The sequence below is a fragment of the Streptomyces sp. LUP47B genome (genome assembly GCF_001746295.1).
Taxonomy (GTDB): domain Bacteria; phylum Actinomycetota; class Actinomycetes; order Streptomycetales; family Streptomycetaceae; genus Streptomyces.
Genome location: NZ_MJAH01000007.1, coordinates 399,125 through 456,795, shown reverse-complemented (window position 1 = coordinate 456,795; position 57,671 = coordinate 399,125). Strand labels below are relative to the sequence as shown.

The 57,671-nt window shown below is 70.1% G+C and carries 47 protein-coding genes and 1 pseudogene (2 of these 48 running past the window's edge); 19 read left to right on the top strand and 29 right to left on the bottom strand.

Annotated elements, in window-relative coordinates; translation table 11 throughout:
* The 6 genes from BFN33_RS24405 to BFN33_RS24380 form a co-directional block, all read left to right on the top strand.
* Positions 1-389, top strand: the 3' end of a protein-coding gene (locus tag BFN33_RS24405) for a zinc-dependent alcohol dehydrogenase (protein WP_069762241.1). 787 nt of this gene lie to the left of the window's left edge; 389 of the gene's 1,176 nt are visible here — the last part of the coding sequence; the start codon falls outside the window, past its left edge; it ends in the stop codon at positions 387-389.
* Between the two features lie 171 nt (positions 390-560).
* Positions 561-1,103, top strand: a complete 543-nt coding sequence (locus tag BFN33_RS24400; RefSeq protein WP_069762240.1) for a DUF1360 domain-containing protein — start codon at positions 561-563, stop codon at positions 1,101-1,103.
* 135 nt (positions 1,104-1,238) lie between these two features.
* Positions 1,239-2,408: a glutamate--cysteine ligase gene (locus BFN33_RS24395; RefSeq protein ID WP_069762295.1), complete on the top strand. Its 1,170-nt coding sequence runs from the start codon at positions 1,239-1,241 to the stop codon at positions 2,406-2,408.
* Between the two features lie 175 nt (positions 2,409-2,583).
* A complete protein-coding gene (locus tag BFN33_RS24390) occupies positions 2,584-4,368 on the top strand; it encodes an N-acetylglutaminylglutamine amidotransferase (RefSeq protein ID WP_069762239.1) in 1,785 nt (594 codons plus the stop codon).
* Positions 4,369-5,006: 638 nt separating this feature from the next.
* On the top strand, positions 5,007-7,010 hold the full coding sequence (locus BFN33_RS24385; RefSeq protein WP_256122866.1) for a prolyl oligopeptidase family serine peptidase: 2,004 nt from the start codon (positions 5,007-5,009) through the stop codon (positions 7,008-7,010).
* Positions 7,011-7,135: 125 nt separating this feature from the next.
* On the top strand, positions 7,136-8,599 hold the full coding sequence (locus BFN33_RS24380; protein WP_069762238.1) for an aminotransferase class I/II-fold pyridoxal phosphate-dependent enzyme: 1,464 nt from the start codon (positions 7,136-7,138) through the stop codon (positions 8,597-8,599).
* On the opposite strand, the gene BFN33_RS24375 is transcribed toward BFN33_RS24380, so the two are convergent.
* The 5 genes from BFN33_RS24375 to BFN33_RS24355 form a co-directional block, all read right to left on the bottom strand.
* On the bottom strand, positions 8,568-10,283 hold the full coding sequence (locus BFN33_RS24375) for a RecQ family ATP-dependent DNA helicase (protein ID WP_069762237.1): 1,716 nt from the start codon (positions 10,281-10,283) through the stop codon (positions 8,568-8,570). The genes BFN33_RS24380 and BFN33_RS24375 overlap by 32 nt on opposite strands.
* Before the next feature lie 11 nt (positions 10,284-10,294).
* Positions 10,295-10,603: a hypothetical protein gene (locus tag BFN33_RS24370; protein ID WP_069762236.1), complete on the bottom strand. Its 309-nt coding sequence runs from the start codon at positions 10,601-10,603 to the stop codon at positions 10,295-10,297.
* Between the two features lie 111 nt (positions 10,604-10,714).
* On the bottom strand, positions 10,715-13,126 hold the full coding sequence (locus BFN33_RS24365) for a SpoIIE family protein phosphatase (RefSeq protein ID WP_069762235.1): 2,412 nt from the start codon (positions 13,124-13,126) through the stop codon (positions 10,715-10,717).
* Positions 13,127-13,184: 58 nt separating this feature from the next.
* Positions 13,185-17,459 carry a HAMP domain-containing protein gene (locus BFN33_RS24360; protein ID WP_069762234.1) on the bottom strand — a complete coding sequence of 1,425 codons (4,275 nt, stop codon included), beginning with the start codon at positions 17,457-17,459 and terminating at the stop codon, positions 13,185-13,187.
* 243 nt (positions 17,460-17,702) lie between these two features.
* Entirely contained in the window at positions 17,703-18,083 is a 381-nt protein-coding gene (locus BFN33_RS24355; RefSeq protein WP_069762233.1) for an STAS domain-containing protein, read from the bottom strand.
* Between the two features lie 160 nt (positions 18,084-18,243).
* Here BFN33_RS24355 and BFN33_RS24350 point away from each other — a divergent pair, with 160 nt between their 5' ends.
* The gene (locus tag BFN33_RS24350) at positions 18,244-18,738 is read left to right on the top strand and encodes an ATP-binding protein (protein WP_069762232.1); all 495 of its coding nucleotides are present in this window, start codon (positions 18,244-18,246) and stop codon (positions 18,736-18,738) included.
* A 130-nt stretch (positions 18,739-18,868) separates the two neighbouring features.
* On the opposite strand, the gene BFN33_RS24345 is transcribed toward BFN33_RS24350, so the two are convergent.
* The 6 genes from BFN33_RS24345 to BFN33_RS24325 form a co-directional block, all read right to left on the bottom strand.
* Positions 18,869-19,327: an SRPBCC family protein gene (locus tag BFN33_RS24345; protein ID WP_069762231.1), complete on the bottom strand. Its 459-nt coding sequence runs from the start codon at positions 19,325-19,327 to the stop codon at positions 18,869-18,871.
* A 163-nt stretch (positions 19,328-19,490) separates the two neighbouring features.
* Positions 19,491-20,915 carry a HupE/UreJ family protein gene (locus BFN33_RS24340; RefSeq protein ID WP_069762230.1) on the bottom strand — a complete coding sequence of 475 codons (1,425 nt, stop codon included), beginning with the start codon at positions 20,913-20,915 and terminating at the stop codon, positions 19,491-19,493.
* Positions 20,912-22,216 (bottom strand): DUF3500 domain-containing protein, encoded by a 1,305-nt coding sequence (locus tag BFN33_RS24335; RefSeq protein WP_256122856.1) that lies wholly within the window; start codon positions 22,214-22,216, stop codon positions 20,912-20,914. The genes BFN33_RS24340 and BFN33_RS24335 overlap by 4 nt, the downstream gene beginning before the upstream one ends.
* 522 nt (positions 22,217-22,738) lie before the next feature.
* Positions 22,739-24,478: a helix-turn-helix domain-containing protein gene (locus BFN33_RS24330; RefSeq protein ID WP_176742459.1), complete on the bottom strand. Its 1,740-nt coding sequence runs from the start codon at positions 24,476-24,478 to the stop codon at positions 22,739-22,741.
* 89 nt (positions 24,479-24,567) lie between these two features.
* The gene (locus BFN33_RS50155) at positions 24,568-25,035 is read right to left on the bottom strand and encodes a hypothetical protein (RefSeq protein WP_079140989.1); all 468 of its coding nucleotides are present in this window, start codon (positions 25,033-25,035) and stop codon (positions 24,568-24,570) included.
* A gap of 19 nt (positions 25,036-25,054) precedes the next feature.
* On the bottom strand, positions 25,055-26,233 hold the full coding sequence (locus BFN33_RS24325; RefSeq protein WP_069762228.1) for an FAD-dependent monooxygenase: 1,179 nt from the start codon (positions 26,231-26,233) through the stop codon (positions 25,055-25,057).
* A 121-nt stretch (positions 26,234-26,354) separates the two neighbouring features.
* Between BFN33_RS24325 and BFN33_RS24320 the strand changes: the two genes are divergently transcribed.
* From BFN33_RS24320 to BFN33_RS24310, 3 genes are all read left to right on the top strand, one after another.
* Positions 26,355-28,187, top strand: a complete 1,833-nt coding sequence (locus BFN33_RS24320; RefSeq protein WP_218109038.1) for a CocE/NonD family hydrolase — start codon at positions 26,355-26,357, stop codon at positions 28,185-28,187.
* Between the two features lie 10 nt (positions 28,188-28,197).
* A complete protein-coding gene (locus tag BFN33_RS24315) occupies positions 28,198-29,229 on the top strand; it encodes an NADPH:quinone reductase (protein WP_176742458.1) in 1,032 nt (343 codons plus the stop codon).
* A 90-nt stretch (positions 29,230-29,319) separates the two neighbouring features.
* A complete protein-coding gene (locus BFN33_RS24310) occupies positions 29,320-30,276 on the top strand; it encodes an alpha/beta hydrolase (RefSeq protein WP_079140988.1) in 957 nt (318 codons plus the stop codon).
* Positions 30,277-30,648: 372 nt separating this feature from the next.
* Here BFN33_RS24310 and BFN33_RS24305 read toward each other — a convergent pair whose 3' ends face one another.
* Positions 30,649-31,233, bottom strand: coding sequence for a hypothetical protein (locus tag BFN33_RS24305; protein ID WP_256122854.1), 585 nt, complete (start codon positions 31,231-31,233; stop codon positions 30,649-30,651).
* A gap of 269 nt (positions 31,234-31,502) precedes the next feature.
* Between BFN33_RS24305 and BFN33_RS24300 the strand changes: the two genes are divergently transcribed.
* Entirely contained in the window at positions 31,503-32,318 is an 816-nt protein-coding gene (locus BFN33_RS24300) for an oxidoreductase (RefSeq protein WP_079140987.1), read from the top strand.
* Between the two features lie 231 nt (positions 32,319-32,549).
* On the opposite strand, the gene BFN33_RS24295 is transcribed toward BFN33_RS24300, so the two are convergent.
* Positions 32,550-33,440, bottom strand: a complete 891-nt coding sequence (locus BFN33_RS24295; RefSeq protein ID WP_256122853.1) for a hypothetical protein — start codon at positions 33,438-33,440, stop codon at positions 32,550-32,552.
* 558 nt (positions 33,441-33,998) lie between these two features.
* On the opposite strand from BFN33_RS24295, the gene denD reads away from it, so the two are divergent.
* The gene (denD, locus tag BFN33_RS24290; protein WP_069762226.1) at positions 33,999-35,015 is read left to right on the top strand and encodes a D-erythronate dehydrogenase; all 1,017 of its coding nucleotides are present in this window, start codon (positions 33,999-34,001) and stop codon (positions 35,013-35,015) included.
* Between the two features lie 111 nt (positions 35,016-35,126).
* On the opposite strand, the gene rph is transcribed toward denD, so the two are convergent.
* A complete protein-coding gene (rph, locus tag BFN33_RS24285) occupies positions 35,127-37,724 on the bottom strand; it encodes a rifamycin-inactivating phosphotransferase (protein WP_176742462.1) in 2,598 nt (865 codons plus the stop codon).
* 276 nt (positions 37,725-38,000) lie between these two features.
* On the opposite strand from rph, the gene BFN33_RS24280 reads away from it, so the two are divergent.
* Positions 38,001-38,504, top strand: a complete 504-nt coding sequence (locus tag BFN33_RS24280) for a MarR family winged helix-turn-helix transcriptional regulator (RefSeq protein WP_069762224.1) — start codon at positions 38,001-38,003, stop codon at positions 38,502-38,504.
* Positions 38,505-38,702: 198 nt separating this feature from the next.
* On the opposite strand, the gene BFN33_RS24275 is transcribed toward BFN33_RS24280, so the two are convergent.
* From BFN33_RS24275 to BFN33_RS24250, 6 genes are all read right to left on the bottom strand, one after another.
* On the bottom strand, positions 38,703-40,442 hold the full coding sequence (locus BFN33_RS24275; RefSeq protein ID WP_069762223.1) for a PP2C family protein-serine/threonine phosphatase: 1,740 nt from the start codon (positions 40,440-40,442) through the stop codon (positions 38,703-38,705).
* On the bottom strand, positions 40,426-41,511 hold the full coding sequence (locus BFN33_RS24270) for a SpoIIE family protein phosphatase (RefSeq protein WP_069762222.1): 1,086 nt from the start codon (positions 41,509-41,511) through the stop codon (positions 40,426-40,428). Before BFN33_RS24270 ends, BFN33_RS24275 begins: the two co-directional genes overlap by 17 nt.
* A complete protein-coding gene (locus BFN33_RS24265) occupies positions 41,508-41,951 on the bottom strand; it encodes an ATP-binding protein (RefSeq protein ID WP_079141003.1) in 444 nt (147 codons plus the stop codon). Before BFN33_RS24265 ends, BFN33_RS24270 begins: the two co-directional genes overlap by 4 nt.
* The gene (locus BFN33_RS24260; protein ID WP_370743312.1) at positions 41,951-42,376 is read right to left on the bottom strand and encodes an STAS domain-containing protein; all 426 of its coding nucleotides are present in this window, start codon (positions 42,374-42,376) and stop codon (positions 41,951-41,953) included. The genes BFN33_RS24265 and BFN33_RS24260 overlap by 1 nt, the downstream gene beginning before the upstream one ends.
* On the bottom strand, positions 42,373-43,272 hold the full coding sequence (locus BFN33_RS24255) for an STAS domain-containing protein (RefSeq protein WP_069762220.1): 900 nt from the start codon (positions 43,270-43,272) through the stop codon (positions 42,373-42,375). The genes BFN33_RS24260 and BFN33_RS24255 overlap by 4 nt, the downstream gene beginning before the upstream one ends.
* A 133-nt stretch (positions 43,273-43,405) precedes the next feature.
* A complete protein-coding gene (locus tag BFN33_RS24250) occupies positions 43,406-44,578 on the bottom strand; it encodes a PP2C family protein-serine/threonine phosphatase (RefSeq protein ID WP_069762219.1) in 1,173 nt (390 codons plus the stop codon).
* Between the two features lie 138 nt (positions 44,579-44,716).
* Between BFN33_RS24250 and BFN33_RS24245 the strand changes: the two genes are divergently transcribed.
* Positions 44,717-45,151, top strand: coding sequence for a MarR family transcriptional regulator (locus BFN33_RS24245; protein ID WP_069762218.1), 435 nt, complete (start codon positions 44,717-44,719; stop codon positions 45,149-45,151).
* Between the two features lie 184 nt (positions 45,152-45,335).
* Here BFN33_RS24245 and BFN33_RS24240 read toward each other — a convergent pair whose 3' ends face one another.
* Together BFN33_RS24240 and BFN33_RS24235 are read right to left on the bottom strand one after the other, a co-directional pair.
* Positions 45,336-46,547: a hypothetical protein gene (locus BFN33_RS24240; RefSeq protein WP_256122852.1), complete on the bottom strand. Its 1,212-nt coding sequence runs from the start codon at positions 46,545-46,547 to the stop codon at positions 45,336-45,338.
* 2 nt (positions 46,548-46,549) lie between these two features.
* Positions 46,550-47,617, bottom strand: coding sequence for a hypothetical protein (locus tag BFN33_RS24235; protein WP_069762217.1), 1,068 nt, complete (start codon positions 47,615-47,617; stop codon positions 46,550-46,552).
* Between the two features lie 143 nt (positions 47,618-47,760).
* On the opposite strand from BFN33_RS24235, the gene BFN33_RS24230 reads away from it, so the two are divergent.
* Positions 47,761-48,108 (top strand): antibiotic biosynthesis monooxygenase, encoded by a 348-nt coding sequence (locus BFN33_RS24230; RefSeq protein WP_069762216.1) that lies wholly within the window; start codon positions 47,761-47,763, stop codon positions 48,106-48,108.
* Here the strand turns inward: BFN33_RS24230 and BFN33_RS24225 are convergent.
* The 3 genes from BFN33_RS24225 to BFN33_RS24215 all read right to left on the bottom strand — a co-directional run bounded on the left by BFN33_RS24225 (position 48,086) and on the right by BFN33_RS24215 (position 51,483).
* Complete coding sequence (locus BFN33_RS24225) at positions 48,086-50,407, bottom strand: FdhF/YdeP family oxidoreductase (protein ID WP_069762215.1); 2,322 nt, start codon at positions 50,405-50,407, stop codon at positions 48,086-48,088. The genes BFN33_RS24230 and BFN33_RS24225 overlap by 23 nt on opposite strands.
* A gap of 64 nt (positions 50,408-50,471) precedes the next feature.
* On the bottom strand, positions 50,472-51,065 hold the full coding sequence (locus tag BFN33_RS24220) for an SRPBCC family protein (RefSeq protein ID WP_069762214.1): 594 nt from the start codon (positions 51,063-51,065) through the stop codon (positions 50,472-50,474).
* A 226-nt stretch (positions 51,066-51,291) separates the two neighbouring features.
* Positions 51,292-51,483 (bottom strand): hypothetical protein, encoded by a 192-nt coding sequence (locus BFN33_RS24215; protein WP_069762213.1) that lies wholly within the window; start codon positions 51,481-51,483, stop codon positions 51,292-51,294.
* A 119-nt stretch (positions 51,484-51,602) separates the two neighbouring features.
* Between BFN33_RS24215 and BFN33_RS52060 the strand changes: the two are divergent.
* Positions 51,603-51,794, top strand: a pseudogene (locus tag BFN33_RS52060) (alkaline phosphatase family protein); the annotation flags it as partial.
* A 101-nt stretch (positions 51,795-51,895) separates the two neighbouring features.
* On the opposite strand, the gene BFN33_RS24205 reads toward BFN33_RS52060, so the two are convergent.
* On the bottom strand, positions 51,896-52,864 hold the full coding sequence (locus BFN33_RS24205) for an NAD(P)-dependent oxidoreductase (protein WP_069762211.1): 969 nt from the start codon (positions 52,862-52,864) through the stop codon (positions 51,896-51,898).
* A gap of 132 nt (positions 52,865-52,996) precedes the next feature.
* Here BFN33_RS24205 and BFN33_RS24200 point away from each other — a divergent pair, with 132 nt between their 5' ends.
* Positions 52,997-53,593: a TetR/AcrR family transcriptional regulator gene (locus tag BFN33_RS24200; RefSeq protein ID WP_069762210.1), complete on the top strand. Its 597-nt coding sequence runs from the start codon at positions 52,997-52,999 to the stop codon at positions 53,591-53,593.
* A 174-nt stretch (positions 53,594-53,767) separates the two neighbouring features.
* On the opposite strand, the gene BFN33_RS24195 is transcribed toward BFN33_RS24200, so the two are convergent.
* Together BFN33_RS24195 and BFN33_RS24190 are read right to left on the bottom strand one after the other, a co-directional pair.
* The gene (locus tag BFN33_RS24195) at positions 53,768-54,316 is read right to left on the bottom strand and encodes a GNAT family N-acetyltransferase (protein ID WP_069762286.1); all 549 of its coding nucleotides are present in this window, start codon (positions 54,314-54,316) and stop codon (positions 53,768-53,770) included.
* 320 nt (positions 54,317-54,636) lie between these two features.
* Positions 54,637-55,656: a cation diffusion facilitator family transporter gene (locus BFN33_RS24190; RefSeq protein WP_069762209.1), complete on the bottom strand. Its 1,020-nt coding sequence runs from the start codon at positions 55,654-55,656 to the stop codon at positions 54,637-54,639.
* A 343-nt stretch (positions 55,657-55,999) separates the two neighbouring features.
* On the opposite strand from BFN33_RS24190, the gene BFN33_RS24185 reads away from it, so the two are divergent.
* Positions 56,000-56,242 carry a DUF5302 domain-containing protein gene (locus BFN33_RS24185; RefSeq protein WP_069762208.1) on the top strand — a complete coding sequence of 81 codons (243 nt, stop codon included), beginning with the start codon at positions 56,000-56,002 and terminating at the stop codon, positions 56,240-56,242.
* Between the two features lie 358 nt (positions 56,243-56,600).
* Here BFN33_RS24185 and BFN33_RS24180 read toward each other — a convergent pair whose 3' ends face one another.
* Positions 56,601-56,873, bottom strand: a complete 273-nt coding sequence (locus tag BFN33_RS24180) for a hypothetical protein (RefSeq protein ID WP_069762207.1) — start codon at positions 56,871-56,873, stop codon at positions 56,601-56,603.
* Positions 56,874-57,086: 213 nt separating this feature from the next.
* Between BFN33_RS24180 and BFN33_RS24175 the strand changes: the two genes are divergently transcribed.
* Positions 57,087-57,671, top strand: partial view of an LLM class flavin-dependent oxidoreductase gene (locus tag BFN33_RS24175; protein WP_069762206.1) — the 5' portion only. 315 nt of this gene lie beyond the right edge of the window; only the first 585 of its 900 coding nucleotides appear in the window; the start codon lies at positions 57,087-57,089; the stop codon falls past the right edge of the window.

The following is a 57,671-nucleotide window of genomic DNA, read 5'->3' as shown; positions in this document are numbered from 1 at the left end:
GCATGGAGGCGCACAGCGACAGCCCGGTTCACCTGTACGACCAGGTGAAGCAGCAGCTGCGGCTCCAGACGGACCGCCCCACCGCCGTACGGCAGGCCATCCACGCCTGTCGCAAGGGCGGCACGGTGTTCGTCCTGGGTGTCTTCGCCGGTGCCGTCGACAAGTTCCCGCTCGGCGCGGTCATCAACAAGGGACTGACCGTGCGGGGCGCCCAGCAGCACGGCCAGCGCTACATCCCGATGCTGCTGGAACGGATGGCGGCAGGGGAACTGAGCACCGCGCACCTGGCGACCCACACGCTGTCCCTGGACGAGGCGCCGCGGGCGTACGACATGTTCAAGCAGAAGTCGGACGGCTGTGTGCGCGCGGTCATCAGGCCGGGCGGCTGAGCGTCCTCGTTTGCAGCGCGTGCAGGGGGAGACCCGGCTGCCCATGAGCACGGACCGGTGATCGACGCCCCCGGTCGCAGACGCGCCTGGGGCACGCGCTGTCCATCCCACGTCGTCACCGAGGGCCGGCACCGGATCGGTACAGGAACGAATCAGGACGGGGATCCGCCCATGGCCACTCCTACGGACAACCGGCTCAGGCGACGGGCGCAGGCTTTCCTCCGGCGCACGGGCCGCGGCTACGCGGGCACGCACGACCGGCCCCTGCGCGGCTATCTCGCGGCCATGGCGGCGTTCGGCGCGTACACGGCGGGCTGGGCCGCGGCGGTACGGCTTCGCGGGCGCCCGCTGCCCGAGCGGCCGGAACCCCGGGACGTGCTGCTGACCTCGGTGGCCACGTTCCGGCTCAGCCGGCTGCTCAGCAAGGCATCGGTGACGAGCCCGCTGCGCGCCCCCTTCACGACCTACGTCGGTCCGCAGGGCCCCGCCGAACTGCACGAGGAGGCGCGGCCCGGGACCGGCAAGGACACCGTGGGCGAGCTGGTGACCTGTCCCTTCTGCGTGAGCGTCTGGGTGGCGTCGACCCTGACCGCCGGCCAGCTCCTGTGGCCTCGCGCGACGCGCACCGCGATGGGCGCGCTGGCCGCGCTGGCCGGGGCGGACGCGCTGCAGCTGGCGTACGGCGCGCTGGTCGGCAGGACCACCGACGGCTGATCCAGTACCCCGCTCATCTGTGGACGATCAGCTGCAAATGCGCATATCTACGCGTATCAGTCGATCTCCTGGGCACTTGGGGGTCACCATGAGACAGGTGGACCTTCGGCAACATCTCAAGGAGCGACTGTGATCATGCGCATCGGAGTCGAGGAGGAATTCCACATCCTGCAAGTGGAAAGCGGACTGCTGGTGCCGCGTGCCGACGCGGTCCTGTGCCGGCTTCCCCGGCGCACCTTCACCAAGGAACTGCACCAATCCACCGTGGAGTCGAACAGCGGGGTGCACGCGACCCTGGCCGGCCTGTACGCCGACCTCACCAGAACCAGACGGCGGCTCGACGCGGCCGCCTCCTCGCTGGGGCTCGCGGTCGTGGCCGCGGGCACGGCACCGCTTGCCCCGGCCGCCTCCGGACCTCCCAGCGCCGGCGCGCGCTATCGCCACATGGTCGAGGAGTACCGCCAGGTGGCCGACGAACAGCTCATCTGCGGCGCCCAGGTCCACGTGGACATACCCGACCGCGACACGGCCGTAGGGGTGATGTGCGCGGTCTCTCCCTGGCTGCCCGTGCTGCTGGCGCTGTCCGCCAGCTCGCCGTTCTGGCAGGGAGCCGACACCGGCTACGCCAGCTGGCGCACGCTGCTGTGGCAGCGCTGGCCCACGTCGGGTCCCGTCGGCTGCTTCCGCAGCGCGGCCGACTACGACGCCGCGGTGGGCGACCTCGTCCGGAGCGGGGTCATCAGCGACCCGGGGATGATCTACTACGACGTTCGCCCCTCCGCGCACCTGCGGACGCTGGAGCTGCGTATCTGCGACGCCTGCCCGCGGGCCGAGACCGTCGTGCTCGTGGCCGGCCTGTTCCGTGCCCTGGTGACCGAGGCCATCGAGCTGCCGGAGTCCGGCGCCGCGGTGTGCGACGGCCGCCATGAATGGCTGCGCGGCGCGTCCTGGCGGGCTGCCCGGTCCGGCCTGGAAGGTGCGCTGGTGGATCCGAGGACCCACCGGGAGGCGCCCGCCGCCGACGTCGTACGCGGGCTGCTGGCCCGGTTGCGTCCCGTGCTGGAGGCCAACGGCGACTGGCAGACCGTCAACGATCTGACCGAGGCGGCCCTGGCGGACGGCAGCGCCGCCGAGCGTATGCGCCGCACGGCACGGGAAGAGGACCTGCTGGCCTGCACGGACCTGCTGATCGCGGAAACCCGCGGCGAGCGCCGACAACGCAGGCCGGCCTCCGTCACCCGCAAGGTCGCGCGCTTCGCCGCGGGTGCGGCTGGCTCCGGGGCACCGGAGGTCCTGGGCAGCTGACCCGGACGCACGCGATGCGTCCCCCTGCCCTGCCCGTCCGCCCTTCACCCGATACAACCCGAGGAGAGGTTTCGTTCATGTCCAGCAATACCGCCCGGGTCGCGACCGGCAGGCGCGGCCCGGGCTTCCTGTCCGGGCTCGTGTCCGACGGCTCCTGGGAAGGGGGCGGAGCGTCATGTGCGGTCTGAGCGGCGAGATCCGCTTCGACGGCAGGCGACCCGACCTCGCGGCCGTCGAGCGCATGACCGACCGGCTCGCCTCCCGCGGGCCCGACGGCCGAGGCACCTGGACACAGGGCGCGGTGGCGCTGGGGCACCGACGACTGAAGATCATCGACCTGTCCGACCTCGGCGCCCAGCCGATGACCGACGCCGACGGCGAGGTCACCGGCGTCTTCAACGGCTGCGTCTACAACTACCGGGAGCTGCGCGAAGAGCTAGGGCGCCTCGGGCACCGCTTCGAGTCGACGTCCGACACGGAAGTCGTGCTCCACGCCTACCGGCAGTGGGGAACCGCCTGCGTGGAGCGCTTCCACGGCATGTTCGCCTTCGCGCTCGTCGAGCACCGCACCGGCCGTGTCGTGCTCGGCCGTGACCGGCTGGGGATCAAACCGCTGTATCTGGCGCCGACGCCGGACCGGCTGCGGTTCGCCTCCTCCCTGCCAGCCCTCCTGGCCGCCGGAGACGTGGACACCTCCATCGATCCGGTGGCCGTCCACCAGTACCTGAGCTGGCACGCCACGGTCGCGCCGCCGCGCACCGTCCTCAACGGCGTGCGCAAACTGCCGCCGGCCACGGTACGGGTGGTCGAACCGGACGGCAGCCACCGCGACCACCGCTACTGGCAGCCGTCCTACACGCGCCGCGCCGAGTACGCGGGCATGGCGCCCGACGAATGGCGTGACGCGGTGCTGGAGGCGCTGCGTACGGCCGTACGGCGCCGGATGGTCTCCGACGTGCCGGTCGGCGTCCTGCTCTCCGGCGGCCTGGACTCCAGCCTCATCGTCGCGCTGCTCGCCGAGGAGGGGCAGCGAAATCTGAAGACGTTCAGTGTGGGATTCGAGGCCGAAGGCGGGGAGAAGGGCGACGAGTTCTGCTACTCGGACCTGGTCGCCCGGGAGTTCGACACGGACCACCGTCGGATGACGGTGCCCTCGGAGCGGGTCTCGGCCGGCCTGGACGACGCCGTCGCCGCGATGAGCGAGCCGATGACCAGCCACGACGTGGTCGCCTTCCACCTGCTGTCGGAGCTGGTCTCCAAGGAGGTGAAGGTCGTACAGAGCGGGCAGGGCGCCGACGAGGTGTTCGCCGGTTACCACTGGTACCCGGAGCTGGCCGCGGTCGCGCGCGAGGAGGAGCCGCAGAGGTACGCCGAGACGTACTTCGACCGTGCGCACGCCGACCTGGCGCGGACCCTCGAGCCGCACATGCTGCCCCCGGACGACGTGTCGGGCCGCTTCGTCAGGGAACACATGGCACGTCCCGGCGCGCAGACCGCCCTGGACGCGGCGCTGCGACTGGACACCCACGTCATGCTCGTCGACGACCCGGTGAAGCGGGTCGACAACATGACCATGGCCTGGGGACTGGAGGCCCGCGTGCCCTTCCTCGACCACGAGCTGGTGGAGCTGGCCGCGGCCTGTCCGCCGGAGCTCAAACTCGCCGACGGCGGCAAGGGAGTACTGAAGGCGGCAGGACGCAAGCTCCTGCCGCGGGAGATCGTCGACCGGCCCAAGGGCTACTTCCCCGTCCCGGCCATCCGCCACATGGCCGGCCCCGTCCTGGACCGGGTGCGCGAGACCCTCTCGGCACCCGAGGCGAAGAAACGGGGGATCTTCCAGGAGTCGTACGTGGCCGAACTCCTGGCGGCACCCGACGAACACCGGACCAAACGCGGCGCCAACGCCCTGTGGCAGGTGGCACTGCTGGAGACATGGCTGCAGACGCACGGAATCACGTGACCGGCCCCCACGACACCCGGCCCCCGCACGAGGAGCCGCCCGCACCGGCACAAGGGCCACCTGCTCGCGGTGCGGAGCCGGGGCCGTTGCAGGGGCCTGCCGGTGTTGCGATGCCCGGGTTGGCGCAGGGGCCGCTTGCCGGTGGTGCGGAGCCGGGGTCGGTGCAGGGGCCTGCCGGTGTTGCGCTGCCCGGGTTGGCGTTGGGGTCGGCCCGTGGCGTGGCGCCCGCATCGGCGCAGGGGCCGCCTGCTCGCGGTGCGGAGCCGGGGTCGGTGCAGGAGCCTGCCGGTGTTGCGATGCCTCGATCGGCGGCGGGGCCTGCCCGTGGCGCTGCGCCTGCATCGGCGCAGGGGCCGCCTGCCCGTGGGGCGGAACCCGCGTCGGCACAGGAGATCGCCCGCGCCGCAGGCGGCCCCGCACCGGGGCACGGGCCCGCCGGCGCCACGGCGCCTCCACCGGCGCAGGAGTACCCCCGTGCTGTGGACCCCGCCCCGGCGCAGGTGCACCCCCATGCCGTGGACCCCGCCCGGGCGCAGGTGCACCCCCATGCCGTGGACCCCGCCCCGGCGCAGGAGCACCCCCATGCCGAGGGTCCCGCCCCGGCGCCAGGGCCCGCCTCCGCCGCGGCCCCCGCCTCGATGCCGTTGCCCGAGGCAGAAGGGCCGCGGGATGCCGTGACCCGGCTGTACGCGCACGGGTGTTGGTATCCATCCGCCGCTCCCGACGGCACCGAGGTGGCCTTCATCTGTGACCGGGGCGGAGTTCCCCAGCTGTGGGCCGGGCCCGTGGACGGGGAGGGGATCCGGCTGCTCGACTCCTCCCCGGATCCCGTCAAGGAGGTGGCCTGGTCACCCGACGGCCGCTGGATCGCGTACACCACCGCACCGGGCGGCGGAGAGCACTCACGGGTGCTGTGCGTGCGCCCCGACGGCACCGGCCGTCGCCTGCTGGCCGGTGCCGACCCCGACAGTTCGGCCTACCTCGGCTGCTGGGCCCACGACGGCTCGGCCGTCGCCGTCACCCTCGCCGCACCACCCACCGCCCGCGCCCAGGACGACGGGCTGTGGCGCTCGACGGACGCCGTCCCGGCCCACTGGACGGCCCGGGACGGCCGGGCGACCCTCCTCGGCACCACCGCGTACGCCGTGGGGCCGGGCGGGACACCGGCGACCCGGCCGGGCGGAGGACTGTCCGCCTACCTGATCGATCCCGACGGCCTGGCCTCGCCCGTGCTGCTCGCCACGGAACCGGACGCCCCCACTCTCCGGGTGTGCGACCTCAGCCACGACGGTCGGCTCGCGCTGCTGCGCCGGGGTCCGCGCGGGCGGCGGGAGGCGGTCGTCCGGCGCACCTCGGACGCGGCGACCACCTTCACCCTGCGGGTCGCCGACGGAGACCCGTGGATCGGCCGGTTCTCGCCCGACGGGCGGACGCTGTGGCTGCGCAGCGACGCCGACCGGGAGTACGCGGCCCTGTTCGCCGTCGCTCTCGGCGCCGACGGCACGCCGCACGGCAGGACGGTCGTGGCGGAACGCGAGGACAACGACCTCGAACTGCTGGCGATGGCGCACGACGGCCGGACGGCCGTGCTGGCCTGGAACGTGCGGGGCGCCAACGAACTCGACGTCGTCGAGACCTCCCCGGGGCACGGGGCCACGGACGCTACCGGACCGGCGCGGCCGGTACCGCTGCCCCACGAGGTCGTCACGCGGGTCGCGGCCGCCGGGACGGGGCGGCTGCTGCTTGCGCTGTCCGGTTCACAGCGCCGTCCCGGCGTGTGGTGGGCCCACGAAGGCGTGTCCCTGCTGCGCACCCCCTGGTCCTCCCGGGACAAGGACGCCGTCCCGCCGGGCCGCCCGCCGGTACGCCCTGTCCTCTCGCGCCTCACCGCCAGGGACGGCCTGCCCCTCAGCGGCTGGTACTACCGCGCTCCGGGACGTGCCCCGAACGAGCCGGCGCCCTGCGTGATCCACCTGCACGGCGGCCCCGAGGACCAGGAACGCCCGGTGTTCGACCCGCTGTACCACGAGCTGCTCGGGCGTGGTCTGGACGTGTTCGCCCCCGACGTCCGCGGCTCCGGCGGACACGGCCGGTCCTTCGTCGACGCCGACCTGGGCACCGGCCGCTTCGCCGCGCTCGACGACGTCGCGGACTGCGCGGCCCACGCGGTCACGGCGGGCCCCGCCGATCCGACCCGGCTGGCGGTGATGGGGCGCTCGTACGGCGGCTACCTGACCTTCGCCTCCCTCGTATGGCACCCGGACCTCTTCCGCACCGGCGTCGCCGTCTGCGGCATGTCCGACCTGCTGACCTTCTTCGCCGGCACCGAGCCCTGGATCGCGGAGTCGGCGGCGCACAAGTACGGCCACCCGGAGCGTGACCGCGAGCTGCTGCACGCCCTGTCACCGATGAGCCGTGTCGACGCGCTGCGGGCCCCGCTGCTCGCCGTCCACGGCGAGCACGACACCAACGTGCCGCCGGGGGAGTCGGAACAGTTCGTGCGGGCCGCCCGGGAGCGCGGTGTCCCCGCCGAGCTCCTCGTCCTGCGTGACGAGGGGCACGACTTCCTGCGCGCGGACAACCGGCGCCTGTTCCGCCGGGCCGCCGCGGACTGGATGGAGCGGCACCTGCACCCCTTCTGAGCCGCTGGAGTCCGGACGTCTGTGCCGAGCGTTTCGACCGGCGCATGCGGTCAACACGGTGTTCAGACCGAGTGGGCCCCACGGCTTCGGCGACTGAACGGGGCGGGACGGACTTGGGAGGAACCATGGATCACTCGCGGGTGCCCGTACTGGAGGCGCTGGAGGAGTTCCGGCGTCGCGGAGACATGGTCTTCGGTCCGCCCGGTCACAAGCAGGGCCGCGGCGTGGACCCGCGGGTGGCGGAGATCGTCGGGCTCGACGTGTTCCGCTCGGACGTCCTGTCCCTCAACGGGCTGGACGACCGCCGGCAGTCCCAGGGCGTGCTCAGCCAGGCACAGGAACTGATGGCGGACGCGGTCGGCGCCGACCAGGCGTTCTTCTCCACGTGCGGCAGCTCCCTGTCCGTCAAGACGGCGATGCTGGCCGTGGCGGGTCCCGGGGAGAAGTTGCTGCTGTCGCGCAACGCGCACAAGTCCGTGATCTCGGGCGTCGTCGTCAACGGCGTCGAACCGATCTGGGTCCACCCCAAGTTCGATCGTGACCGGCACATCGCCCATCCACCGGAGCCCGACGACGTACGCCGCCGGCTCGAGGAGCACCCGGACGCCAAGGGCATGCTGCTGATCACCCCGACCGACTGGGGGACCTGCGCCGACATCCAGGGTGTGGCGCGGGTGTGCCACGAGTTCGACATACCCCTTATCGTCGATGAGGCCTGGGGCGCCCACCTGCCGTTCCATCCCGATCTGCCGGCCTGGGGCATGGACGCCGAGGCGGACCTGGTGGTCACCAGCGTCCACAAGATGGGCGGGGCGATCGAACAGAGCTCCGTCTTCCACCTCCAGTACGACCGGGTCTCGCCGGAAGCGCTCAAACAGCGGGAGGACCTGCTCGGCACCACCAGTGCCTCGTCCCTGGTCTACCTGACTCTGGACGGCTGGCGCCGCCAGATGGTCGAGCACGGCCACGACCTCCTGGACGCCGCGCTGCACCGCGCGGAACGGATCCGGCTGGCGGCCGGGGACCTGCCGGGACTGCGGCCCATGGGCCAGGAGATCGTGGAGGAGGGGCTCGCCGCAGACTTCGACCCCCTGAAGCTCGTGGTCGACGTACGCGAGCTCGGGATCAGCGGTATGCAGGCCGCCGAGTGGCTCCGGTCCGAGTGTCATGTGGACGTCGGCGGCTCCGACACCTGCCGGATCAGCGCGTCGATCACGCACGCCGACGACGACGAGACGGAGAAGGCGCTGCTGGACGCCCTCAGCGCCCTCACCGAGGGCGCCGAGTCCATCGAACGCAGGCCGTCGGTCCGTCTGCCCGAGCCCTCGGCCCTGGAACTGGAGCAGGCGATGCTGCCGCGCGACGCGTTCTTCGCCGAGGTCGACCACGTCCCGGCCGACCGTGCCGCCGGCCGCATCGCCGCGGAGATGATCAGTCCGTATCCTCCGGGTGTGCCGGCGATCGCTCCCGGTGAGGTCATCACCGACGAGGTCCTCGACTATCTGCGCAGCGGCGTCGAGCACGGCGTCCTCATCCCGGACGCCGCCGACCCCTCGGTCAAGACGTTGCGGGTCGTGGCGCGGCACTGAGCGGGTCTGCGGTGAGGAGGCCCCTGCCGGCGACCGCCGGCAGGGACAGCGTGCGGTATCCCATGGACTCGAACAGTACGGTGATCCGGTCGCCCTCCTCACTCATCACCGTTCCCTCTCCCCACTCCGTGTGCCGCACCCGCGTACCCGCCGGGTAGGAGTCGGCCGACGGAGGCGAGGAGGGCTCGTCGCTCGAGTCCCCCGCTCCCTCGACGACGGTGTCCCCGGACGAGGGGGACGCGCACACGTCGCAGGCCTCACACGGGGCGTCGTACGACTCACCGAAGTAACCGAGCAGGAAGCGACGTCGGCAGCCGGTGGTCTCGGCGTACCCCAGCATCATGGCCAGCCTCGACTGCTCCAGCCTGCTGCGTGAGCGGGCCCCTTCCGCGGCACGGGCGGTCGCGTCCTCGGCCGTCGTCCCGGGAACGGCGCGCACCCGCCCGTCGTCCTCGGTGTGCACGGCGCCCGCCTGTTCCAGGAGATTGACCGCCGCCGTCACGCGTCTGCGCGAGAGGTCCGTCTCCTTCCGGATGTCGTCCGGCTCGGTGGGAGTGTCACGCTCGTGGATGCGCTCCGCGACCGCGCCCAGGGTTTCCTCGTCAGGCGCGCGCGTCGCGAACAGGCGCTGCAGGCCGCTGTCCTGCGGCCGGTAGTGGAGGACGGCCAGCGCGGGCCCGCCGTCGCGTCCCGCACGGCCGATCTCCTGGTAGTAGGCGTCGAGCGAGCCGGGTACGGACGCGTGCAGCACGAACCGTACGTCCTCCTTGTCGATGCCCATGCCGAAGGCGGAGGTGGCGACCACGACGTCGGTCTCACCGGCCAGGAAGGCATCGTGCACCCGGGAGCGCTCACGGGCTGTCAGCCCGGCATGGTAGGCGGCGGCCGACAGGCCCAGCGCGGCCAGGTCGTCCGCGTACGCCTCGGCGTCCCGGCGGGTGGCGGTGTAGACGATGCCCGGCTTGGGTTCCGCCGCGGCGCGCTCCACGACCTCCCGACGCTTGTCCGTGTCGTCCTGGAAGCGGCGCACCTCCAACGCGATGTTCGGCCGGTCGAAGCCGGCCACCACCAGCGCCGGATCCTCCATGCCGAGCCGCTCCACGATCTCCTCGCGTACCGGTGGGGCGGCCGTGGCGGTGAGGGCGAGGACCGTGGGCCTGCCCATGCGCCGGGCCGCCTGGGCCAGACGGAGGTAGTCGGGACGGAAGTCGTGGCCCCAGGCGGCGACGCACTGGGCCTCGTCGACGACGAACAGCGACGGCGCGGCCCGGGCCAGGCGCTCGACCACCTCGTCCTTGGCGAGCTGCTCGGGGGAGAGGAACAGGAACTCCGCATCACCGTGCCGGACCGCGTCCCAGGCGGCCTCCACCTCGCCGGCCGCCTGCGCGGAGTTGACGGCGACGGCGTCCGGGGCGTCGTCGTGACGGAGCAGGCCGGCGATCTGATCCCGCTGGAGGGCGATGAGCGGGGAGACCACCACCGTGGGCCCGGGCAGCAGCAGCCCGGGCACCTGGTACACGGCCGACTTCCCGGCGCCGGTGGGCATGACGGCCAGCGTGTCCCGGCCCTGCATGACCGCTTCCATCGCGGTCAGCTGTCCCGGCCGAAGTTCGCTCCAGCCGAACACCTCGTCGGCGGTCCGCGTCAACCGGTCCGAGACGCCGGAACCCCTCTTGTCGGCCATGCCGGCCCCCTTCACGGTCTGGGATTGGTGCGGTGCCACCTCGGGCGGGCGTCGCCCCCACGACGTCCCGCCACGGAGGCGCAGCGCGGGCACAGGCGCCGCACCCGGTCGGCCGCGCCCCCCGACTCCGGGATCGTGTCGGACCAGGTGATGTGCGGGAACCGGGTCAGCTGGGAGCGGCTGAGAGAAAGACCGCAGACCGTCTGGTTCGTGCCCGGCTCCCAGGCGTGGACCTCCCCGGCGGGCAGCCGGCGGCGGCCCTCCTCCTCGTCCGTCCACCGACCGGACGCGGCGACGGCGTACTCCCTGACTCGTGGCATGACCTCTCCCCGATCGTTCGGGGCAACGCGTTCCCCGTCTGCCCGGACACAAGCCCCCGGCTCACCGAGAGCCCGGGACGCCGACACGGGCGTACGGGGGCGGACCGTGCCTCAGGCCACGCGGATTCCCACGATGCAGGTGTCGTCGTCCGTGTCGGACCTGCTGTGGGTGAGCAGACGATCCAACTGCTGGTCCAGCGTGGGCGGGACCGCCCGCGCCACCGTCAGGAACTGCGCCAGGGACTCCTCCACGGACCGGTCCCGGCGTTCGATCAGACCGTCCGTGTACATCAGCAGCGTGTCGTCGACGGCGAGCTGGACCTCGTGCTCCTCATACGTGGCCTCCGGCACGGCACCCAGCAGCAGCCCCTTGACCAGCGGCAGCGGTGCCGCGTCCGAGCCGCGTACGAGGACCGGCGGCAGATGCCCGGCCCGCGCCCAGCGCAGCGTGTTGTTCTCGGGGTCGTACAGGCCGCAGACCGCGGTGGCGGTGACGGCGCCGGTGAGATGGTGGGCCACCATGTTGAGCCACGACAGCAGCTGGCCGGGCCCGGCGCCGGTCACGGCGAGCCCACGCAGCGCGTTGCGCAGCACGACCATGCTGGTGGCCGCCTCGATGCCGTGCCCGGCGACGTCGCCCACGCACAGCAGCACCAGCCGCGACGGCAGCACGACCGCGTCGTACCAGTCACCGCCGACCAGATGCTGGGTCTCCGCGGGCCGGTAACGCACCGCCACGTCCAGCCCGGGAACCTCCAGCGGCGCCCGCGTCGGAGGCATGATGGCGTGCTGCAACTGCAGGGTCAGCCGGTCGCGTTCGCTGGCCTGCTGCTCGCTGTGGGCGAGCTGGTCCCGGGTGGCGGCGAGCGCGACCTCGGTCCAGTGGTGGGCGGAGATGTCCTGGTAGGCGCCGCGCACGACATACAGCTGACCCGCGGAGTCGAGGACAGGCTCCGCCACGACCCGGATGTGGCGGGTGACCCCGTCGGGGCGCTGCAGACGGAACGCGGTGGACGCGGGACGGCGCTGGTGGAGCAGGGTGCGCAGAAACCGGCCGATGGCGACGGCGTCGTCGGGGTGGGCGTGGGCGGCCAGGTCCTCCAGCCGTACGGCGGGGTCGGAGGGGGGCCTGCCGTAGAGGTGGTAGAGCTGACCGTTCCAGGTGATCTCGCCCGTCAGCAGGTTCTCCTCGAAACCGCCGATGCGGCCCAGGCGCTGGGCGTGCTGGAGCAGGCTCGCCAGGCGGGCCGTCTCGTCCTCGATGCGCCAGATGAGCAGGACGCTGCCGCCGTGCCGGCTGATGTTGATGTCGGCGACGGCCGCGAGCGGGACGTCGTCCACCAGGGCGGTCAGCCGCATGCGGTGGGCGCGGAAGGGCTCGCCGGTGGCGTACACGCGCTCCATCCGTTCGAACAGCTCGCTGTGGCCGGCGGCCATCGGGTACGCCTCCAGCAGCAGCGCGCCGCTCACGGCGCCCCGCGGCCGGCCGGCCGGGTCGAGGAAGCGGCTGTTGACGTGATGGATGCGGAAGTCGACGAGGTGCCCGTCGGAGTCCAGGTGCGGCACCAGCACCAGCGCCGGGTCGTGGAGGCCGTCGGCCAGGTCCATCAGCTCGGAGACGTCCGGCAGGACAGTCGGGAGCGGGGCGCCGTCGGGATGGTGGAGCCCGTATGTCTCCAGGGTGTGCGCGCACAGCTCGGCCAGCGCCTCGACCTGACGGACGATCGGCGGGGGAGGGGGCTCCAGCGGCGCCGCCCAGGCGATCTCCAGTACGCCCTGGATGCGCCCGCCGGTCTCCGCCGGTACGGCGACCCGGCCGCCGTCGGAGTGGTGGTGCTGGCCGATGGAAGGCAGCCCGGTCTCGGACAGACTGCGGATCCACTGCCCCGTGCGTTCGGCGAGCCCGCGGCGCGCCACGGTCGTCACGCCCGGCGGCACATGCCGCCAGCGTCCGGCCTCGGCCGTGGAGAACCCGGCGCTGCCCGCCAGCGCGAGGGACCCGTCGGCCCCCAGGGCCCAGATGGCCACCGCCTCCGCGCCCAGCGGGGTCAGGGCGTGTTCCAGCAGGGAGTCGGCGACAGCCTGGGTGTCCTGGGCGGCGAGCGCACCACTCTCGGCGGTCCGCAGCCGTACGGCGGAGGAGTGCGCCTCGGGCGGGTCGGCGGTGGCGGCGAGGAAGGCGCTGGTCACCTCCGACACGTGATCGCGCGAGGCCTGGTTGATCACCTCGACCGCGAACTCCAACGGCGTCACGCCCGCCTGTGCCGTGAGCTCGGCGAGCTGCCGCGAGGCCTGCGCCGGACCACACCCCAGCCGCTCGACCAGAATGCCCTTGGCCAGTTCGATCAGGGCCCGCCCATCCGCCTCGGCCTGCGCCGCCCGCACCTCTCGGCGCAGCCGCTCGACGGTCGCCGCCAGCCTGCCGACGGGAGAGGGCTGCCCGTCACCGTCGTTGCCGTCGACGGCGGGCTGATCGACCACGGGGGCACTCTGGGGCTCGGGCGGCTGACGGAGATCGCTCACGGTGGGCCTGTTCCTCGGCTGGGACGTCACGCGGTCGGCTGTTGGTCTCGGCGTCGTCTCACGCGGGCAGCCACCGTCGGACCCGGGCGATGAGGTCGCCGGTGTCGACGGGTTTGGTGACGTAGTCGTTGGCACCCGACGCGAGGCTCTTCTCCTGGTCGCCGGGCATGGCCTTCGCGGTGACCGCGATGATCGGCAGCTGGGCGTACTGCGGCATCGAGCGGATCTCCGTGGTGGCGGCGTAACCGTCCATCTCCGGCATCATCACGTCCATCAGGACCAGCGAGATGTCCGGGTGGGCGAGCAGCATCTCGATGCCCTTGCGGCCGTTGTCCGCGTGCAGGACCTGGAAGCCGTGCAGTTCCAGCACTCCGCTGAGCGCGAAGAGGTTGCGCGCGTCGTCGTCGACCACGAGGACCGTCCGGCCGAGGAAGGAGTCGTCCACCGCCTGTGCGGCGGGGCGCTGCGGCTCCTCGGGACGCACCAGCGACAGCACGTCTCCGGGCTGCTCGGCGGACAGGTGCAGGGTGATGCGCTCGCGCAGTTCGTCCAGGCTGGCCAGGAAGTCCAGCGGCCGGTCGCCCGCCAGGGCCCGCAGCCCCTGCTCCTGGCCGAGGTTCACGCGGTGTCCGGTGTGGATCAGGACCGGCACGCTGGCCAGCGCCGAGTCACCGCGCAGAGCCTCCAGGAAGGCGGCACCCTCGTCGTGCCGCATGCCGAGTTCGAGGACGACGCAGTGGCAGGGGTCGGCCGCCAGCGTGCTCGCCGCCTCCTGCGCCCCCACCGCCGTGATGATGTCGATCCCCCCGTGCGGATCGTCGGAGTCGTACGCGAGGTCCGCGACGGCCCGCTCGGCGACGAGCGTGAGCAGACCGCGCGGGCGCTCCTCGATGACCAGCAGACGGCGCCTGCGCTGCTCGGGGGAAGGGGCGGCAGCGGGGAGCTGCCGGGGCTCGGCCGTCTCCTCGGAGACCAAGGTGTCGTACGGCTGTTCCGCCGGACGTCCGCCTTTCTCCATCAGTTCCTCGAAGTCGGCGCGCGCGACGGGCAGGTACAGAGTGAAGGTGCTGCCCTGGCCGGGGACGCTGTCGACGGTGACCGCGCCGCCCAGCAGGTGGGCGATCTCCCGGGTGATGGACAGACCGAGCCCTGTGCCGCCGTACTTGCGACTGGTCGTCCCGTCGGCCTGTTGGAACGCCCCGAAGATCGTCTCCAGCTGCTGCTGCGGGATGCCGATACCGGTGTCCTTGACCCGGAAGGCCACGATCGGGCCGCCCCGGTGCACGCCCGGCGGCACCTCTCGGTCGGCGGCGGGCTCGATCCGCAGCTCCACACCGCCCTGTTCGGTGAACTTCACCGCGTTCGACAGCAGGTTGCGCAGGATCTGGCGCAGCCGGGAGTCGTCGGTGAGCAGATCGGCCGGGGTGCCGGGCGCGGTGGCCACCGTGAACTCGAGGCTCTTCTGCGACGTCATCGGGCGGAACGTCGCCTCGACGTACTCCAGGAGCTGGCGCAGCGGGACCCGCTCGGGGGCGACGTCCATCTTGCCCGCCTCGACCTTGGACAGGTCGAGGATGTCGTTGATCAGCTGGAGCAGGTCGGAGCCCGCCGAGTGGATGATGCCCGCGTACTCGACCTGCTTCGGGGTGAGGTTGCGCGAGGGGTTCTGCGCCAGCAACTGGGCCAGGATCAGCAGGCTGTTGAGCGGGGTGCGCAGCTCGTGGCTCATGTTGGCCAGGAACTCCGACTTGTACTTGGAGGCCAGCGACAACTGCTGCGCGCGGGTCTCCAGTTCCTGCCGGGCCTGCTCGATCTGGAGGTTCTTGGCCTCGATGTCGCGGTTCTGCGAGGCGAGCAGGGAGGCCTTCTCCTCCAGCTCGGCGTTGGAGCGCTGGAGTTCGTCCTGCTGGACCTGCAACTCCTCGGAGCGGGCCTGGAGTTCGGCGGTCAGCCGCTGGGACTCGTCCAGCAGCTCGTCGGTGCGGACGTTGGCGACGATGGTGTTGAGGTTGACGCCGATGGTCGGCATCAGCTGCGCCAGGAAGTCCTGGTGGATCTGGGTGAAGCGGGTGACGGACGCCAGCTCGATCACGCCGAGGACCTGCTCCTCGACCACGATGGGCAGCACTACCAGAGCGGTGGGCTCGGCGTGCCCGAGGCCCGAGGAGATGGTGACGTACCCGGCGGGCAGCTCGTCCACGGTGACGGTACGGAGGTTGCGCGCGGCCTGTCCGACCAGCGAGCGCCCCACCGGGATACGGGTGGGCCGTTCGTCGTCGTCCGGATAGCCGTACGAGCCCACCAGCCGCAGCTCGGGCCCGCGCACGGTGTCCTCGGCCAGGTAGAAGGCGCCGTACTGGGCCGAGACCAACGGCGTGAGCTCGTCCATGATCAGCTCGGCGACCACCGGCAGATCGCGGTGGCCCTGCATCAGGCTGGAGATCCGGGTCAGGTTGGTCTTGAGCCAGTCCTGCTCCTGGTTGGCCCGGGTGGTCTCGCGCAGGGACTCCACCATGGAGTTGATGTTGTCCTTGAGGTCGGCGACCTCGCCGGAGGCCTCCACGGTGATCGAGCGGGTCAGGTCGCCCTCGGCGACTGCGCTGGTGACCTCGGCGATCGCGCGGACCTGCCGGGTGAGGTTGCCGGCCAGTTCGTTGACGTTCTCCGTCAGGCGCTTCCAGGTGCCCTCGACACCCTCCACCTCGGCCTGTCCGCCGAGCCGGCCCTCGCTGCCGACCTCGCGGGCGACACGGGTGACCTCGGCGGCGAACGACGACAGCTGGTCGACCATCGTGTTGATGGTGGTCTTCAGCTCCAGGATCTCGCCCCGGGCGTCGACGTCGATCTTCTTCGACAGATCGCCGTTGGCCACCGCCGTCGTCACCAGCGCGATGTTGCGCACCTGCCCGGTGAGGTTGTTGGCCATCGAGTTGACGTTGTCCGTGAGGTCCTTCCAGGTGCCGGCCACGTTCGGCACGTGCGCCTGACCGCCCAGGCGGCCCTCGGTGCCGACCTCGCGGGCCACGCGGGTGACCTCGTCGGCGAACGCGGAGAGCGTGTCGACCATGGTGTTGATGACGTCCGCCAGAGCGGCGACCTCACCCTTGGCCTCCACCGTGATCTTCTGGGAGAGATCGCCGCGTGCGACGGCGGTGGCCACCTGGGCGATCGAACGGACCTGCCCGGTCAGGTTCGAGGCCATCACGTTGACGTTGTCCGTCAGGTCCTTCCAGGTCCCCGACACGCCCCGCACGATTGCCTGTCCGCCGAGGTTGCCCTCGGTGCCGACCTCCCGGGCCACGCGGGTGACCTCGTCGGCGAAGGCGGAGAGCTGGTCGACCATCGTGTTGATGGTGTTCTTGAGTTCGAGGATCTCGCCGCGGGCGTCGACGGTGATCTTCTGGGAGAGGTCGCCCTGTGCCACCGCCGTGGCCACCTGGGCGACGTTGCGGACCTGCGCGGTGAGGTTGCCGCCCATGAAGTTCACGGAGTCGGTGAGATCGCGCCAGGTGCCCTTGACGCCCTTGACGTCGGCCTGACCGCCCAGCCGGCCCTCGGTGCCGACCTCCCGGGCGACGCGGGTGACCTCGTCGGCGAAGGCGGAGAGCTGGTCGACCATCGTGTTGATGGTGTTCTTGAGTTCGAGGATCTCGCCGCGGGCGTCGACGGTGATCTTCTGGGAGAGGTCGCCCTGTGCCACCGCCGTCGTCACCTGGGCGACGTTGCGGACCTGGGAGGTGAGGTTTCCGGCCATGAAGTTGACCGAGTCGGTCAGGTCCCGCCACACGCCGCCCACTCCGGGCACCTGGGCCTGTCCGCCGAGGCGTCCCTCGCTGCCGACCTCTCGGGCGACGCGGGTGACCTCGTCGGCGAAGGCGGAGAGCTGGTCGACCATCGTGTTGACGGTCTCCTTCAGCTGAAGGATCTCCCCGCGCGCGGGCACGTCGATCTTCTGCGAGAGGTCACCCTTGGCCACCGCCGTCGCCACCTGGGCGATGTCACGGACCTGAGTGGTCAGATTGCCCGCCATCGCGTTGACGGAGTCGGTCAGATCCGCCCAGGTGCCGGAGACCCCCGGCACCTCGGCCTGCCCGCCCAGCGTGCCCTCGGTGCCCACCTCGCGGGCCACCCGCGTGACTTCCGACGTGAACACGGACAGCTGGTCGACCATGCCGTTGAAGACCGTGGCGATGTCGCCCAGAAGGCCCTGTCCGTCGGACGGCAACCGGGTGCCGAAGTCGCCGTCGCGCACGGCGGTCAGCCCGGCCAGCAACTGCCGTAGCTCCTGCTCGCCCGGAGCCTTCTCCCGGTCCTGAGTCGACGTGCTGCTCATGCCCACCCTCGTTCCGCTCCCCAAGAGCCCCCGCACGAGGACTCGGAACCGTGCCGGGCTCGTCAAGGGCCCGCTCACCAGCGACAATTCTGCACCCCACAGAACTGCCCGGTGAGAAATCCGTCGAAGATTAACCCAGGTGCGCGGCAGCGACAAAAGCCTGGTGGGAGCGTTGTTGCAGGCCGAAAAAAGACGTCGTGAACCCGGCATGGGGGGAGTCGTCCCGGGTACTCGGTTGAATTTTCACGCGCCGGGGCGCATCGACGCGAGCGCATCCTCCAGGGTCGGGTGACAGGGGACGACGGTGTCGAGTCCCACGAGCTGCAGGGTGCGCAGCACGGCGCCCCGCACCACCACGAGCCGCAGCGATCCCTGCGCGGCCCGAGCGGACTGGAAGGCGGCGATCAGAGCGTTGACGCCGCTGGAGTCCATGAAGGTGACCCGGCTCAGGTCGATGACCACCCGGGGCCCCTCGGGGGCGCCGGCCGGCGACAGGGCCCGCGTCAGGCCGCCCACGCTCTGATGGTCGATCTCTCCGTCGAGGCCGAGCACGGTGATGCCGTCGGCGTCGGTCCGGACCACGGAGAGTCTGCCGTGGCCCACTGCTTCCCGGTTGTCTGTCACTCGCGTCCTCTGCGCACTCGATGGGGGCGGTCAGGTCCTTGATGCCACCGTTGCCCAGGAAGCCCGAGCACGATGCATGAGACGGTCCTCCGGTTCATGGGCGGCACAAGAACAGCGCGGCACAGGAGTAAGGCGGGAATCACGGGGTATCCGCGCGCCCATGAACGGGGTATTGGAGATGGTCGGCAGGCTGCGGATCCTGCCTGAGGAGAGTGCGTGGATGCCGGAAGCCGCACCTGCCGAGGTGACCGTGGCACTGGACGGAGCGGACGGCTGTATCGCCGACGCGCGGGCCCAGACGTCGAAGTTCCTGACGCGGGTGCAGGGCGAGTACGGGCTGCCGGTGTCGGCCCGCGCCATGGACCTGGGGCAGTTGGTGGTCAGCGAGCTGGTCACCAACGCGCTGAAATACGCGCCCGGGCCGGTGCTGCTGCAGCTGCGCATCACGGACGCCATGCTGGAGATCGAGGTGTGGGACACCGATCCGACGCTTCCCCTGGCCCGCGCCGCCGACGCCGGTCGGGTGGGCCAGCACGGTCTCGAGATCGTGATGGCGGTGGTGCAGGGAATAGAGGTACGCCGAGAGTCCGTCGGCAAGCGCATCACGGTCCGCCTCGCGTTGTTCGACGATCCGCTGCAGGACCTTTCTGGCTGAACGGTCCTCGCGGTCGGCGACCGTGGAAACGAGAAGATCGTGTCCCGGACGTGTTCCCGTCCTGGAGGCCCGGCGGCGCAGCGGGTGGCCGCCGGTCTCCGAGGGCGTTCTTCGGCTGCCCGTGGAAAGGTCAGCGTGAAACGATCGCCTTCTCGGCGGCCGTCTTGATCCGGGCGCCGAAGGCGGGCGCGTCCTTGCGGGCCGCGGCGAGCGCCAGGCCGACCAGCAGTTTGCCAAGACCGTGGCCGTCGAGGTGGTTGAAGATGCGGACGCGAGTCCTGCCGTCGGCCAGTGACTCCAGGTCGTAGCCGCCTTCGCGCACCGTCACGCTGTTCTTGGACACCTCGGCCCAGCGGAGCTTCACCGGCGCTTCGAGCTCCGTGATGCGGAACTCCCGGGCGGTCTTCATGCCCGCGTCCTTGACGGTGCTCCGGAAGACCGTGCCCACAGCGGTCGGGGTGTCAGGGATCCTGTCGATCTTGAGGACCCGAGGGCTGAACTGAGGATCGTTGCGCCCGTCGGCGAGGTAGGCGAACACCTCCTCCACGGGTCGATCGACCTCCACCACCGCTTCGAACTGTCCGGACATGGCACTCCTCATCTCCGCGGCTTGGCCGACGTGCGGCACCGGGACGTAGGTCCCCCTGTGCCATGGCGGCACCGTGACCCTACGGGAGGACCGGATGCCACGCGAGACGAACGGTGACCGCGGCGGCGTACTGAAAGGCGGGCGGTCGCCGCTGGGTGACGTTTCAATGAGTTTGTGCCGCCGCTGAGTCGGCGATGCCCGCCGACCGGTCCGGACCGTGCGGCTCACACGTCGTCGTGGGAGGTTCGGCCGGTCCGGGGCGTGCGTGCCGACGGGTGGTGAGGGTCCAGGCGGTGGCGGCGAGTGCGGTCACGGTGAGGGAGGCCAGCAGCAGCGTGGTGTGGGATCCGGCGCTGTCGGCCGCCCGGGCGACGGGGTTGGGCAGACCGAGGCGGTCGGCCAGCCAGCCGGCGGCCGCAGTGCCGGTGAGCACCGCGCCGGTCAGCCGCAGTGCGGGCTGCGCCCGCAGGCGTGCCAGCACCAGCAGTGAGGGCAGCGCCAGGAAGACCAGCAGCAGTTGCACCAGTTCGATGCCGAGGTTGAAACCGAGAAGGCTCGTCACGAGCTGACCCGTGGACAGGTGCATCTCCGCCAGGACGAAGGAGAACGCCATGCCGTGACCGAGGCCGAAGACCAAGGCCACCAGCGCCTCCTTGCCGGGGAAGAGAGGGCGGATCGCGTGGATCGCGCCGACGAGGATGCTCGCGGCGATGAACGCCTCCACCGGCCATCCGGGGACGTCCAGGCGCCCGAGCGCGGTGACGGCCAGCGCGACGGAGTGCCCGGCGGTGAAGGCGAGCGTGATGCGGCCGATCCGGCCGAGCGCGCGACGGGCCCCGACCAGGCCGTCCCAGCGCCGCCCGGTGGCCGCGAGCGGAGCGGGCAGGAGCAGGATCAGCAGGAACAGCAGGTGATCGGTGCCGGTGAGGATGTGGTCGCCGCCCAGCTTCACCATGGCCAGGAAACCGCGCCAGGCGCTGCCGTCGCCGAGGTCGACCTTCAGGGCGGGGACGGTCATGGTCCGGGTGTCGATCCGGATGGTGCCGACCTGGGTGGTGCCCTCGCCGTCGACCTGTCCGGCGGCCCAGTCCTGACGTACCGTCACCAGGACTGTGTGCGTGACGACTTGGTGGACGATGACGTCGTAGTCGAAGGTGAAGTGGCGTACGTCGGCGCCGGCCGGCGGGGTGAGCACGGCCTCGGCGACCACCTCACGGTAGGGGCCGGTGGAGGTCTGCTCGGTGCGGCTGAGGCTCAGGGCGCCGACGCTGACCTGCCAGGCCTTGCCCCCGGAGCTGATCGGATGGACGTGTTCGCGGAGGTAGGTGCGGATGGCGTCGGCCCGCCCGGACAGCGTGGCCCGGGTGGTGTCGCTCAGATCGATCCCGCCGGCCCGCGAGAGGTCGTCGACCGGCAGTTCCAGCCGTGCGGTGACCGACGCCTGATGCACGTCGAGCTGCACCACCGAGTGCGGCATCGGATGCGCGGCGGCCGGCGACGCCCCTGCGAGGAGCGCCGCCGGTACCACGATCGCGATCCCGGCCACCAGACGCAGTGCTGTGGTCAGCCAGTTTCGCGGTCCGGTCATGAGAAGGAGAACTCGCTGCCGTAGTCGCGGGTGTGGTCCCGGTACACGGTGTGGTAGTGGACTTGGTCCCGGTACACGACGCCGTTCTGGCAGACGAACTCGACCCAGACGCTCGGGCCGTCGATCCGCACGTAGTCGCCCTGGGTGTCCAGGCCCGTGCCGCCGGAGTAGGCGACGTAGGTCTGGTCGAGTTCCTTGGCGTACGTCTTCATGAGCTGCTTGGCGGTGGCGTCGTCCACGTCGGCGACCCAGGGGTGGATGGCCTCCAGGACCAGCTTCTTCTGCTTCGCCGACAGTGAGCCGGCCTTGATGCCTTCCTTGGTCGCCGGGAACTGGCCGTCCTCACCGGGGCCGAGCAGCACGTCGCCGAACGACTCGGACAGCTTGGCCTTGGCCAGCTGCGCCGTGCTCAGGCTGCTGGTCAGCTTCAGCAGACCGTCGCGGAACTTCGCCATCGGGGCGTGCGTGGTGCCGTCGTCGTCGGTCCAGCTGGTGGGCTCGACACCGGTGAAGAACGGACTGGCGCCGGCCACCTTGCCGTCCTTGTAGGTGACGTTCACGGCGAGGTGGTGGCCGCCGAAGTGCAGCTGCCAGGTGCCGTCCGCCGACGGGGTGCCCAGGAACGCCAGGAAGTAGACACCACTGCCGTAGCCGCCGAGACCGCCGCCGCCGCCACCGCCACCGGAGGGTGGGGCGCCGGTCGGGACGTCGGTGGGCGTGACACTCGGGTCCGCCGAAGCCGAAGCCGAAGCCGAAGCCGAAGCCGAGTCCGAGACGGAGGCGTCGGCCGAGGGGGCGCTGGACGCGCCGTCGGTCGGCGCGGCGGAGTCGGAGCCGGTGCTCTGCGCCGAGGCGAGCACGTCGTCGGCCTTGAGAGTCTCGAGAACGTGCTCGTAGCCGGTGTCCTTGCCGGATCCCAGGGCCACCTTCAACACGTTCTCGGCCGCGGCCAGTTGCTCGTCGCTCAGCGAGCTGAACTGGATCCCGGGACGGCAGGTCGACCCGCACGGCAGGTTCGACCACGCGGTCGCGTTCGCCTGGGAGAAGTCCAGGACGGTCGCCGCCTGCTGGTCGGAGTCCAGCGTGTTCAGGAACGCGTTGGCGGCGCTGACCACGGCCGCGACGCCGCTGGCCTTCCTGTCGACCGGGTAGTGGACGCCGGCCTTCTTCGCGTCGCCCGTGGTCGTCGCGGCGTTGGCCGCCACGAATCCGCCACCGACGAGGACCACGCCGGCGGCCACGCCCGCTATGCCCCGCCAAGCACGTCGGCTACGAGCCCGACGGGTTCTCTCTTTGCTCACGAACACTCCCTGAAGAAAGGGTGGGGACGGTACGCCGACTCTGCGGACGGCGGCGTCCGGGACAAGCGCGCGCTGGACGAGAGAACTATCAGCAAAATTGTTGACAGCTCAATGCGTGAGCCGTCGGGCCTGTCCCATTTGGGCGGTGGGCACCACGTATGCAGGAAATAAGCTGTGCTCGTTGACAGGTTGCTCTTACCGCAACTTCAGCTTGCGACGCGGCTCCGCGCAGGACGTGTCGCCGTCGGCCGCAGGGCTATGTGGCGACCGGATCTCCACCGTCGCGGGGGAGACCGTGCCTACTTGACGTTGTCGACGGCGGAATCGTTCACGGGTCTGTGCGCTCGCGGGCGTCGACGAGTTCATCCCAGTGCTCGACAGTCCACGCATAGACGTTCAGGAGGACACCCGCCCCTCGGCCGGTTCGTCGCGCCCGACGAGGTCGCCGGCCTGACCGCGGTCCTCCTCGGCCCGGACGGCGGAGCACTCACCGTGCAGCAACTCGTCCAGTGCGCCGGGGCCTCACTCTGACATCCGGTCTGATCCCGGCGAAGCCGATGCCGACCGGATGTCGTCTGCCGCCAAGGCGGCACTGAACTGCAAGACGTCCGAAGGACTTGCGAGAGAGAGTCCCGTCAGCTTCTCGATGCGCCGAAGCCGCTGGGAGATCGTGTTCTTGTGCACGAAGAGCTTCTGAGCGGACACATCGGCGCGGCAATCATGGGCCAAGTAGGTTCGCAGGGTGAGGATCAGGTCTGTCGAGCGCTCAAAGTCGCTCTGGCGCAGTGCACCCAGCACGCGATCACTGAAGTTGGCGACGGCCCTGTGGTCCTCCAGCTGGAGCAACAGGCCAACCACCCCCAGGTCCTCGATGGTGCGAACCAGGGGAGCCTGGGAGCCGCCCAGTTCAAGCGCGCCCCGTGCCATCCGGAAGGCCCTGGCCAGGTCTTGTGAACCACTGGCCGGGGCCACAACTGCGTGAACCTGAGGGTCGATCGCGCCCTGCGTGAGGGTGGCAGCTATGTCCCTCGCACCTTCACTGATCGGCCAGAGGGCGACCCAGTAGTCGCCGAGCCGACCGCAGACAAGGCGGGGTCGGCGACTCGAAATGGATCGCATCCGGCGCCCGAGCGGCGAGTTGTCGATTTTCGCGGCACCAACGTCGCTGTGATCCTTCATCACGACTACCTGAACCTCGTCGACGAGCAGGTTTGCTCGTAGTGCGCGCTGTCGGGCCGCGGTGCGCCGCTCAGGGTCGCCAGAAAAAAGATCTCCGATCAGATCGTCTCTGAACCGGGCTTCGGCTTCGGCCGCGGTCCGGTCGCGCAGAAGCAGGAGCGCGCAGACGGTTGCCGCGTGCTCCAGTGCGCGAGCCGCCATGTCGGGTTCGAGGGTCGCGCCGAAAGCCTCGATTCGTGCAGCTGTCTCCCCGTGCAGCAGAACCACTGCCGAGTTCGGGCTCTCCGGTGCCAGGTCTTCGGCCGAGTCGGGGCCCGCCTGTGCCAGCACGAAGCCTGAGGCATCGACGATCTTCAGGAATCTGGCGCCCAGCATCTGTGCGGACTCGTGTGCGAGGTGGGCGAGATCCGAGTTGGTGAGGGCCACGTCGGTAAGGCGACGATGCAGCTCCTGAGATCGCTCGTCCCGCGCCTGTCGGTCGCGTAGTTCCTCGTTCAGATCCTCGAGCTGATTGACTCGGCCGGTCTCCGCCTGGCGGAGCCGCGTGATTTCGAGAGCCGCGCTCGCGAAATCCGTCAGGGCCTCGACCAAGTGGCGAAGCTGGGGATCCGGGGCGATGACCTCTCTGTTGTAACAGTTGAAGGTTCCGACGATCTGGTCGCCCGCTCGCAGCGGCACAGCCAGCAGTGTCCGATAACCCTGCGCTCTCGCCGGCCCGGACCATTGCGTGAAGTCGGCGTGCCGCGTGATGTCGGACACCCAGACGGAAACGCCGGAGGTATAGGCCCTGCTGGAGGGCGACTGTCTCGCGGTACTGCCAAGCGTCAACGGGTTCCGGGAGTTGATCTGCTCGACGTAGAAGGTGTCCAGACCGGCCCAGGCACGGATGAGCAGCTGAGTTCCTGTTTCGTCGGGGAGAAGAACCGCGCAGAAGTCGAAGCCGGTGAGCTGACGCCCCACCGCGACCAGTCGCTGGTGCAAGTCTTCGGACGAACTCCCCGCCCCGGCCTGACGGGCCAGCAACTCGAGCGCCGCGATCCACACAGCGGTGGGCGTCACTTCGTGAGGCATCGGCTTGCTCAAGAGGTGCCCTCCAGCCTGACGACTCGCATGTGACGGTCGTCCGTGACCCCGGCTCAAGCGTATGACAGGAGCCGGTCGCGAGGGTGCGCTCATCCAGTTCCGATCGGCAGGGGTTCGTTCTCGCTGTCGAGATGTTCCACAGTCGTGAATACGAGATCTGCTTCACCCACGTTTTCGATGTCGTGGAGCAGGAATTCGCCGTGCGTGAACTCAAAATGCCGCGTTTCGCCAGCTGTGTACTCCACTGCGCGAGTCGTTCCGTCGTGAGTGTGCTGCATGCTGCGGCCGGACGTGACAGCCGTCCAGAAGTAATCGAGCACGTGACGATGAGCGTGCCATCGTTCGCCCGGCGCCAGCCGAATCTCCCAGACCCGGACACGGGTATGCTCGCTGAGCAGACGCGAACCCACATGTCCATCCTGCGCGTGAACGCGGAACTCTTCGATCAGCTCATCGGTCCAGCCGGAAAATTTGCTGGCGATCAGTTCGCCCGCCAGGGGCAGATCAAGGCCGCTCGCGACGGGCGTTTTTCGATTGTCCCCGGACCTATTACTCACAGTGCTCCCTCCGTCTCCGTCAGATACCGGGCCCGTAGAGACCGAACCGGAGTTCGGGATCCTCCGGGCGCCAAGAGTTTTCGAACTGGGAACGCTCGCCCATGGCCTGGACGCGCGACTCGAGCTGAGCGCCCAGGGCGAGCTGAATCGGCTCCCAGACCTGAAGGGCTTGCTCCAGGCCGTCGGTCTTTTCGATTGCCGTGGCAAGACTCCACGCGTCGGCAGCGGCCTTGGCGGTGCCCGCCGCCGCGTGCGGGCGGGCGGCGCATGCCGCGTCACCGAGTATCGCGACCCGGCCCCGGACCATCTGCGCGGCGCGAATGTCACTGACGACCTGGACGTAGGGAGCATCGCAGCGCAGAACGACCTCGGCCGTTGCGGGCGGCAGGTCGCGAGCTGCGTCCATCCGCATTCGTTCGACCTCGATGTGCGGAACGTTGTCCGGGTGCAACGACAGAACCCCGTCGGACGCGCCGCCAACGAACTGGTCGAGTTGGCTTCCCGCGGGAACGTTGCGGTACCAGACGAAGTTCATGAGCCTTTCGGTTCTGCCACCTTTGATCGAGCTGGGCACGGGATACATCACGACGTGTGAGTCCGGCAAGAGCGCGTAGGTCACGGAGTCCTCGATAACCGCACGCGTTTCGTTGCTCAACAGGCGCTCTGATACGAGGCCGCGCCAACCTATGTAGCCGGAGTACCGGACGGGTGTGTTCGGTGAGACGTACTGCCGGCCCATCGAGTTCACCCCGTCGGCGAATACCACGAGGTCGCCGGTAGCGAAGCTGCCATTGTCGAATTCGACGGTAGCGGTCGACGCGTCCTGAGCGACCGCCACGGCGCGGTGTCCGTGCCTATGACGTTCGGCACCGAAATCGCGCAGCAGCGCCGAGTGGAGGGTCGCCCACGAGCTGTAGGACCACTGCGCGTACTCGCGGTGAGCCACGTGATTGTTGATGCCCAGGTACTGGACGAAATTCGTCGAGGTGGTCAGGTTCTCCAGCGCCTGCGTACTTCGTTCAGTGAACCAGCGGATCGTGTCCGGCTGCAGCACGATGCCGCCGCCGCGGGCGTCGTCGCGGGTCGATCGCTCGAAGACGTCGACGTCCCAGTCGAGGTCGCGTAGCAGCAGCGCGGTGGTGAGACCGCCGATCGAACCTCCGACGACGACTGCCTGACGGGACTTGGGTTCGCGCATGCGTCGACCTCCCTGGTTGCGAGAGGCATCGGCTCACCTGCTCGATGCCTCGGGCATTCAGTCTCGGAGGGGTGACGCGACCGATTCCATGTACCAGGACACATTGCACGTCACTCACAGTGTGAGTGAGCACATGTCGCAGGGCCGTTCCGCTGCGGCACTCTGGGCTGACCTCGATGTGGGCGAGTTCCCAGTGGCAGGCGCAGGATCGGAGGCTGAAGTGGCTGCTCAAGAAGAAGTGGCGAAGAGGATGCTTGTCGAACGGGACGTCCCGATCGAGATGGACGATGGCATCGTTCTACGCGCTGACGTCTTCCGTCCGAATGACGGCTTTGAACATCCCGCGCTCATGACCTACGGCCCCTACGGGAAAGGTCTGGCGTTCGCCAACGGGTACCCGACTGCATGGAACAAGATGGCTGAGGAACATCCGGACACCGTGACCGGGTCGACCAATGTCCACCAGTGCTGGGAAGTGGCGGACCCAGAGAAGTGGGTTCCGCATGGCTACGTCCTCGTTCGCGTGGACTCGCGTGGTGCCGGCCGGTCGCCAGGCTTTCTGGACCCGTTCTCCGTGCGAGAGATCGAGGACTTTCGCGAAAGCATCGAATGGGCGGGCCGACAGCCGTGGAGCAATGGCAAGGTCGGCCTGAACGGTATCTCCTATTACGGGATGAACCAGTGGCGGGTGGCCGCGCTGAAGCCAGGGCCGCTCGCAGCGATCTGCGTATGGGAGGGCGCCTCCGACTTCTACAGAGAGGCTGTCCGCCATGGCGGAATTCTGAGCATGATGCTGCTGAACTGGTACGAGATGCAGGTGCTGCCGGTCCAGCACGGACGAGGGGAGGCGGGACCCAGGAGCGCTGCGACCGGTGAACTGGTCTGTGGCGATAAAACGCTGGATGAGTCCGAACTCGCTGCGAACCGGGCCGACTTGCCGAAGTTTCACCGCGACAACGAGTTCATCGACGCCTACCGTGACCGCCAGGCCGATCTGTCCCACGTTGATGTGCCGCTGCTGTCCGCCGGTAACTGGGGCGGGCAGGGACTGCATCTTCGCGGCAACATCGAAGGATTTTGCAGGGCGTCTTCGACGCAGAAATGGCTCGAGATACACGACGGTGAACATTGGGTGGAGTTCTACACCGACTATGGCGTAGACCTCCAGCGCCGGTTCTTCGATCACTTCCTCAAGGGTGAAGACAACGGCTGGGATGAACAGCCCCGCATCCGGATGAAAGTTCGGCACGTCGACGGAACGACGGAGGTGCGACACGAAGACGCATGGCCACTTCCCGGGACGACCTGGACTGATCTGCAACTGGACATCGATCGAATGCACCCTGGTGCCGCCGCCGAATCGGTCGTTTCCTTTGACGCCAACGGCGAGGGCGTCTCCTGGACGACCGAACCGATGGAGGAGACCACCGAGATCACGGGACCGATTGCCTGCCGGCTCTTCGTATCCACCACCTCCACGGACGCGGACATCTTCGCCGCACTGCGCGTCTTTGACCCGGCTGGTAATGAGCGCGTGTTTCAAGGTGCCATTGATCCCTTCAGTGCGGTGACGAAGGGGTGGTTGCGAATGTCGCACCGGGAACTGGACCAGCGTCTCAGTACGCCGTACCGGCCGTTCCATCCGCATGAACGGAAACTCGAGGTCATTCCCTACGAGATCTGTCAACTCGATGTCGAACTGTGGCCCACCAGCGTGGTCCTCCCGCCGGGCTGGCGTCTCAGCTTGACCCTGCGAGGCTCCGACTGGGTTTACGACTCGGCGCCGGAGACTCGACTCTCGAACTTCAAGAACGCCATGCAGGGGTCGGGACCGTTCCTGCACAACGATCCGTCGGATCGTCCGGAGTCCGTCTTCAGCGGACGCACTTCGATTCACCTGGGGGGCAAGCACACATCTTTTCTCCGCCTCCCGATCGTCCCGGCAACGACCTAGAAAAGGAGTGATGAAGATCAGAGCCGCAGGTTACGCAACCACAGGAGGTCGCGATGTGCTCCGCATGGTCGACCTCCCCATACGAGATCCGGGCGCAGGTGAGGTTCGGGTGAGGCTCCACTACTCAGGCGTCAACCCGACCGACTGGAAGACCCGCATCGGTGGCATCCACATGCCGATCCCCGACGGGCAGGTTCAGGTTCCGCACCTCGACGGCTCCGGGATCGTGGACGCCGTCGGCCCGGGGGTCGAGGACCTCGCGCCGGGGGACAGGGTGTGGTTGTGGCTCGTCGCCTTCAAGCGCTTGGAGGGGACCGCGCAGGAATACGCCACGATTCCGGCCCGGCTGGTCCGCCCGCTGCCCGACTCGGCCTCTCTGGAGTTGGGCGCCAGCCTCGGGGTCCCCTTCATCACCGCTCACCATGCGCTGACACTGCGTGCCGGAGGCCCGACGCAGCTCGGACCGGGGATGCTCGCGGGAGTCACCGTGCTGGTCGCGGGGGGAGCAGGCGCCGTCGGCAATGCTGCGATCCAGCTGGCGACGTGGGCCGGAGCGACCGTGATCACGACCGTCAGCAGCGAACCCAAGGCCCGCCTCGCGAAGGCCGCCGGCGCAGCGATGGTGGTGAACTACCGCACGCAGGACGCCGCCGCCGAGATACGGCGACTCGTGCCCGACGGGGTGGACATCGTCGTCGAGGTCTCTCCGTCCACCAACGTCGGCCTGGACCTTGCGGTCCTCGCGCCGCACGGGCTGATCGTCGTCTACGCCAACAACGGCGGCAACGACGTCACCATGCCGGTCCGATCCCAGATGACTCAGAGCGTCACCTGGCACTTCGTGCTGCTGTACAAGATGACCGACGCCGTTCTCGACAACGCCGTCGCATGCATCGACAGGGCCCTGGCGGCCGGGGTGATCGGCGTGGGTGAGGACAGAGGGCTGCCCCTCCACCGCTACCGGCTGGAGCGGATCGCGGATGCCCACAGGGCGGTGGAGTCCGGAGTCACCGGAAAAGTCCTCCTCGACCTGTCCGCATGACGCCCCTACCTGAACCAGCTGAACCTGCCCGCTCAACACGTCGGCGCTCGCCCGAGCGACCGTCAATCGTCACACCGGAGGGATGAGGAAATGAGTCTCAAGAACCAGGATGTGGCTTCGGCCGCGTCGGTGAAGGAAGACATCGAGTTCCGTGCCGACAACGGGGTCGTCCTGCGCGGCTGGGTGATGACCCCGAACTCCGAGGGCCCGCATCCCGCCATCGTGATGACCCCTGGATTCTCTTCGTCGATCACCCGCCTCGAATCCGTCGCCGACGCCTTCGTCGCCCGGGGCTTCGGAGTCCTGCTGTACGACCAGCGGACGTGCGGCAGCAGCGACGGGGAGCCGCGCCAGGACGTCGATCCTGTCGCACAGGACCGGGACATGCAGATGGCCCTGTCCTTCGTTGAGCAACACCCGGCGCTCGACAGCGACCGCATCGGCCTGTGGGGCTCCAGCTACAGCGGGGGAAACGTGCTCGTCGTGGCCGCCACGGACCGCAGGGTGAAAGCTGTCGTCAGCCAAGTGCCCTTCATCTCCGGTTACGACCAATTCGTACTGGGGAACGGCCAGGGCGCGCTCGCCGCGATCGACGACAACATGGATCAGGACAGGCAGGGCAGGCTCAAGGGCGAGGAGCCCGGCCGTATCCAGCTGGTGCGGATGCCGACCGATCCGGCCGACCAGGCCGTCCTCTTCGAGGACCAGGCGGACTACGAGTACCTCGTGGGTGGTCCCCAAGGCCCCGCACCTGGATGGATGAACAGCGTGACCATCCGATCGACCGGACGGGCACTGGCCTATGACGTGCGTCCGTTCATGCGCCGGATCAGCCCGACGCCTCTGCTGATGGTCGTCGCCGGCGACGACCAGACCACTCCGCCCTCGCTCGCTCTGGAAGCCTATGACGCGGCGCTTGAGCCCAAGGAACTCCTGATGATCTCCGGGGGACACTACGGGGTGTACTGGCCGCACCTTTCCCGGGATCTCGTCACCGACGCCGCCGCCCGTTGGTTCGAGACCCATCTGGGCAAGGGCACGCACTGAGTGACGGTGTGGCGGAGACCGGCCTGTGAAGTCGCCCGGGGTCCGGGGTCGGTCTCGCCGGCGCGTGACGCGGCAGCGCACGAGCTCGTCTCCGAGCGCACCGACGGCGGCACGGACGCCGACGCCGAACGCGGCGCGGGTTCGGTCTGACGGCCGTTGATCTTCGGCGCACCTGAGCGGGACGACCGTACGAACATCGCCTTCGCCCGCGCAGTACGCAAGGCCAACCGCAAAGTCGCCCTCAGCGGCTGTTGTCGTACCGATCTCGGCCGCAACGCGGAGGTTGCGAGACTCGCGGCGGACGCGGGCGCATTCTCCACACCTGTCGTGGCTCGCCGACGGAGAAGAACTCCCGGCCGCCGCGTGCGGCGCTCACAGTGCCGGAACGGGGAGAAGCAGTGACACCTGCGGGCCCGCCTCCCGAGTCGGCGCGGGTTCCATGGCCCGCGCCGTCGTACGGGTCTGGCTGGTGGCGAAGACGAACAGGCGCAGTACCAGGAAGCGCCCGATACCGGCGAGCCCAGCGGCGCTGAGGTAAGCAACCTGCTCGTAGAGCGCTCCGGCCGACGGCTGCACCAGGTGCAGGACGAGCATCGCGGCGGAGGTCACCGCGAAGGCTGCCGCGGCCGACCCCGCTGACTGCCAGTGTCCGCGCCATCCGGCGCGCCCTGTGCCGAAGGTGAAGCGTGCGTGGAGTTCCGTGCCGAGGGCCGTGGAGGCGACGGTGATCAGCGCGTTCGCCGCGGCCCAGGGCATCAGCCCCGCGAGTCCCGCCACCGCGGCACTGGAAGCGCCCCCGACACCGCCGCCGAAGAGGACGAACCGGGCGAAGGAGGCGAGAGGGCCCGGGGTGCCGGGGGCGCGCAGCACCGCAGCCGTACCGGTCTTCGTGCGCTCCACCTGCAGCGCCTCGTCCACCATCCCCGACTTCAGCTTCGGCGAGACCAGCGACTTCATGGGAAGTCCCTTTCGGGGAGAGGGTTGCGGCAGGCGCTCATAGGTTTTTGCAGTACGACCATAAGACAATAAGCAGCGAGCCGACTCACGAGCAAGGGTCTGGCGGGTTTTGAATTATGACCGTACTCACATGGGTCCGGCCGTCACCCCTCCTGTACCGCACCCCCCCGGTTCCCGGATTGCCGGACGCGAGCACTTGCCATCAGTCGACGACGACTCTATGGTCGTATGAACGTAATATATACGACCGTAATTCAAAGGAGATCGTGATGACGACAACTCAGCCGGTGGCGCTCGTGACAGGTGCCTCGTCAGGGATCGGCAAGGAGACGGCCCGCGCCTTCGTCGCGGCGGGCTTCAAGGTGATCGGAACCGGCCGCAAGACCTCCGGGCTCACCCCGCCCGCCGGGGTGACGTACCTAGACCTCGACGTCGGAAGTGACGACTCGGCCACCGCCGCGGTCGCAGAGGTGATCGACCGGTTTGGACGCATCGACGTCCTGGTCAACAACGCGGGCATCGGTGCGGCGGGCGCTGTCGAGGAGAACTCCGTCGCCCAGGCCCAGAGCGTCCTGAACATCAACGTCCTCGGTGTCATCCGTATGACGAAGGCCGTGCTGCCGCACATGCGTGCCCAGGGCGGCGGACGCGTCATCAACATCTCGTCCGTTCTGGGGGTCGCGCCCCAGCCCTTCATGGCCCTCTACGTCGCGTCGAAGCACGCCCTCGAGGGGTACTCCGAGTCGTTGGACCACGAGGTCCGCGAGCACGGCATCCGTGTCCTGCTCGTCCAGCCCGCCTACACCAAGACCAGCTTCGACACCAACGCCGCGCAGCCCGACACCCCGCTGCCGCTGTACGCGGAGCGACGCCGCGTCTTCGACGAGGTGGTCGCGGAGGCGATGAAGGCCGGCGACGACCCCGCCGTCGTCGCCAAAACGATCGTCACCGCGGCCACCGACAAGAAGCCGAAGCTGCGCTACACCGCCGGCCCGCTGGCCTCACGCGTCACCAAGGCGCGCCGCCTCGTTCCCGCTGGAGCGTTCGACAAGCAGATCCGCAAGAACAACCGCATGCCCGCCTGACATCCAAGAGCGACGGCTTCGCCGCCCGCCCGTCCCCCTGCCGGCTCCCTCCCGCACGGTCGTCGTGCCGCAGGTGCGTCGGAGCCGTGGTGGGCCCGGGCGCCCGGGCCGGCGCCGCGCACACGACAACGTCTCGCCCCAGGCCCCTGTCCCGGTCGACCGGGTGTGTCGGGTGCCTGGGGCGAGACTGCCGGATGCCTCAGCGCGTGGCGGTGCCGGCTGCGGTCCTGGTCAGGAGCGCCGTGTGCGGCGGCTTCCGTAGAGGGCGGCCGCGCCGAGGGCGATCACCATGGCCGCGCCGCCGGCTATCAGGCCGACGGGCGCGCTCGAACCGGTCTCGGCCAGCGGCGGGGTGCTGTCGCTGGGCGAGGGCGCCGGGGAGGTCGGGGGCGTCGACTCCAGCGGAGGGACGTCCGGCGTGGTGGGCGGAGTGGAGGAGCTGGGGGGCGGGGTCGTGGCCGTGGCGGGCGGAGTCGTCTCGTCCGCCGGCGGCTGGCTGGCGGGCGGCCTGCTCGGGCTGTCCGGTGTGGACGGGGAGGCCGGGGGAGTCGGGGAGTTCGGCTGCTCGGGGGTGCACGACTTGTCGCCGCCGTTCCACGCCGCGATCAGGTGGTAGGGCGTGACGACGTTGTCGGGCTGGTAGGGGGCGGGCCCGTGACCCTCGCCCGACCCGCCGTCGTAGATGACGTCGTCGCCGTACAGGTCGATCTGCCCGTAGCAGTCCGGCGTCTTCACCGAGAGCTTCTGCCAGGTCCGCTTCGCGTCGTCGGCGCCGGGGAGGTCGTCGGCGCCGAGATAGACCGTGGCGTGGTCGACGAGGGTCTGCAGACCCGAGGTGTTCCAGTTGGGTCCCTCGGTGGTGTATTCGGCAAGTGAGACCGGGTACTTGCAGCTCTCGCCGACCGTCTGTCCCGGAGCCAGCCGCACCTCGACGGTGCCGGGGGCGGAGGACCACTGGTGGAAGCCGCCCTGAGAGGTCCAGTCGGCATCGACCGGCTTTCCGGCGGCGTCGACGAAGCGGTACTGGACCGTGGCCGTCTGGCAGCCGCCCGCGGGTGTGGCACTGGCGGCAGCGGCCCCGAACAGGGGAGTGGCAGTGGCGATGAAGGCGGTTGCGGCCACAGCGGCCGACGTTCTGGAGCGTGAAAGGCGCGTCAAGATATGTCCTGGCGGGTTCGTGAGTGTGGGAGGTGGCAGGACGCGAGCAGCCGCGGCAGGCGGAGAGTGGGAATACAACCCGTGTCTGAGCCACTCGCGTCACTTCGCTCGCTTCAGTGACAGCGAGCGAGCCGCATTCTTGTCGCTCTTCACAAGTCCCGTCAATCTTTCACCAGTTCGGCACAGGCGGGCGTCCTGGCTTGCGAGTTCTGCCCTGGTATCCGCAGGCGGCGACGACAGAATGCGGAGTGAGTGGCGGGGAACAACCGATGTCGCCATCGATCATGCGGCGAGCGAATTTCTGTCCTCGGCGATGAACTCTGCGTGCCCCACGGCACGTTCGCCGCGGAAGTCGTTCCCGGCGCGTTCGTCGTCCGATCCGTCGGCGTCGTAGTCGATCACAGTCGTAACGTAGTACAGCGTGACGCGACCACCCGTCGAGGGCCCTCGGAACCGGCGGTTGCCGGGGCCGAGCGGGGTACGACAACGATGGGACGAGCCGCCTTCGGAGGAGATGAACGGGTGAGAATCGTCGTGACGGGTGCGTCCGGGTTTCTCGGACGGCTGCTGGTCGGCGCGTTGATGCAGACGGGAGCCTTCGGCGGTGCGCCGATCGGGCGTCTGGTGCTGGTCGACCGTGTGGCCTGGCCCGACGTCTCGCAAGGTGCCGGGGCGCCGGTCCAGGTGGTGCACGGGGAACTGCTCGAGCACCTGGACACGGTCTTCGCCGAGCCGGTGGACGTGCTGTTCCATCTCGCCGCCGCGGTGTCGGCCGAGTGCGAGGCCGACTTCGATCTCGGGATGCGCGCCAACGTGGACGCCACGCGCGCGCTGCTGGAGGCGGCGCGGGCGCAGTCCCGGTCGGGCGGGCCGGTGGTGCGGATGCTGTTCGCCAGCAGTGTCGCCGTCTACGGCTCCCACCCCGGCCTCCCGCTGCCACCGGCGGCCAGCGAGACGACGGTGCCGGTACCGCGGTCGAGTTACGGCACCCAGAAGCTGATGTGCGAACAGCTGATCGCGGACTGCACCCGCCGCGGCTTCATCGACGGGCGGGTCGTGCGGCTCATGACGGTGGCGGTACGGCCTGGCAGGCCCAACGCGGCCGCTTCCGGCTTCCTGTCCGGCATCGTGCGCGAGCCGCTCGCGGGCCTGGCCGCCGTCTGTCCGGTGGATCCCGGCCTGAAGGTGGCCCTGTCCTCACCTCGGCGCACGGTGGCGGGAATCCTCCGCGTCGCCGAGGCGGAACGCGGCACCGGACCGGGGCGCCTGGACGGCCCGCTGCCGGTCAACCTGCCCGCACTGACCGTCTCGGTCGCCGACATGCTCGCGACCCTGCGGCAGGTGGCCGGTGACGCCGTGGCCGACCGGGTCACCGTCGCCCCCGATCCGGCGGTCGAAGCGATCGTCGGCTCATGGCCGGCCGTCTTCGACCACCGACGCGCCGCCGCGCTGGGCCTCGGCCCCGACCAGAGCTTCCTGTCGGTGCTCCAGGACTACCTCACGGATCACCCCGACGCGGTCGCCACCCCGTTCGAGTGAAGTCATCACCAGCACCGCGGACGACCGGCACCGGGAAGCACCACCTAATGGTGACTCAGGGGGCCGGTGAAACCTGAAGCACCACTGTGTCGGGGCTTCCCGGTGGATCCGTCAAGGCAGGATCTCGACGTACCCGTCGGTTCCGTGCACGCGGATCCGCTGTCCGTCCCGGATCCGTCGGGTGGCCTGCTCCACGCCCACGACGGCCGGCAAGCCGTACTCCCGGGCGATCACCGCGCCATGGGTCATCAGACCGCCCACCTCCGTCACCAGGCCCGCGATGCCCACGAACAGCGGCGACCAGCTGGGGTCCGTGAAGGTCGTGACCAGGATGTCGCCCTCTTCGAGATCGGCCTCCGCGATGTCGAGGATGACGCGGGCCCTCCCCTCGACGGTCCCGGTGGAGACCGGTAGGCCGACCAGGGCGCCGGCCGGCACGTCGTCGCGCCGGTACGCCCCGCTGAGAGCCTCGCCGTCGGAGGTGAGGACCCGGGGAGGTGTGAGCGCTTGGTACGAGCGGAACGCGTCCTTGCGCCGCTGGACGAGCTGGTCGTCCACCTGCTTCGAGCGCACGACGTCGTGGAACTCCTGGAAGGTGAGGTAGAAGACGTCCTCCCGGTCGGCCAGCACGCCCGCCTGCACGAGTCGCTCGGCCTCCGCCAACAGGGCCTGCTTGTAGACGAAGTAGCGGCTGATGATGCCGTACTTCGGGTACTCCCGGTATCCGATGAAGGTGCGGACCCGCTCGATCATGCCCTTGGTCTCGTCGGCCTTCCGTTCCCCGTCCGGCAGGGTCCGCAGGCGTGACAGCACCTCCTGCTCCTTCTGCTGCGCCTTCCGGCGCCCTTGCTCGAAACGCCGCTGGGCGGCGCCCTGTTCGAAGTTCCTGACGTTGTCGAGGATCAAGGGGACGAGGGTGCTGGGGCGCTCGCGCCAACGGGGCCTCGTGATGTCGATCTCGCCGACGCAGCGCATGCCGTACCGGTCGAGGTAGACCTCGATGGCATCGCGCGCCTCGGCGCCGCCCGGGAGCTTCGCCAGCTCGTCGACGAAGCCGTCGTCCTCGACGCCCTCGAGGAACCCGACCACCTCCGGATGCGGGCGGATCGCGTCCGCGACGTCGAGCAGCGCGAGACCCATCTCGGACGTGATGTTGCCGGGGGCGGACAGCGTCAGCGTGTCAGCCGCGTTCTTCTCGCCGAGCCACTCCTCCAGCTTCTCGTTGAGCCACCATGTGGCCTCCATTCCCGCCATGATCACCTGAAGGTTCAGCGGGTCACCGAGGACTCGTTTGTGCTCCTGGAAGGCCTCCAGCAGGAAGTCGAACAGCGCCGGGCCGGTCTTGGTCCGGGCGTCGCGCCGGAGGGCGGCGACGGATGCCTGGCTGCGCTCGATCAGCCCGGTGACGACGGTCGGATCGGTCTCGATCGGGGCAGGCGGGGAGGCGGCCGACGGCCTGCCGGGAGGCGCGTCCGGAAGCGACGGGACGAAATCCTCGCGGTCGAGGACGGTCTCCAGCGCGTCCCGGACCAACGGATCACCCTTCCCCATGAGGTCCAGCAGGCCGGCGCGGCTCGCGGGCGAGGCCAGGCGCCGGGTGACGTCGACGAACAGCCTCCCGCCGGCCTCGTGCATCGGCACCATGGCCGTCAGCCGCCACATGGACAGCCCCAGGGGCTTCATGGCGTCGGTCATCATCTGCTGATGACCGACGGAGACATAGACGTGGTTCTCCTGGTCGTCGCTCTCCGGGACGGGGAACAGCGTCGTGATCGGCCGGCTCTGCACGATGTGGAAACAGTCGTCGGACAGGCACCATTCGATGTCCTGCGGGCGACCGAAGTGCGCTTCGATGCGCCGCCCGAGCTGCACGAGTCGGATCGCCTGCGCATCCGTCAGCGCCGGCTGCTCCTGCCGCTGCGCGTCGATCCCCACTTCCTGTGTGCCGCCGGACGGCAGGGCGTGAACGGCACGCAGTTTCGCGGAGATCGTCCTGGCTACGACTTCGTCGTGCCGCACCTTGAAGACGTCCGGGTTCACCAGACCGGAGACCAGCGCCTCGCCGAGGCCGAAACCGGCGTCCACGGTGGCGACCGTCCGGTCACCGGTGACGGGGTCGGCGGTGAACAGGATGCCGGACGCCTGCGGGAAGACCATCTGCTGCACGACGACGGCCATGTGGACCGTACGGTGGTCGATGCCGTTGCGGCGGCGGTAGATCACGGCCCGTTCGGTGAACAGCGAGGCCCAGCACCGGCTGATGTGGCGAAGGATCGCCGTCGGTCCGACGACGTTCAGGTACGTGTCCTGCTGGCCCGCGAAAGAGGCCGTCGGCAGGTCCTCCGCCGTGGCGCTGGATCGCACGGCGTAGGCGGCCTGCTCGCCGGACCGGGCGAGCGCTTGGGTGATCGCCTCGGCGACATCGGCCGGGATGGCGGTCTCTTCGATGATCCGGCGGATGTCCGCGCTGAGTGTGCGGATCGCCTCCTGGTCGTCCGGATTCACGCGCGCCAGCTGGTCCAGCCGATCGTCGATCGACGGCGATTGCGCCACGGCCCGCCGGTAGGCGTCCGTCGTCACGCAGAAGCCCGCCGGTACGCGGATGCCTTCGATCCGGGACAGAGCGCCCAGGTGCGCGCCCTTGCCGCCCACGACGGCGACCTGACTCTCGTCAATCTCTCGAAGATCCAGCACGTCCCGCTCGGTCACCTCGTCACCGTCCCCGGTTGCGTTCCCCGTCGACGAGTTGGTCGACAACAAGTCGTTCCCCATTTCCGCAGGTTGTGGCCTCGGCCGACGATTGTGCGCGGTGACCCGGGTCTTGCCGCAAGCCCCCCTGCGCGCTATAACTTAAGAGTGGCAAGGAGAGTTCTCTCCTTGCCTTTGCCTTTTGTGGCCATGTGCTTGCTCGACGACTCACCGGGTACCGCGTTTGAATGAGGGCGGTATCTGCATGGCCAGGCGATTACTGAAAGCGATGCGTGTGTGACTCGTCTCAGTGGCTCGGGGGACGACCGGTCGAGCGGACCGGGTGACGACCCACTCTCCGTCGCGCTGGAGATCGCCGACGCCGTGGACGGTCTCGCGAACGTGTGGTCGGTGGCCGCCCAGGGGGCGAGCCTGCGGCTGTCACCGCACCAACTGAGAGCGCTTCGGGTTCTGGAGTCGGAACCGGGGCTCAATCTCACCACTCTGGCGGAGACCATGGACATAGGGCCGCCGACAGCCAGTCGGTTGTGCGATCGGCTGGAGGCGGCCGGCCTGCTGGAGCGGCTGCTGCATCCGCACAGGCGACGTGAGGTGCAGCTCGTGCTCACGGGACGTGGCCGGCAGATCCTGAACGAAGTGGCCGCGCGCAGATCTCAGGCGCTTGCCGTGGTCCTCGCGGCCATGGAACCCGGCGAGCGGGCGGCGCTGGGCGGCGGCCTGCGGGCCTTCCTGACCGCTCAGGGCGATACCGGCAAGCCGATCGACGACCCCGAACGCTGACCGGACGGTCGGCCCCGGCGCCGCGGATCTCGACCGGTCGAAGGTGCCACCGCCGATGGCACGGACCGGATTCGACGTGGGCCCGAGCGACGGGTGCGGGGGCCTGCAGGCAGTGGTCCGTGTCGCGGTCCGAGCCGGTGAACCAGCGCGTGGGGTGTGGCCGCACGTACGCGGGCCTTCGTGGACGGCTATAGGCCTTTACGGCGTCACAGTGTGGCACAGCAGCAGGCAGACGTCGTCGTCCCGTTCGGAGTCGTACAGGAGGGGCTTGAGCAGGGCGTCGGCGGCGGCGTCCAGGTCCTGTTCCAGCTCCGGCGCGGTCAGCGCCGCGAGAGCGCGGCCCAGACGCCCGATACCGGGGTCGATGCCCTGCCCCCGGCGTTCGACCAGGCCGTCGGTGTACAGGACCAGGGAGGATCCGGCGGGCAGGTGGGTCCGGTGATCCGTGTACACGTAGGGCAGCGGGATGCCGAGCATCACGCCGGGTTTGGCGTCGAGGATCCGTACGGTGCCGTCGGCGGTGCGCACGACGGCGGGCGGGTGACCGGCCGACGCCCAGACCACTTCCGGGTCGCCCGGCCGGAAGCGGGCGATCAGCGCGGTGGCGTACAGGTCGGGTTGCAGGTGGCCGAGCATGCGGTGCAGGCGCGTGAGGATCTCTCCGGGGGTGGCGTTCTCGACGGCGTAGGCGCGCAGGGCGGTGCGCAACTGGCCCATGACGACTGCGGCGTGTAGTCCGTGCCCTGTGACGTCCCCTATGACGGCCAGCAGGCTGCCGTCGGGCTGGAGGAAGGCGTCGTACCAGTCGCCGCCGATGTTCATGCCCCAGGTGGCGGGCAGGTAGCGCGCGGCCAGCAACAGGCCGGGCTGGGCGGGTAGTTCGGTGAGCTGGGCGCGCTGCAGGGCTTCGGCGGTGTTGCGGGACTGCTGGTAGCGGTGGGCGTGGTCCAGGGCGACGCCGACGCGGCGCGCGAGTTCGACCAGCATGACGGAGGTGTCCTCGTCGAAGCGGGGGCCGGGAGCGGTGAGGGTGAGGACACCCAACAGCCGCTGTGCGACCAGGGGGATGGCCAGCAGTGGTCGCTGGGGGGACAGGGCAGAGGGCGGGAGGTCGTCGACGCCGGGCAGGGCGCCGGGGTGGGCCGCGGCGTGCTGGGGACGGCCCGTCCGGGCGGCGGCGACGGCGGCGGCCGAATGCTCCCGGACGCGGTGTGCGCGCTCGTCGTCGTGGTCCGCGTACTCCTCCTCGTCGAAGAGCCAGACGTCGAGATGCTCCGCGTAGTCCGGCACCAGCATGTCGGAGAGGCGGCGCAGGATGGCCGTATGGCTGAGGGACGAGGTGATGGCGGCGCTGGCGTCACCGAGAAAGGTCAGCAGGCGCCGGGCCCGTTCCGCCTCGGCGCGTGCGGTCCGCTCGGCTTCCAGGAGGTCGCGCTGGGCGAGTGCCGCGGCCTCCAGGTCGGCATGGAGCGCCAGAACGCCCTGGTTGGTCTGATGCAGTTCCTCCCGGTGCAGCCGGACCAGGCTTTCCTGCTCGTCGAGGAGGCTCAGCACCGCCGCGGTGTTCTCGTCGGCGCGCAGCAGGGCCTCCGGCAGCGAGGTGGAGGCGCTCAGAGCGTTGGGGGCGGGCTGGTGAGGCAGCGGGCACGTGAGTAAGGGCGCTTCGGCCGGTGAGCCCGGTCCGCAATGGCCGACCGGGCTCAACGAAGCCTCGAGTCGGCCCGTCTGCCCGGCGTCGGACCGCCGTACGTGGAGCAGGAGTTCCCACTCTCCGCCCCGGCCGAGGCAGTGGCGCAGCCGTGCCGTCAGCGCGGTCAGGAAGCGGGCTCGGTCCAGTGTGGTTGCCCCGGCGTCCGTGGCGATGCGGTCGACGGCGGCGCGGGCCCGGGCGGCGTCGGCGACGGACGCGATTTTCCGGACGTCAGGGGATACGGTCATGCGGGTCCGTCCGGGGAGCGGGAGTCAGTACGGCCACACTGGCGTCGTCGCGCAAGGGGCGGGCAGCGCTGCCGGCGTCCCTCAGGGCGACCGCGGCCACCACGGCCGGGTCGTGCAGGGCGAGTTGGGGGTCGTCGGGCGGCACCCAGCGGCTGGGCAGCCCGTCGCTGTGCAGGACGAGCAGACTGTCCGGCGCCCAGGCGGTCGCGGTCAGGGGCACGCTCGCGGGGAAGTGGGCGCCGACGATGCCCGGGTGGGAGATGAGGGGCCGCCAAGCGCTCTCGGTGCGCAGCCTGGCGCCGATGTTGCCGACACCGGCGAACGACAGCCGGTCGCTGTCCTCGTCCAGCTGGGCGACGCCGACGGCCGCGCCTCGGGTGGCCCGCAGGGCCGTGTGCAGTTGCCGCAGGATCTCGGCCGGCGACAGATCAGCACACCGGCGCAGTTCTTCCATGGCGGCGGTGGACGCCTGGGCCGCCTTCTCCCCGTGGCCCAGTCCGTCCACGAGCATCAGCGTGACCCGTTGACCGGAGCGCACCCGGCCGAAGGCGTCTCCGGAGTGCTCCGCATGGGCGAGGGAGGTGGTGATTCCCCCGGCCCTGGTGCCCGTACCCGAGCGGACCTGACGGGGTTGAGGGTCGCCGGGCGCCCGGGCCGGGGCGATGCGTGCCACCGCGATGGTGCCCCGGCCCGGCCGGCTGTGCAGGTCGAACTCGCTGGAGACACGCCGGCAGGTACCCAGGCCCGCGCCCAGGGAGGAAGGAGCGGTCGTGTGACCGTCCCGCATCGCTGCCGGGACGTTGTCGATGCCCGGTCCGTGATCGAGTGAGGCGATCTGCACGCAGGGCACGTCCTCGGCGCACGTGTTGGAGGGGGCGGTCAGGTTGATGAGGACGCGGCCGCCGCCGGCGTGCTTGACGAGGTTGGTGCCCAACTCGGTGGCCACCAGCGCCGCGATCGCCGTGGCATGCGCGTCCAGCCCCGCGTCGGCACAGGCGGCTTCGGCCGCGACGCGTACGTCCCGGACCCGGGTGCTGTCCTGCACCGGGATGTCCCACACCCTGGTCAAGGCGCACCTGTGCGGGGCGCGGGCAGGCCGGAGACCCAGTCGGTGATGGTGACGGTGGTGCCCTGGCCGGGTCGGCTGTCGAGATCGAACTCCTTGACGAGCCGCTTGGCCCCGCTCAGCCCCATGCCCAGGCCGCCGCCGGTGGTGTAGCCGTCGGTCATGGCGAGCTCGACGTCCCGGATGCCGGGGCCCGCGTCGACGAAGGCCAGCCGCAGTCCGCGGTGGGTGGTCTCTGTCAGCACCGTCATCTCCATGTGCCCGCCGCCACCGTGCACCAGGGCGTTGCGGGCCAGTTCGCTGGCGGCGGTCACCAGTTTGGTCTGCTGGACCAGGTTGAAGCCGAGGTCGGCAGCGGTCTGGCGCACTTGCTGTCGTACCCAGGCCAGGTCGGCGTCCGAGCCGATCGGCAGACGCGTGGTCGAGGTGATGGGGGCATGCATCATGCACCCTCTTCCAGGTGAGCGGTCGGAGCCGCCGAGGAGACACGGCCCAGCAGGGACAGGGCCTTCTCGACGTTCAGGGCGGTGCTCAGGCCGGGCAGGGTGAGACCCAGTTCGACCAGGGTGATGGCCACCGCCGGACGCATGCCGGCCAGTATGGTGCGCGCGGCCAGCAGGCCTGCGCTCGCGGCGATCTCGGACAGGACACGGCCGAGGAAGGAGTCGATGATCTCCACGCCGGAGAGGTCGATGACCACACCGGCGACGGGCATCGGACTGGACGCGATGCGCCGGGAGATGTCGTGCTGGAGCTGTTCGGCCGCCCCGTCGTGCAGCTCTCCCTGCAGGGTGACCAGCAGGACGTCGCCCAGGGCCAGTACCGGTACGGGGCCCGGGCCGGGATGCATGGCGGGGAGGCCGGTCACCGCGGGCCCGCCTCCGTGACCGGGCGCGCGGAGACGACGATGCCCTGCTGGGTGAGCGCGTAGGCCAGGGCGTCGGCGAGGCCGGCCCGCGTGATGATCGACCCGAGGTCGATGCCGAGCTGGACGATGGTCTGCGCGATGGCCGGGCGGATCCCGGAGACGATGCACTCCGCGCCCATGAGCCGGGCCGCGGCGACCGTCTTCATCAGGTGCTGGGCCACGAGCGAGTCGACGGTCGGGACGCCGGTGATGTCGAGGATGGCGTACGCGGCACGCTGGTCCACGATGGCTTCCAGCAGGCTCTCCATCACGACCTGGCTGCGAGCGCTGTCCAGGGTGCCGATCAGCGGTACGGCGACCACGCCGTCCCACAGCTTGATGACGGGGGTGGCCACCTCGAGCAGCTGCTGGCGCTGCCGGGCTATGAGCTCCTCGCCCGCGCTCACCGTCGTCTCCATGATCACCAGGCGCAGTGTGGAGGTCAGGACCGCCAGAGCCTGCGTGCACGCCATGACCCGCGCGTCGTCGGCGTCGTCCTGGAACTCGGCAGCCAGCAGTGCGGTCACCGGCTCGCGCAGGTCCGCGACCTCGCCGGCGATCTGCACCGGCGTGTACCCGGCTCGGGCCCGGGCCGCGGCCATCCGGCCGAGCTGGTCTCTCACGGTGCCGAATCCCGGCGCCTCGACATCCTCCAGCCGTCCGGAGCGGGCCACGTCGGCCAGGGCGTCCACGACCGCTTTGCCCGCCTCGACCGCCTCGTCCCGGGAGACGGTGAAGACCGTACGGAACAGGGCGGCGTCCGCCCAGCGTTGGGCGATCTGTTCACGACGCCGTTCCAGAAAGGCACCCAGCTCCTTCGCCGTTCCGGGGGCCGTGTCGTGGTCCGCCACCTGAATCGTCTCCTTGCCTGCGAGGCCGTAGGGCCCGCCGGGCGGTCAGGCCATGTGGCAATTATTGCCGCATGGCAAACGTTAACGCGAGCGTGTGGGGCGAACAACATGCGGTCGCCGCCATGGGGTCGGTTCGCTGTCACGCGAACTGTGGTCTGCCGCGCCAGTCCAGACACACGATCAGCGCGTCGTCGTCCGGCATGGCTTCACCGCGGTGGCCGGTCAGCTCCCGCAGGATGGCGCGCGGCACCTCGGCCGCGGGCAGCAGGCGCGTGGAGTGGATGGCCCGGGCGAGCGCCGCCTCCCCGTACGCCTCTCCCTTGGGGGAGGCCACGGCATGGACGCCGTCGCTGACGAAGACGAGCCGGTCGCCGGGCTCGACGTGGAAGTCCTGCGCCACGTAGTCGGTCTCCTCGAACATGCCCAGCGGGAGCTGCGCTTCGAAGGCGACGCGTTCCACCGTCCCGCCGCGCAGCCGCAGCAACTGCGGGGAACCGGCGTCCACGACGCTCGCCCGGCCGGTAGCCAGATCGAAGTCGAACATCAGGACCGACAAGTAGCAGTGCCCCCGGTAGTGGGCGTACACGGCCTGGTCCGCCAGGGCCGCCTGGTCCGCGATGGAGAGCCCGGCGCGCCGTGCGTTGCGCAGCGCGTTGATGGCCAGGTTCGTCAGCAGGGACGCCTCTATGCCCTCGCCCATGCCGTTGGTGACGTACAGCATCAGACGGTCGGCGGTGCCGGACCAGTCGAAGTTGTCGCCGAAGATGGCGTAGGCGGGCTCCAGTTGGGCCCCCAGGTCGTACTCGGGGCGGGAGCAGACGCGGCCGGGGAGCAGCTGCCACTGCATCTCGGCGGCCAGCGTCAGCCGGTCCTTGCGCCGCGCCTGGAGATACACGTCGGTGTCGCGCTCGGCCACCACCACCTCGTGCCCCAGTACGTCGGCGATGTCGGCCAGTTCCGACTCCCACCGGTGCGCGGCGTCGTCGTCGGACAGCGTGAGCGACAGCACGCCGAGCCGGTCGCCGCGCACACTGACCGGCAGATGCAGACGGGTCCGCCCGTTCCGCCCTTCCTCCCGGTGCGGCTGCTGGGAACCGAAGGCCCGGCCGGGCGGGCTGTTGTGCACCGACACCGGCACCAGCGTGTGCGGCAGCACTGACACCGGCTGCAGCACGCTCAGGCTGTAGTCGGCCATGAACAGCTCGACGTCCTCCGCGCCGTACTGCTCGATCAGTACGGCGCGGATGGCGTCGAGCAACTCGTGGGGGGCCGCTGTACGCAGAGCGCGCTCAACGGCCAGAAATCTCTTCATGATGTGAAATACACCTGTCCTTCGCCGGACGACGTACGTCAGCGCCCGTGCCTAGTACGCTGACAGCACCCCAGTGCCTGCGAGAGTGTGATAGTGACTGCCTTCCGCCGCCGCTCAGAGCGCGATGAGGTCGCACGCGTGACCACCACGGCCGTCGAACTGCTGGAGGTCGTGTGGGGCCGGGCCTCGACCGCGCCCACCTCCGCGTCGCAGCTTCGGGTGCTGCACATCCTCGAACACCACGACGGCATCAACCTGCGCACCCTCGCCGAATCCCTCGCCTCGACCCCACCGTCCACCAGTCGGCTGTGCGACCGGCTGGTGGCGGCCGGGTTCGTCGAGCGGGTCGTGAGCGAGGAGAACAGGCGTGAGGTGCGGCTGCATCTCAGTGGCCCGGGCCGCGCCTTCCTCGTCGACCTGCGTGCCCGCAGGGAGAGGGAATTGCAGACCGTGCTGGCGGACATGCCTGCCGCCAAGCGGGTCGCGCTGCTGGAGGGGCTGGAGGCGTTCTGCGTCGCCGCTGCCACGCAGATACACGACGACACCGCGGATTCCGGCAGCCGGACCGCCTGAGCCGGCGATCGCGCCGACAGCGTCTTTGTCACCTCTCGACATGGGTGACCAGCACACGGAGTGGTCTCCGTCCACCGGAGCATTCCAGGTCCTTCCCCGTACGTCCGACACGGTTACTGTGTTGCTTCCCGGCTTTTGTTGTCAAACGGCAACAGTGCGCCTGACCGCCCTTACCCGAACTCGGTTACCCCGTCACACCGAGTTCTTCGGTGGGTGTGCCGTATGTCTCTCGAACGAGGGAAGCCGCGCATGCGCGGAGCCATCCGGGGAAGGGGATGGATTTCTGCTCACCGAAGCGCAACGTACGCGGCGCGAAGGTGCCTTCGGGGCCGTCGGCGCGGCCGACCGACCACACCGTGTCGGTGCCCGGTACCGGTGCCAGCCACAGTGTCCGGGAGTCTCCCTCCCCGGCCACCGCCGGTTCGCCGTACTCGGTGAACGACTGGCCGTTCCAGGCGAGGAAGTCCGGCCCGGTGACGAGCGGCGGAGAGCTGTCGGCCGGGCCCCACTTCTGCGAGCGGGCCACCGACACCCAGGCCAGTCCGCCGGACGTGGAGGCCGCCAGCGAGCTGACGGAGCCGAAGTCGGTCGGGACGCTCACCCGGCTCCACGTCTGTCCGTCGAAGCGGAGCAGCAGCGGCGGAATCGGCCGGCCCGGCGGGCCGCCGACGAACCCGGCCGTGCCACCCGCCCACACCTCGGTCGGCGAGACCGCCAGCACACTGCCCACGGCCGACCGCGGGAAGCCGTCCACGACCGTCTGCTGCCACGCCTGCCCGTCCCAATGGGAGACGGCCGCGCCCGAGTCGGTGGCGCCCGCGGCCCAGACGTCGTCGGCCGCCCTAATGTGCAGCCCGTACACCGATCCCGGCGGCACCGGCACGTCCCGCCAGCCGCTCCCGTCCCGGCGCAGCAGTACCTGGGCACCGTCCCGCGAACCGATCAGCCAGGCCTCACCGCCGCCGGCGACGATGCTGGTGAGCACCACACCGGGCGGCGGCGGGCTCTCGGACCAGGCGATGCCGTCGAAGCGGAGCAGACGGGCGCCGCCCGCCGCGTCGCGGCCGACCGCCCAGACCATGGTCGGTGAGGTGGCGGCGACGGACAGCAGCTCTCCCTGCCAGCCGATCCCGGGCAGGCTCTGGCGGTGCCAGGCGGTTCCGTCCCAGCGCAGCACCAGCGGGAAGCCCGGCGCCTCGCGCCCCACGGCGTCGGCGCCCACCGCCCACGCCCGGTCCGGACCGAGGGCCACGGCCTCGTTCAGGGCGGCCTGCGGGCGTACCTGCGCCGGAACCGGAACATGCTGCCAGGACAGGGGTTGCGCCGCGGCCGAGCCCATGACGGTGATGATGGTCATGGCGACGGCGAGGGCCGCGACGAGAAGTCTTCTTGTCATGCTCAGCCTCCCAGCCGCTCGCTCATCAGGTTCGGTTTCGAGCCGTAGATCTCGACGGTGCCGAAGGACAGCAGTGCGGAACCGGCCCTCGTCAGCGCACGGGGTTTGACGTCGATCGCGTTCGTGCGCTCCGGGCCGTAGGAGAAGGTGGTGCGGGGGCCGTCCACCCGCGCGTACCTCGACTGGAAGGCGCGGTCGCTGCGCATCGGCAGCCACAGCGCGCCGTCCGGGCCGCGCACCATGCCCTCGGTGTAGGTGTCGCCCAGCGGCGGGTGGGCGGTGCGCCAGACGTGTCCGTCGAAGGTCATCAGGTAGGTGCGGGCCACGCCGTCGGTGTACTGGCTGCCGCCGATCGTGATCCGGCCGGACGGTTCGAGCAGGAGCGTGTGCACGTTGCTGTTCGGCGGCAGCGGCACCTTCGCGTCCTGCCACGCCGTGCCGTCCCAGTGCAGGACGGCGGTCCCGGTGCTGGTGTCCGCCCAGGCCCAGGCGTCGTCGGCGGCACGCGCGGTGACACCCATCAGGTACAGCACGTCGGCCGGGGTGGCCTGTGCGGTCCAGCGGGAACCGTCGTAGTGCAGCACCTTCAGCCCGGTGTCGTCCTCACCGACCACCCACGCGGCACCCGGTGTCGCGGTGAAGTCCTGGTAGGTCCACAGGGTTTGCGGCAGTGGGAGGGCACTCCACCCTCCCGCCGACCGGCGCAGGATCTCGCCCTCTCCCGCACGGTCGTGGAAGATCCATACTTCCGTGCCGACGAACTGCACCTTGCCGAGCCGGCCCGGCTCACCGGCGCCGGGGAAGGTGGTGTCCCGACTCCACGCCGTGCCGTTCCACCGGTACAACATCGGCCGCGGTCCGTCGGCGGCCTGCTCGTACCCGGTCGCCCACGCCTCGGCCGGCCCGCGGGCGGCCAGAACGGACACGGTCACGGGCGGGGCGGCCGCCGGCACCGGCAGGTCCGACCAGCTCCGTTGCACGGCAGGGTTCGGTGTCACGGCCGCAGCCGGCGACACGACCGCGGCACACGCGATCACCAGGCAGACGACGACCGCACGGAGACCGTTCACGAGACCTCCCAGAACGCGAAGGCCGCACACGCTATGGGCCTTCACCGATCCGTGGACAGACGGCATTCGGCCGGTTGTGAGTTCGAGTCGGGGTGCGAGATCGTTTGAGGCGATACTGCTGGTGTCGTCGTTGGAGGACTCGCGTGACCGATCCCGTGCCCGCGTCGCTGCCCGCCCCGCCCTACTACGCCGTGGTGTTCACGGCAGTACGGACCGCCGGCGACAACGGCTACGGGGAGATGGACGAGCGGTTGTTCGACCTGGCCGCCGACCAGCCGGGATTCCTCGGTGTCGACGCCGCTCGCGGTGCCAACGGCCTGGGGATCACGGTGTCGTACTGGAGGGACGAGGAATCGATCGCCGCATGGCGGGATCACGCGGAGCACGCCCTGGCCCGTGTGTACGGACGCGAGCACTGGTATGCCTCGTTCTCGGTCCACGTGGCCAGGGTCGAGCGCTCCAACGCCTTTACCCGACCGGCGAATACGTAGGTGCCGTCGGGCGCGTCCGCGGCTCGAGGCGGACGACGATGCCCTTCGACGTGGGCTGGTTGCTGATGTCGGCGACGCTGTCCAGCGGCACCAGGACGTTGGTCTCGGGGTAGTAGGCGGCGGCGGAGCCCTGTGCGGCCGGGTACGGGACGACCTCGAAGTTCTCGGCGCGGCGCTCGGTGCCGTCCGCCCAGACACTCACCAGGTCGACGCGGTCGCCCTGGCCGAGGCCGAGTTGGGAGAGGTCGGCCGGGTTGACGAGCACGACGTGGCGGCTGCCGTGGATGCCGCGGTAGCGGTCGTTGAGCGTGTACGGAATGGTGTTCCACTGGTCGTGCGAGCGCAGGGTCTGCAACAGCAGATGGCCCTCGGGTGCCTTGGGGATCACACGCTCGTTGCGGGTGAACAGCGCTTTGCCGGCCGAGGTGTTGAACACGCCCTCGTTGACGGGATTGGGCAGTTGGAAGCCACCCGGGCGCGTCACCCGCGCGTTGAAGTCGTGGAATCCCGGCACGACGCGGGAGATGCGGTCGCGGATCGTGCCGTAGTCCCCCTCGAACCGGTCCCACGGGATGTCCGGCTTGCCGCCGAGGGTGCGGCGGGCCAGCCGGCACAGGATCGCGACCTCGCTCAGCAGCAAGGGGGACGCCGGTTCGAGGCGCCCCTTCGAGGTGTGCACCTCGCTCATGGAGTTCTCGACCGTGACGAACTGCTCGCCGTCGGCCTGGACATCGCGTTCGGTGCGGCCGAGGGTCGGCAGGATCAGTGCCGTGTCACCGCAGACCGTGTGCGAGCGGTTCAGCTTGGTGGAGATGTGGGCGGTCAGCCGGCACGAACGCATGGCCTCCTCGGTGACCTCGCTGTCGGGAGCGGCGCGTACGAAGTTCCCGGCCAGGGCGAGGAACACCTTGACGCGGCCCTCGCGCATCGCCTTGATCGAGTTCACCGAGTCGAGTCCGTGCGGGCGTGGCGGATCGAAGCCGAACTCCTTCTGCAGCGCGTCGAGGAACGCGTCCGGCATCTGCTCCCAGATGCCCATCGTGCGGTCGCCCTGGACGTTGCTGTGCCCGCGCACCGGGCAGGCGCCGGTACCGGCGCGACCGAGATTGCCGCGCAGCAACAGGAAGTTGACGATCTCCCGGATGGTGGGCACACCGTGCTTGTGCTGCGTGATGCCCATCGCCCAGCAGACGACGACGCGTTCGCTGCGCAGGACCTCGTCGCGGACCTTCTCGATCTCCTCGCGGGTCAGTCCGGTCGCCGTGCGCACGTCGTCCCAGTCGACGGTGCGGGCATGCTGCGCGAACTCCTCGAAGCCGGCGGTGTGGGCGTCGATGAAGTCGTGGTCCAGGACGGTGCCGGGCCGGGCGTCCTCGGCTTCCAGCAGCAGGAGGTTCAGGGCTTGGAAGAGGGCGAGGTCGCCGCCGGGCTTGATGTGCAGGAAGCGGTCGGCGATCTGGGTGCCGCGTCCGATGACGCCCCGTGGCTTCTGCGGGTTCTTGAACCGTCGCAGGCCGGCCTCGGGCAGCGGGTTGACCGCCACGATGCGGGCGCCGTTGCGTTTGGCCTCCTCCAGGGCCGTCAGCTGGCGCGGGTGGTTGGTGCCGGGGTTCTGCCCCACCAGGAAGATGAGGTCGGCGTGGTGGAGGTCGTCGAGGCTGACGGTGCCCTTGCCGGTGCCCAGCGTCTCGCTCAGGGCGAAGCCACTGGACTCGTGGCACATGTTGCTGCAGTCGGGCAGGTTGTTGGTGCCGAAGGCGCGGGCGAAGAGCTGCAGGACGAACGCGGCCTCGTTGCTTGCCCGGCCCGACGTATAGAAGACGGCCTCGTCCGGGGAGGCGAGCGAGGTGAGCTCCCCGGCGAGCACCCCCAGGGCGTCGTTCCAGCCGATCGGCTCGTAGTGGTCCGAGCCCGGCCGCTTGATCACGGGTTCGGTGAGCCGGCCCTGCTGGTTGAGCCACATGTCGGAGCGCCCGGCGAGGTCCGAGACGCTGTACTCACGGAAGAAGTCGGCGGTGATCCGGCGATCGGTGGCCTCGTCGTTGATGTGCTTGGCGCCGTTCTCGCAGTACTCGTTGCGATGGCGCTGCCCCGGGGCCGGATCCGCCCACGCACAGCCGGGACAGTCGATCCCGCCCACCTGGTTGATGGTGAGCAGGTCCACCCCGGTTTTGCGCGGGGAGGTCTGCTCCAGTGAGTACTCCAGCGCGTGCACGACCGCGGGGACCCCGGCCGCCCACTTCTTCGGTGGTGTCACCGAGAGAGTGGTCTCCGGCTCCTCGCCGGGCGGGTTCTGCATCGCTTCGCCTTTCTCTCGCCGCGTCTGTCCTACGGCGTCCGTCCTGCCGTCTGCTGTGCGCGGGTCAGCCGACGGGCCACTGCGCCACACGGCTCCTCGGCGGTTCCGGGTGATCGTGCTGTACCCGGCCGTTGCGGATGGTGCCGCGCCAGGCCCCGCCCTCCTGTCCCAGCCCCTCGATGAACTGCTTGAAGTGCAGGAGCTCGCGGCGGACCAGCCTGGCGGTCACCTGTGTGACCTTGGAGGAGCGGGTGAGCCGTCCCGTGGCTCCGCGCGGCTCGAGCAGCATCCGGACGGTGATGGCCGTGCCGCCCGACTCCGTGGGCCTGAACTCCACCTCTCCCTGGTGCGAGGGGCGCTGCTCCAGGCCGCGCCAGGCCAGGTAGGAGTCGGGGTCCTGCTCCACGATCTCCACCGCGAAACGGCGGCGCAGTGGCCCGTACCCGATGGTCCAGGCGGTCACGGTGGGCCGGACCTGTTCGACGTCGTGCACCACGGTCGAGAACCGGGGGAAGGTCTTGAACTGCGTCCACTGGTTGTACGCCGTCCGCACCGGCACCGCGACCTCGACCGTCTCCTCGACGTGCTGTCTGCGCAGCGGCCGACGGCGGGTGACACCGTCGGTGACGGCCTGCCGGGAGTCCTGTTCGCGCGCCATCGTGGCCTCTCCTCCGGTGCAGGGATCCGGGCTGGTACACCCGCCTCCCTCTCGTGTGTCAGGGCTTCTCTCCCGGTTCCCCCATTACGGTCTTCGAGTCGCGCGAATGCGCCACCGTCCCGCTCGGTCCCCGGCTCGGGATCAGGGGCGTGGCCGGTGGTCGCAGAGCCGTCGGCGCGCACGGCCGTGACTGGCTCACACGGAACATGTCGGAGTCGCTTGACGCTCAGCGCGTCGCGGTGTGTGTCCTGCGGCGGCGCAGGGCGAACACCGTGGTCGTGGCGACGGCGGTGGCGAGCCCGGCGGCGAGGGCGACCGGCACGGCGGGGGAGGTGCTGCCGGTGTCGGCGGCGTTCTGTGCCTTGAGGTCCGCGACGTAGGGCGCGCACGGGTTCTTGTCCGACGTGGCCGGGGACACCTGGGAGTGGCGCGTCGCCGCGAGCTGTGGATGAACTGACGACCAATTCTGGCTTTTCCTCTGGTGAGGAGCGGGTCAGGAGCGCGCTTCAGGGACCGGCGGCCTGCTTACGATCGTCAGCGGCCCGATGTATCCCGTACGACCGGCAGCCGCTGCTGGTCATCTCCCCCTACGGCAAGGTCAACAAGGTCGACCACACCGCGACCGAGCAGGAGTCGATCGCCCGGTTCATCGAGAACAACTGGCGCACCGGCCGTGTCGGCGACGCCTCCTTCGACGAGCGGGCGGGCAGCCTCACCGGCATGTTCGACTGAATCCTCTGCACCGACTTGACCGAGCCGTCGGTGTTCAGCGGGACGTGCTTGTTTTTGGGGTGCCGGAATGCCGCGCCGAACAGCGCGGCCCGGGAGGTTCACCTGAACGGGCTGCCGGGCGGCGGTGCGGCGACAGACGTTTGTCCGGCGCGGGGCCGTCCCGCGTGTTCCTGCGGCTGTCGTACGGATGCGGGCCCGCCGTCGGTCCGGCTCTCCAGCGCGTGCAGCACGGCCACCATGTCCTCGTCGCCGTGGCCCTGCTGGACGGCCTCGCCGTACAGGGCGTGGCAGACGTCGAGGAGCGGGGAGGCCAGACCGGCCTTGCGGGCGGCCTCGGCGATCAGACGGTTGTTCTCCAGGACGTTGGTGGCGGCGGCCTGCACGGTGAAGTCGCGGGCCAGCAACTTGGGCCCCTTCACCCGTGACACGGCGCTCGCCATCGGGCCCGCGTCCAGGACGTCCCGCAGCAGGCGCTGGTCGAGTCCGTACCGGTCGGCGAAATGGAACGCCTCGGCCAGTCCGGTGACGAGGGTGATCAGGAACAGGTTCACCGAGAACTTCATCAGCAGCGCGCCGGGGACCGCGCCGCAGTCGAACGTCTCCCGGCACATCGTGGCCAGCAGAGGACGTACGGCCGCGACGGCGTCGTCGTCTCCCGCCGTCATTCCCACCAGCTCTCCCTGCTCGGCGGGGATGCGGGAGCCGGAGACGGGAGCCTCGACATACCTTCCGCCCGCCGCCCGGACGGCATCCTGGAGACGGCCTGAGTACTCGGCCGAGGTCGTGCCCATGTGCACGACGGTCCGTCCGGCGACGAGACCGGCGAAGTCCGGGGTGTGGCGCCCCAGTACGGCGTCCACGGCAGCTTCGTCGGCCAGCATGAGGAACACCGTCCGCGCCCGGTCGAAGACCTCGGTGGGGCTCGCGGCGACCTCGGCTCCGGAGGCGTGCAGGGCCTCGCACCGGCCGGGGGTGCGGTTCCACACGACGAGAGGCGTCCCGGCCCGGACGAGGTTGAGGGCCATGGGCTGCCCCATGGTTCCGAGGCCGATGAATCCGACGTACACAAGGCACCGCCTTCTCCGGCTCATGCCGAAAGCCGAGCCGTCGCCGCACACTATGACAGCGGTCATAGTAAGCGCGTCTATGACGGCGGTCATAGAGTGGACCCCATTACCCACCACACAGGGAGGTCGGCGATGGCGGTGCCCGAGAGGGGAGCACGGGAGCGGATGGTCTTCAGCGCTGCTCAGCTCATCCGGCGCGACGGGGTCGCCACCACCGGCATGCGCGAGGTCGCCGCCCACGCCGGCGCGCCGCGCGGTTCGCTCCAGCACTACTTCCCCGGCGGCAAGGAGCAACTGGTCAACGAGGCGGTGGAGTGGGCAGCCCGATACGCGGGCCAGCGAGTCGCCCGCTTTCTCGCCGCCCTGCCCGAACCGACGCCGAGCGGGCTGTTCACGGAAATGGTGCGCCAGTGGACCGACGAGTACGAAAGCGTCGGCTTCGCGGGCGGCTGCCCCGTGGCCGCCGCCACGGTGGACTGGGCGGAGTCGACCGCGTCCACGCGGGGGGCCGTGGCGGAGGCCTTCGCCACCTGGACCGCTCCGGTGGCTCGGGCGCTGACCGACATGGGCGTGCCCGAGGAACGAGCGGCCGCGCTGGCCACCCTCATGGTCAGCTCCTTGGAAGGAGCGATCCTCATGGCCCGGGCGGAGCGGGACACCCGTCCGCTGATGATCGTGGCCCGCGAACTCGGCCCGCTCCTCGACGCGGCGGTGAGCCAGGACGGCTGACCGGCCGTCCACGGCCGACCGCACCTACCCGCATGGCACTGGGCCGACGATGGGTCCCCGGCGTCACCGGCCTCCGCGCGCGGAATGCGGTCATGATCAGGGTGCCGGGGGAACAGTAGGGCGGGCCGAACAGCTCGGTGAAGCGCTTCGTGACTCCCGGCCGCCGTGTCGACCTCAAGCGGGCGGTGTGACCGGGGACCACTCGCCCATCCACTGTTCGGCGTCCCACTTCTCGAAGCGTTTCACTTCGGTGAACCCCAGCTTGGCCGCGAGGCGCATTGAGCGGGCATTGGCGGTCTGCGTGTAGAGCACCACCGGCACGCCGGGATGCGCGTCGGCGAACCAGTCGAGTGCAGCCGCGCATGCCTCGGTGGCGTAACCGCGTCCCCACGCCTCCGGAAGGAACAGGTAGCTGAGCTCGGCCTCCCCGGCGTCCGGACGGACGTTGCCGCGACGCTCCGCTTCGCGCCGGCTGACCTCGACCGTGCCGATCATCGCTCCGTCGAGCTCGATCACGAAGAGACCGGGGCGCCGCCCGGGCGTCTCAGGCACCGAGCGCTCGAGCTCATCACGCGGTTGAGGGCCACCGAGGTAGGTGTGCACATCCGATGAGGCGAGCAGTTCGATGAACGCCGCGCGGTCCCGGGCCGCGGACTCGCGGAGCACGAGCCGCTCGGTTTTGATCGGGTCAAGTGGCCAGGCGACAACGCCGAGTTGAGTCATGACGGGCAACTTATCGCACGCCCGGGAGGATGATCCGAAGGAGATGGCTTGGTCGGCGCGACGGGCTTCGGGGCGTGGATGGATCTCCAGCTGGGCGGCCAGGTCGGCCGGGGTGTGCCGAGGCTTTCGCCGGGGTGTGCCGAGGCCTTCCTCAAAGCGAGCGGGACGCGGCAGCGGATCGGATCGGATCGGGTCGGTGAGGGCGCGGCCGAGTCGGGCCGGGGCGTCGACGTCGGAGACGATGGCCGGCACGCCTTCTACGGTGCACGGAGATCTGAATCCACGAAGTTTCGTCCCGTCGGCGGGTGCCCGCGCGAAGGTCAGTGCTTGTGCGGTCCGCCCCGGTGGACGGGGCCGTGCGGGTCCTCGCAGTGCGCGGTGTCGCCCGCTCGTTCACCGGCCAGGGCGACCTGCAGGACCTGTTCCGGGACGTGATCGACCTGGAGCGTGGTGTGGGTGATGCCGTAGTCGTGCTGGAGGAGCTCCTCCAGGTCGCGGCGGACGGCGTGACAGTCGCGGCCGGGCTCGACCAGCACGTGCGCGGAGAGGGCGGACTGGCCGGAGGTGATCTGCCAGACATGCAGGTCGTGCACCTCGACGACCGCCGCCTGGGCGACGAGCTTGTCGCCCAGTGCGTCCGGGTCGACATCTGCGGGGGCGGCCTCCAGGAAGATCCGGCCGGACTCACGCAGCAGCCCGTACCCGGCCTTGGCCATGAGGGCGACCACCACGAGCGTGGCGATGGCGTCGGCGCGGGCGAACCCGGTGAGCAGCACGATCAGACCGGCCACCGCGGTGCCGATGAACGCGAAGAGGTCGTTGAGGATGTGCTGGTAGGCACCCTCGACGTTGAGCGAGGAGCGGTTGGCCTTGGAGATGCACCAGGCGGCCGCGATGTTCACCACGATCCCGACGAGGGCTGTGCCGAACACCAGCCCGCCCTCCACCTCGGGCGGATCGATCAGCCGGTGCACGGCCTCGTATGCGAGCCATGCGCCGAGCAGCAGCAAGGTCAGGCCGTTCGCCTGAGCAGAGAGGATCTCGGCGCGCTTGAGGCCGTAGGTGAAAACGCCGCGGGCCGGGCGGGCAGCCAGCCGCATGGCGATCAGCGCGAACACGATCGACACGGCGTCGGTCAGCATGTGCGCCGCGTCCGAGATCAGGGCGAGGGACTGGGCCACGACACCGGCGACGACCTCGCCCGCCATGAACACGGCGATCAGGCCGAGCGCGATGCCCAGCCAGCGGCGGTCGGCGTCCGCCGAGACGCCATGGGAGTGGCCTGCGTGCCCTCCTCCGTGCTCGTGTCCTGGATCGTGCCCGCGAGTGTGATCGCCCATGGTGTACGCCTTCCCCCTCGCAGCGGATGCCTTGCCCGCAGTGAAACGTACTCCTGGGCGAATCACCAAAGGCTGCACCGGTGACCGTTGTCATCTCGGTTAAGAAGCCGCTGACCTGCGGAAACGTCTAACCTGGTGGAAGTGTCCGGACACCCAGGGATGCTGCCAGGGGGATGGGACGACGGCGTATGGCGTACGGCGTTCTGTCTGATGCACTGCGCCGGGACATCACATGGCGCCGGGCGGCGAGGCGGATACCGGGCCTGAGAAGGAACACCGGCGCCACGTACCGCGCCCGGCATGACAAGCTGTGATTCCCACTGCCCGAACCCAGGAGGTCACGATGACCGCAGAAGCTGCATCCCCAGAAGGTTCGGAGCCGGCTGAGCCCGAGACGTCCGAACTCGCGCCCGACAGCGACGGCAATTACGACCTCAAGCGCAAGTTCCGCGAGGCCTTGGCGCGCAAGCGCGGTGCGCAGGCGGACGCCGCCGATCTCGCTGCCAACCCTCAGGCCTCGAAGATTCGTGGAGCGCACGGCCCGGCCGCGAGCCAGCGGTCGTTCCGGCGGAAGAGCGGGGGCTGAGCCGGGGCGGGTTCCGGAACCGGACCACCCCGCTCCACCCCACGCCGCTCCTTCGATCCGGCAGCGGCCCCCGGGGAGTGCGTCGGCGACTGCGCTGCTGCCCACGAGCTGGTCCGGGGGTGGGGCGGCGGGCGCGGGTTGCCGAGAGCGCCTCAGGTTCGCTCGCCCGGGTGGGGAAGCAGCCGCTGCTGATGCGCGATCACGTCGTCGTGGCCGTGGTGCGGTGATGGCTACGACCAGAACCCGAGCCACCATGCCAACGGACCGGCAGCAGCCGCCCGCTCGGATTGTCTGATGTAGAGCCGACCGCCCGTGGGGGAGTTCACGAATTCCCCCACGGCGATCTGTGCTCGCGTCTTCAGTAGCCGACGGTGAAGCGGCGCTGAACGAAGCGGGGCGGCTCCGCCTCGTCGATGAGGGCAACTGTCATGTTCTCCACCGAGACACGGCTGCGGCCGTCGGCGTCGAGGACGGGCTGGTCCCCGCCGATCCGGAAGCGACCGGTGCGCTTACCGGGGGCGATCTCCTCCGCGGGGCTCACATTGGGCCACAGCCAGTTCGAGGTCCGCAGGACGTTCAGGGCGTCGCGGTGACCAGCCCCGGCCGGCTCTCCGGCTGCCGAAGCGGGCATGTCCAAACCGCCGTCCAGACCGGGGGGACCTGGCGCGTAGACCGGCCGGGCACGGAGGCCCGGTCATGCACCGACGGGATGGAGAGCCGGTCAGGGTTGCCACGCCCGACGACCGCCTGCGTGTGGAACGGTCTGTGCTCCGAGGCCGGTTGACGTGGCCGTCCCCCCGCATGCCCCGTTGAACGAGCTGTCACCAGCCCATAGGTTCCGCCTATGACGAACGTACGGATCGGCGTGATGTACGACCGCGACTGGGCCCCGGAGGGGCTGCCCGGCTTCGCGCGGCAGGCAGAGGCGCTCGGCGTGGACGACGTGTGGGTGGTGGAGGACCTCGGGTGGAACGGCGGGGTGTCGGCAGCGGCCGTGGCCCTGGGAGCCACGGAACGCATCAAGGTGGGTATCGGCATCGCCCCCGCCCCGTTGCGCAGCCCGGCGCTTCTGGCGATGGAACTGGCCACGCTGGCACGGGTGTTCCCCGGACGGCTGGTGGCCGGGATCGGGCACGGGGTGCAGGAGTGGATGGCCCAGGTGGGCGCCGCGGCCCGTTCGCCGCTGGCCCTGCTGGAGGAGACGATCACCTCGGTACGTGCGCTGCTGCGCGGGGAGCGGGTAGAGCTGAAGGGTCGTGAAGTGCGCCTGGAGGGAGTCCAGTTGACACATCCGCCGACGGAAGTGCCGCCGGTGGTCGCGGGCGTTGTCCGCTCTCGCTCCCTGGAACTGTCCGGCCGCGTTGCGGACGGCACCGTGATCACTGAGGGCCACGGCCCGCGCGATCTGGAGAACGCCCGCGCTCTGACC

Bases quoted from the DNA above. Each gene is read 5' to 3' on its own strand.
- BFN33_RS24305 (WP_256122854.1), bottom strand. From the start codon at position 31,233: ATGAAGTCGCTGGTCTCGCCGAAGCTGAAGTCGGGGATGGTGGACGAG.
- BFN33_RS24185 (WP_069762208.1), top strand. From the start codon at position 56,000: ATGACCGCAGAAGCTGCATCCCCAGAAGGTTCGGAGCCGGCTGAGCCC.
- BFN33_RS24265 (WP_079141003.1), bottom strand. From the start codon at position 41,951: ATGCATGCCCCCATCACCTCGACCACGCGTCTGCCGATCGGCTCGGAC.
- BFN33_RS24315 (WP_176742458.1), top strand. From the start codon at position 28,198: ATGAAGATCAGAGCCGCAGGTTACGCAACCACAGGAGGTCGCGATGTG.
- BFN33_RS24375 (WP_069762237.1), bottom strand. From the start codon at position 10,283: ATGGCCGACAAGAGGGGTTCCGGCGTCTCGGACCGGTTGACGCGGACC.
- BFN33_RS24240 (WP_256122852.1), bottom strand. From the start codon at position 46,547: ATGACAAGAAGACTTCTCGTCGCGGCCCTCGCCGTCGCCATGACCATC.
- BFN33_RS24340 (WP_069762230.1), bottom strand. From the start codon at position 20,915: ATGACCGGACCGCGAAACTGGCTGACCACAGCACTGCGTCTGGTGGCC.
- BFN33_RS24360 (WP_069762234.1), bottom strand. From the start codon at position 17,459: ATGAGCAGCACGTCGACTCAGGACCGGGAGAAGGCTCCGGGCGAGCAG.
- BFN33_RS24195 (WP_069762286.1), bottom strand. From the start codon at position 54,316: ATGACTCAACTCGGCGTTGTCGCCTGGCCACTTGACCCGATCAAAACC.
- BFN33_RS24385 (WP_256122866.1), top strand. From the start codon at position 5,007: ATGCCGTTGCCCGAGGCAGAAGGGCCGCGGGATGCCGTGACCCGGCTG.
- BFN33_RS24200 (WP_069762210.1), top strand. From the start codon at position 52,997: ATGGCGGTGCCCGAGAGGGGAGCACGGGAGCGGATGGTCTTCAGCGCT.
- BFN33_RS24345 (WP_069762231.1), bottom strand. From the start codon at position 19,327: ATGTCCGGACAGTTCGAAGCGGTGGTGGAGGTCGATCGACCCGTGGAG.
- BFN33_RS24370 (WP_069762236.1), bottom strand. From the start codon at position 10,603: ATGCCACGAGTCAGGGAGTACGCCGTCGCCGCGTCCGGTCGGTGGACG.
- BFN33_RS24180 (WP_069762207.1), bottom strand. From the start codon at position 56,873: ATGCCCGCTTCGGCAGCCGGAGAGCCGGCCGGGGCTGGTCACCGCGAC.
- BFN33_RS24190 (WP_069762209.1), bottom strand. From the start codon at position 55,656: ATGGGCGATCACACTCGCGGGCACGATCCAGGACACGAGCACGGAGGA.
- BFN33_RS24300 (WP_079140987.1), top strand. From the start codon at position 31,503: ATGACGACAACTCAGCCGGTGGCGCTCGTGACAGGTGCCTCGTCAGGG.
- BFN33_RS24310 (WP_079140988.1), top strand. From the start codon at position 29,320: ATGAGTCTCAAGAACCAGGATGTGGCTTCGGCCGCGTCGGTGAAGGAA.
- BFN33_RS24275 (WP_069762223.1), bottom strand. From the start codon at position 40,442: ATGACCGTATCCCCTGACGTCCGGAAAATCGCGTCCGTCGCCGACGCC.
- BFN33_RS24395 (WP_069762295.1), top strand. From the start codon at position 1,239: ATGCGCATCGGAGTCGAGGAGGAATTCCACATCCTGCAAGTGGAAAGC.
- BFN33_RS24390 (WP_069762239.1), top strand. From the start codon at position 2,584: ATGTGCGGTCTGAGCGGCGAGATCCGCTTCGACGGCAGGCGACCCGAC.
- BFN33_RS24350 (WP_069762232.1), top strand. From the start codon at position 18,244: ATGAACGGGGTATTGGAGATGGTCGGCAGGCTGCGGATCCTGCCTGAG.
- BFN33_RS24325 (WP_069762228.1), bottom strand. From the start codon at position 26,233: ATGCGCGAACCCAAGTCCCGTCAGGCAGTCGTCGTCGGAGGTTCGATC.
- BFN33_RS24250 (WP_069762219.1), bottom strand. From the start codon at position 44,578: ATGAAGAGATTTCTGGCCGTTGAGCGCGCTCTGCGTACAGCGGCCCCC.
- BFN33_RS24380 (WP_069762238.1), top strand. From the start codon at position 7,136: ATGGATCACTCGCGGGTGCCCGTACTGGAGGCGCTGGAGGAGTTCCGG.
- BFN33_RS24400 (WP_069762240.1), top strand. From the start codon at position 561: ATGGCCACTCCTACGGACAACCGGCTCAGGCGACGGGCGCAGGCTTTC.
- BFN33_RS24225 (WP_069762215.1), bottom strand. From the start codon at position 50,407: ATGCAGAACCCGCCCGGCGAGGAGCCGGAGACCACTCTCTCGGTGACA.
- BFN33_RS24220 (WP_069762214.1), bottom strand. From the start codon at position 51,065: ATGGCGCGCGAACAGGACTCCCGGCAGGCCGTCACCGACGGTGTCACC.